This window comes from Acetobacter estunensis (assembly GCF_011516945.1).
Lineage (GTDB): Bacteria > Pseudomonadota > Alphaproteobacteria > Acetobacterales > Acetobacteraceae > Acetobacter > Acetobacter estunensis.
Genome location: NZ_WOTH01000002.1, coordinates 57,316 through 113,125, shown reverse-complemented (window position 1 = coordinate 113,125; position 55,810 = coordinate 57,316). Strand labels below are relative to the sequence as shown.

Annotated in this window: 59 protein-coding genes and 2 tRNA genes (2 of these 61 running past the window's edge); 34 read left to right on the top strand and 27 right to left on the bottom strand. The window is 58.2% G+C overall.

The annotated features are described in order from the left end of the window. Positions 1-247, bottom strand: partial view of a Hint domain-containing protein gene (locus GOB87_RS01720; RefSeq protein ID WP_166312811.1) — the beginning only. The gene continues 3,026 nt to the left of window position 1, outside the view; 247 of the gene's 3,273 nt are visible here — the first part of the coding sequence; it begins with the start codon at positions 245-247; the stop codon falls past the left edge of the window. 314 nt (positions 248-561) lie between these two features. Here GOB87_RS01720 and GOB87_RS01715 point away from each other — a divergent pair, with 314 nt between their 5' ends. The 7 genes from GOB87_RS01715 to GOB87_RS01685 are packed head-to-tail and all read left to right on the top strand — an operon-like array spanning position 562 to position 5,563. Further along, positions 562-870 carry an AtpZ/AtpI family protein gene (locus tag GOB87_RS01715; protein ID WP_166312810.1) on the top strand — a complete coding sequence of 103 codons (309 nt, stop codon included), beginning with the start codon at positions 562-564 and terminating at the stop codon, positions 868-870. 29 nt (positions 871-899) lie between these two features. Continuing rightward, positions 900-1,649 (top strand): F0F1 ATP synthase subunit A, encoded by a 750-nt coding sequence (locus GOB87_RS01710; RefSeq protein WP_166312809.1) that lies wholly within the window; start codon positions 900-902, stop codon positions 1,647-1,649. Positions 1,650-1,699: 50 nt separating this feature from the next. After that, positions 1,700-1,924 (top strand): ATP synthase subunit C family protein, encoded by a 225-nt coding sequence (locus GOB87_RS01705; RefSeq protein ID WP_146886574.1) that lies wholly within the window; start codon positions 1,700-1,702, stop codon positions 1,922-1,924. A gap of 16 nt (positions 1,925-1,940) precedes the next feature. Next, entirely contained in the window at positions 1,941-2,540 is a 600-nt protein-coding gene (locus GOB87_RS01700; RefSeq protein WP_166312808.1) for a F0F1 ATP synthase subunit B family protein, read from the top strand. 43 nt (positions 2,541-2,583) lie between these two features. Further along, a complete protein-coding gene (locus GOB87_RS01695) occupies positions 2,584-3,087 on the top strand; it encodes a F0F1 ATP synthase subunit B family protein (RefSeq protein ID WP_166312807.1) in 504 nt (167 codons plus the stop codon). A 26-nt stretch (positions 3,088-3,113) separates the two neighbouring features. After that, positions 3,114-3,881, top strand: coding sequence for a glycosyltransferase family 2 protein (locus GOB87_RS01690; RefSeq protein ID WP_166312885.1), 768 nt, complete (start codon positions 3,114-3,116; stop codon positions 3,879-3,881). After that, positions 3,875-5,563, top strand: coding sequence for an ArnT family glycosyltransferase (locus GOB87_RS01685; protein WP_166312806.1), 1,689 nt, complete (start codon positions 3,875-3,877; stop codon positions 5,561-5,563). The genes GOB87_RS01690 and GOB87_RS01685 overlap by 7 nt, the downstream gene beginning before the upstream one ends. Here the strand turns inward: GOB87_RS01685 and GOB87_RS01680 are convergent. The 5 genes from GOB87_RS01680 to GOB87_RS01660 all read right to left on the bottom strand — a co-directional run bounded on the left by GOB87_RS01680 (position 5,505) and on the right by GOB87_RS01660 (position 9,649). Then, positions 5,505-5,852 (bottom strand): hypothetical protein, encoded by a 348-nt coding sequence (locus tag GOB87_RS01680; RefSeq protein WP_166312805.1) that lies wholly within the window; start codon positions 5,850-5,852, stop codon positions 5,505-5,507. The two genes, GOB87_RS01685 and GOB87_RS01680, sit on opposite strands and share 59 nt — an antisense overlap. A 143-nt stretch (positions 5,853-5,995) precedes the next feature. Then, positions 5,996-6,604: a PqiC family protein gene (locus tag GOB87_RS01675; protein WP_166312804.1), complete on the bottom strand. Its 609-nt coding sequence runs from the start codon at positions 6,602-6,604 to the stop codon at positions 5,996-5,998. Between the two features lie 42 nt (positions 6,605-6,646). Beyond that, a complete protein-coding gene (locus tag GOB87_RS01670) occupies positions 6,647-7,636 on the bottom strand; it encodes an MlaD family protein (protein ID WP_166312803.1) in 990 nt (329 codons plus the stop codon). Continuing rightward, a complete protein-coding gene (locus tag GOB87_RS01665; RefSeq protein WP_166312884.1) occupies positions 7,626-8,474 on the bottom strand; it encodes an ABC transporter ATP-binding protein in 849 nt (282 codons plus the stop codon). Before GOB87_RS01665 ends, GOB87_RS01670 begins: the two co-directional genes overlap by 11 nt. Beyond that, positions 8,474-9,649: an ABC transporter permease gene (locus GOB87_RS01660; RefSeq protein WP_166312802.1), complete on the bottom strand. Its 1,176-nt coding sequence runs from the start codon at positions 9,647-9,649 to the stop codon at positions 8,474-8,476. The genes GOB87_RS01665 and GOB87_RS01660 overlap by 1 nt, the downstream gene beginning before the upstream one ends. 202 nt (positions 9,650-9,851) lie before the next feature. Between GOB87_RS01660 and argC the strand changes: the two genes are divergently transcribed. The 4 genes from argC to GOB87_RS01640 all read left to right on the top strand — a co-directional run bounded on the left by argC (position 9,852) and on the right by GOB87_RS01640 (position 12,786). Beyond that, entirely contained in the window at positions 9,852-10,781 is a 930-nt protein-coding gene (argC, locus tag GOB87_RS01655; protein WP_166312801.1) for an N-acetyl-gamma-glutamyl-phosphate reductase, read from the top strand. A gap of 12 nt (positions 10,782-10,793) precedes the next feature. Next, on the top strand, positions 10,794-11,441 hold the full coding sequence (gene grxB, locus GOB87_RS01650) for a glutaredoxin 2 (RefSeq protein ID WP_166312800.1): 648 nt from the start codon (positions 10,794-10,796) through the stop codon (positions 11,439-11,441). Between the two features lie 54 nt (positions 11,442-11,495). Further along, positions 11,496-11,579: transfer RNA gene (locus GOB87_RS01645), tRNA-Leu, on the top strand. A 16-nt stretch (positions 11,580-11,595) separates the two neighbouring features. Continuing rightward, the gene (locus GOB87_RS01640) at positions 11,596-12,786 is read left to right on the top strand and encodes a phosphoserine transaminase (RefSeq protein WP_166312799.1); all 1,191 of its coding nucleotides are present in this window, start codon (positions 11,596-11,598) and stop codon (positions 12,784-12,786) included. Positions 12,787-12,910: 124 nt separating this feature from the next. Here the strand turns inward: GOB87_RS01640 and GOB87_RS01635 are convergent, their stop codons facing one another. Then, positions 12,911-13,957 carry a cysteine synthase A gene (locus GOB87_RS01635; RefSeq protein ID WP_166312798.1) on the bottom strand — a complete coding sequence of 349 codons (1,047 nt, stop codon included), beginning with the start codon at positions 13,955-13,957 and terminating at the stop codon, positions 12,911-12,913. 136 nt (positions 13,958-14,093) lie between these two features. Here GOB87_RS01635 and GOB87_RS01630 point away from each other — a divergent pair, with 136 nt between their 5' ends. Continuing rightward, positions 14,094-14,501, top strand: coding sequence for a rhodanese-like domain-containing protein (locus tag GOB87_RS01630; protein ID WP_166312797.1), 408 nt, complete (start codon positions 14,094-14,096; stop codon positions 14,499-14,501). A gap of 22 nt (positions 14,502-14,523) precedes the next feature. Here the strand turns inward: GOB87_RS01630 and GOB87_RS01625 are convergent, their stop codons facing one another. Then, positions 14,524-15,432, bottom strand: coding sequence for a DUF2272 domain-containing protein (locus tag GOB87_RS01625; protein ID WP_166312796.1), 909 nt, complete (start codon positions 15,430-15,432; stop codon positions 14,524-14,526). 130 nt (positions 15,433-15,562) lie between these two features. Further along, complete coding sequence (gene mtnA / locus GOB87_RS01620; protein ID WP_166312795.1) at positions 15,563-16,663, bottom strand: S-methyl-5-thioribose-1-phosphate isomerase; 1,101 nt, start codon at positions 16,661-16,663, stop codon at positions 15,563-15,565. Between the two features lie 465 nt (positions 16,664-17,128). On the opposite strand from mtnA, the gene GOB87_RS01615 reads away from it, so the two are divergent. Continuing rightward, positions 17,129-17,686: a hypothetical protein gene (locus GOB87_RS01615; protein WP_166312794.1), complete on the top strand. Its 558-nt coding sequence runs from the start codon at positions 17,129-17,131 to the stop codon at positions 17,684-17,686. Positions 17,687-17,751: 65 nt separating this feature from the next. On the opposite strand, the gene GOB87_RS01610 is transcribed toward GOB87_RS01615, so the two are convergent. The 3 genes from GOB87_RS01610 to GOB87_RS01600 form a co-directional block, all read right to left on the bottom strand. Continuing rightward, positions 17,752-18,156 carry a flagellar protein FlgN gene (locus GOB87_RS01610; RefSeq protein WP_166312793.1) on the bottom strand — a complete coding sequence of 135 codons (405 nt, stop codon included), beginning with the start codon at positions 18,154-18,156 and terminating at the stop codon, positions 17,752-17,754. Continuing rightward, positions 18,146-18,352: a rod-binding protein gene (locus GOB87_RS16700; protein WP_242006095.1), complete on the bottom strand. Its 207-nt coding sequence runs from the start codon at positions 18,350-18,352 to the stop codon at positions 18,146-18,148. Before GOB87_RS16700 ends, GOB87_RS01610 begins: the two co-directional genes overlap by 11 nt. Positions 18,353-18,471: 119 nt before the next feature. Beyond that, entirely contained in the window at positions 18,472-19,635 is a 1,164-nt protein-coding gene (locus GOB87_RS01600; RefSeq protein WP_373320679.1) for a flagellar basal body P-ring protein FlgI, read from the bottom strand. A gap of 128 nt (positions 19,636-19,763) precedes the next feature. Here GOB87_RS01600 and GOB87_RS01595 point away from each other — a divergent pair, with 128 nt between their 5' ends. From GOB87_RS01595 to GOB87_RS01550, 10 genes are all read left to right on the top strand, one after another. After that, positions 19,764-20,261 carry a flagellar assembly protein FliX gene (locus GOB87_RS01595; RefSeq protein WP_166312791.1) on the top strand — a complete coding sequence of 166 codons (498 nt, stop codon included), beginning with the start codon at positions 19,764-19,766 and terminating at the stop codon, positions 20,259-20,261. Between the two features lie 81 nt (positions 20,262-20,342). Beyond that, positions 20,343-20,756, top strand: a complete 414-nt coding sequence (dksA, locus tag GOB87_RS01590) for an RNA polymerase-binding protein DksA (protein ID WP_166312790.1) — start codon at positions 20,343-20,345, stop codon at positions 20,754-20,756. A gap of 89 nt (positions 20,757-20,845) precedes the next feature. Beyond that, a tRNA-Thr gene (locus GOB87_RS01585) sits at positions 20,846-20,920 on the top strand. 119 nt (positions 20,921-21,039) lie between these two features. Then, a complete protein-coding gene (locus GOB87_RS01580) occupies positions 21,040-22,434 on the top strand; it encodes an MATE family efflux transporter (RefSeq protein ID WP_166312789.1) in 1,395 nt (464 codons plus the stop codon). Between the two features lie 138 nt (positions 22,435-22,572). Further along, positions 22,573-24,900: a cache domain-containing protein gene (locus tag GOB87_RS01575; RefSeq protein ID WP_166312788.1), complete on the top strand. Its 2,328-nt coding sequence runs from the start codon at positions 22,573-22,575 to the stop codon at positions 24,898-24,900. A gap of 74 nt (positions 24,901-24,974) precedes the next feature. Next, complete coding sequence (locus GOB87_RS01570) at positions 24,975-25,865, top strand: MlaE family ABC transporter permease (RefSeq protein ID WP_166312882.1); 891 nt, start codon at positions 24,975-24,977, stop codon at positions 25,863-25,865. Between the two features lie 12 nt (positions 25,866-25,877). After that, positions 25,878-26,600, top strand: a complete 723-nt coding sequence (locus tag GOB87_RS01565) for an ABC transporter ATP-binding protein (protein WP_166312787.1) — start codon at positions 25,878-25,880, stop codon at positions 26,598-26,600. Then, positions 26,600-27,553 carry an MlaD family protein gene (locus tag GOB87_RS01560; protein WP_166312786.1) on the top strand — a complete coding sequence of 318 codons (954 nt, stop codon included), beginning with the start codon at positions 26,600-26,602 and terminating at the stop codon, positions 27,551-27,553. The genes GOB87_RS01565 and GOB87_RS01560 overlap by 1 nt, the downstream gene beginning before the upstream one ends. After that, entirely contained in the window at positions 27,550-28,491 is a 942-nt protein-coding gene (locus GOB87_RS01555; protein WP_242006093.1) for a hypothetical protein, read from the top strand. Before GOB87_RS01560 ends, GOB87_RS01555 begins: the two co-directional genes overlap by 4 nt. Beyond that, on the top strand, positions 28,488-28,682 hold the full coding sequence (locus tag GOB87_RS01550; RefSeq protein ID WP_166312785.1) for a hypothetical protein: 195 nt from the start codon (positions 28,488-28,490) through the stop codon (positions 28,680-28,682). Before GOB87_RS01555 ends, GOB87_RS01550 begins: the two co-directional genes overlap by 4 nt. A gap of 9 nt (positions 28,683-28,691) precedes the next feature. Here GOB87_RS01550 and GOB87_RS01545 read toward each other — a convergent pair whose 3' ends face one another. From GOB87_RS01545 to GOB87_RS01525, 5 genes are all read right to left on the bottom strand, one after another. Then, the gene (locus GOB87_RS01545; RefSeq protein WP_166312784.1) at positions 28,692-30,155 is read right to left on the bottom strand and encodes a SulP family inorganic anion transporter; all 1,464 of its coding nucleotides are present in this window, start codon (positions 30,153-30,155) and stop codon (positions 28,692-28,694) included. Positions 30,156-30,218: 63 nt separating this feature from the next. Next, complete coding sequence (locus tag GOB87_RS01540) at positions 30,219-31,847, bottom strand: tetratricopeptide repeat protein (RefSeq protein ID WP_264805506.1); 1,629 nt, start codon at positions 31,845-31,847, stop codon at positions 30,219-30,221. A gap of 16 nt (positions 31,848-31,863) precedes the next feature. Further along, entirely contained in the window at positions 31,864-32,454 is a 591-nt protein-coding gene (locus GOB87_RS01535) for a CarD family transcriptional regulator (RefSeq protein WP_166312783.1), read from the bottom strand. Positions 32,455-32,679: 225 nt separating this feature from the next. Next, positions 32,680-34,404, bottom strand: coding sequence for a porin (locus GOB87_RS01530; protein WP_242006101.1), 1,725 nt, complete (start codon positions 34,402-34,404; stop codon positions 32,680-32,682). Positions 34,405-34,600: 196 nt separating this feature from the next. Further along, complete coding sequence (locus GOB87_RS01525) at positions 34,601-35,476, bottom strand: bestrophin family protein (protein ID WP_166312782.1); 876 nt, start codon at positions 35,474-35,476, stop codon at positions 34,601-34,603. A gap of 417 nt (positions 35,477-35,893) precedes the next feature. Between GOB87_RS01525 and GOB87_RS01520 the strand changes: the two genes are divergently transcribed. Together GOB87_RS01520 and GOB87_RS01515 are read left to right on the top strand one after the other, a co-directional pair. Next, positions 35,894-36,472, top strand: a complete 579-nt coding sequence (locus GOB87_RS01520) for a YqaA family protein (protein WP_166312781.1) — start codon at positions 35,894-35,896, stop codon at positions 36,470-36,472. A 280-nt stretch (positions 36,473-36,752) separates the two neighbouring features. Next, entirely contained in the window at positions 36,753-39,251 is a 2,499-nt protein-coding gene (locus GOB87_RS01515; protein ID WP_166312780.1) for an HWE histidine kinase domain-containing protein, read from the top strand. 27 nt (positions 39,252-39,278) lie between these two features. Here GOB87_RS01515 and GOB87_RS01510 read toward each other — a convergent pair whose 3' ends face one another. Beyond that, positions 39,279-40,262 (bottom strand): zinc-dependent alcohol dehydrogenase family protein, encoded by a 984-nt coding sequence (locus GOB87_RS01510; protein ID WP_166312878.1) that lies wholly within the window; start codon positions 40,260-40,262, stop codon positions 39,279-39,281. A gap of 179 nt (positions 40,263-40,441) precedes the next feature. On the opposite strand from GOB87_RS01510, the gene GOB87_RS01505 reads away from it, so the two are divergent. Then, positions 40,442-40,789, top strand: a complete 348-nt coding sequence (locus GOB87_RS01505) for a DUF3147 family protein (RefSeq protein ID WP_166312779.1) — start codon at positions 40,442-40,444, stop codon at positions 40,787-40,789. A 48-nt stretch (positions 40,790-40,837) separates the two neighbouring features. Here GOB87_RS01505 and GOB87_RS01500 read toward each other — a convergent pair whose 3' ends face one another. The 6 genes from GOB87_RS01500 to GOB87_RS01475 all read right to left on the bottom strand — a co-directional run bounded on the left by GOB87_RS01500 (position 40,838) and on the right by GOB87_RS01475 (position 45,992). After that, positions 40,838-43,063 (bottom strand): TonB-dependent receptor, encoded by a 2,226-nt coding sequence (locus GOB87_RS01500; RefSeq protein WP_166312778.1) that lies wholly within the window; start codon positions 43,061-43,063, stop codon positions 40,838-40,840. Positions 43,064-43,165: 102 nt separating this feature from the next. After that, complete coding sequence (locus GOB87_RS01495; protein ID WP_166312777.1) at positions 43,166-43,657, bottom strand: DUF2946 family protein; 492 nt, start codon at positions 43,655-43,657, stop codon at positions 43,166-43,168. A gap of 111 nt (positions 43,658-43,768) precedes the next feature. Next, positions 43,769-44,305 (bottom strand): DUF2147 domain-containing protein, encoded by a 537-nt coding sequence (locus tag GOB87_RS01490; protein ID WP_264805501.1) that lies wholly within the window; start codon positions 44,303-44,305, stop codon positions 43,769-43,771. Positions 44,306-44,363: 58 nt separating this feature from the next. Beyond that, the gene (locus GOB87_RS01485; RefSeq protein ID WP_166312776.1) at positions 44,364-44,825 is read right to left on the bottom strand and encodes a DUF1178 family protein; all 462 of its coding nucleotides are present in this window, start codon (positions 44,823-44,825) and stop codon (positions 44,364-44,366) included. A gap of 13 nt (positions 44,826-44,838) precedes the next feature. Continuing rightward, on the bottom strand, positions 44,839-45,102 hold the full coding sequence (gene grxC, locus GOB87_RS01480; protein WP_166312775.1) for a glutaredoxin 3: 264 nt from the start codon (positions 45,100-45,102) through the stop codon (positions 44,839-44,841). 95 nt (positions 45,103-45,197) lie between these two features. Further along, positions 45,198-45,992 carry a ComF family protein gene (locus GOB87_RS01475; RefSeq protein ID WP_166312774.1) on the bottom strand — a complete coding sequence of 265 codons (795 nt, stop codon included), beginning with the start codon at positions 45,990-45,992 and terminating at the stop codon, positions 45,198-45,200. An 85-nt stretch (positions 45,993-46,077) separates the two neighbouring features. Here GOB87_RS01475 and GOB87_RS01470 point away from each other — a divergent pair, with 85 nt between their 5' ends. Next, complete coding sequence (locus GOB87_RS01470; protein WP_166312773.1) at positions 46,078-46,953, top strand: methyltransferase domain-containing protein; 876 nt, start codon at positions 46,078-46,080, stop codon at positions 46,951-46,953. Between the two features lie 24 nt (positions 46,954-46,977). Here GOB87_RS01470 and GOB87_RS01465 read toward each other — a convergent pair whose 3' ends face one another. Then, positions 46,978-47,583 carry a glutathione S-transferase N-terminal domain-containing protein gene (locus GOB87_RS01465; protein WP_166312772.1) on the bottom strand — a complete coding sequence of 202 codons (606 nt, stop codon included), beginning with the start codon at positions 47,581-47,583 and terminating at the stop codon, positions 46,978-46,980. 226 nt (positions 47,584-47,809) lie between these two features. Here GOB87_RS01465 and GOB87_RS01460 point away from each other — a divergent pair, with 226 nt between their 5' ends. The 6 genes from GOB87_RS01460 (at position 47,810) to GOB87_RS01435 (ending at position 54,285) form a co-directional block, all read left to right on the top strand. Beyond that, complete coding sequence (locus GOB87_RS01460; protein ID WP_166312771.1) at positions 47,810-48,496, top strand: phosphoadenylyl-sulfate reductase; 687 nt, start codon at positions 47,810-47,812, stop codon at positions 48,494-48,496. A 25-nt stretch (positions 48,497-48,521) separates the two neighbouring features. Beyond that, complete coding sequence (gene cysD / locus GOB87_RS01455) at positions 48,522-49,316, top strand: sulfate adenylyltransferase subunit CysD (RefSeq protein WP_166312770.1); 795 nt, start codon at positions 48,522-48,524, stop codon at positions 49,314-49,316. 20 nt (positions 49,317-49,336) lie between these two features. After that, complete coding sequence (gene cysC, locus GOB87_RS01450) at positions 49,337-51,217, top strand: adenylyl-sulfate kinase (RefSeq protein WP_166312769.1); 1,881 nt, start codon at positions 49,337-49,339, stop codon at positions 51,215-51,217. Positions 51,218-51,483: 266 nt separating this feature from the next. Next, positions 51,484-52,977 carry an ArnT family glycosyltransferase gene (locus GOB87_RS01445; RefSeq protein ID WP_166312768.1) on the top strand — a complete coding sequence of 498 codons (1,494 nt, stop codon included), beginning with the start codon at positions 51,484-51,486 and terminating at the stop codon, positions 52,975-52,977. Further along, the gene (locus GOB87_RS01440; RefSeq protein ID WP_166312767.1) at positions 52,977-53,693 is read left to right on the top strand and encodes an NAD-dependent deacylase; all 717 of its coding nucleotides are present in this window, start codon (positions 52,977-52,979) and stop codon (positions 53,691-53,693) included. The genes GOB87_RS01445 and GOB87_RS01440 overlap by 1 nt, the downstream gene beginning before the upstream one ends. Further along, positions 53,686-54,285, top strand: coding sequence for a uracil-DNA glycosylase family protein (locus tag GOB87_RS01435; protein ID WP_166312766.1), 600 nt, complete (start codon positions 53,686-53,688; stop codon positions 54,283-54,285). The genes GOB87_RS01440 and GOB87_RS01435 overlap by 8 nt, the downstream gene beginning before the upstream one ends. Here the strand turns inward: GOB87_RS01435 and GOB87_RS01430 are convergent. Further along, the gene (locus tag GOB87_RS01430; protein WP_166312765.1) at positions 54,282-54,989 is read right to left on the bottom strand and encodes a MarC family protein; all 708 of its coding nucleotides are present in this window, start codon (positions 54,987-54,989) and stop codon (positions 54,282-54,284) included. The genes GOB87_RS01435 and GOB87_RS01430 overlap by 4 nt on opposite strands. A 157-nt stretch (positions 54,990-55,146) precedes the next feature. Between GOB87_RS01430 and GOB87_RS01425 the strand changes: the two genes are divergently transcribed. Beyond that, complete coding sequence (locus GOB87_RS01425) at positions 55,147-55,533, top strand: DUF4112 domain-containing protein (RefSeq protein WP_166312764.1); 387 nt, start codon at positions 55,147-55,149, stop codon at positions 55,531-55,533. 18 nt (positions 55,534-55,551) lie between these two features. On the opposite strand, the gene GOB87_RS01420 is transcribed toward GOB87_RS01425, so the two are convergent. Then, positions 55,552-55,810, bottom strand: partial view of a YoaK family protein gene (locus tag GOB87_RS01420; protein WP_166312763.1) — the 3' end only. 452 nt of this gene lie beyond the right edge of the window; 259 of the gene's 711 nt are visible here — the last part of the coding sequence; its start codon lies off the right edge, out of view; the stop codon is at positions 55,552-55,554.

The window sequence follows — 55,810 nt, the reverse complement described above, 5'->3', positions numbered from 1 at the left end:
CAGACTGGACATCGAGAGAACCCGAAGCGACGACAACCTTTCTTTCTGTTCCGCCGCTGACGACGATCTCTTTTGCCGATCCGGCAGCGGTTCCTTGCAATTGAGTGTCCACCGCGTCTCCACTCGTCACCAGCGTGCCGCCGCCCACCACAAGTGTTCCTGACACGACGTCGCCATTCGGAATCGTTGCCGTCTGGCCGCTGACAATGATCGCGTTGTTCGAAGTGACGGTAGAAGACATGACCATGACAGAAACTTCCCGTAAGCGAGGATGAAGCGCAGGTCGGGAAAACGTTTCTTTCAGAAGATTCGTTTCCAGACGTGTCGATACGTTACGTGAATACTGTCGCATTAACCATTTGGTGACTGTCGTTAAAAGATTGATAATAATTATTGAGACAAATTTCCGGCGTGAAATGGAACGCTTGACCCACCAAACCAGCCCTCAGCACAGCCTCGCCGGTGGGGAAGTCTTTCCTTTTGATTGCAGAGCCGTCACGCTTGCTTGACATGCAAAAGCCGGATCGTTAGCAAACCGATGCACCCTATCTGGAGGTGCGAATGACTGAGGACAAAGCCTCTTTCGACCAACGTCTCCGTGCAGCGCGCGAGCGCAGTGCGGGGAAAAGTGTAGAGCAGGAAGCTCAGCCGGACAGGCAGGATAAAAACCTGTTGTCTCTTGCGGCAAGAGCGGGAAGCGAAATGCTCGGTGGTCTGGTGGCTGGTGTCCTGATTGGGTGGGGAGTGGACCATGTGTTCCATTTCCGGGCTCTTTTCATGGTCATTTTCGCTCTTCTGGGTGGTTGTGCCGGTATCCTGAACGTCTGGCGGCTGATGAAGTCGCTGGAAGAAGAAAAACAAGAGTCCTGAGCGGCCACAGAGGGTCGGGGAGTAAGGCGTTGGCTGGCGGATCAAGTATCAACGTGCTCGAGCAGTTCGAATTACACCCGGTGCTCGGCGGGTTTGGTGAAGCATTGCGCTTCAGTCAGGCTCCCGTCTTCATGATCGTGGCCTGCGTTATCGTTCTTGCTTTCCTTCATTATGGCATGAAGCCCGCAGCGGTCGTTCCCGGACGGCTGCAGGCGGCGGCGGAAGTGTGCTACGAATTTGTGCGTAATCTGGCGGTCGATACGATCGGACCGGAGGGCGTGGCGTTCTTCCCCTTCATCTTCGCGCTGTTCTTTTTTATTCTGGCGGGCAATTATCTCGGCCTCCTGCCATATTCCTACACCTTCACCAGCCATATCGCCGTGACTTTCGCGATGGCCATGATGGTGTTCATTCTCTCGGTCATTGTGTCCCTCAAGGTGCAGGGCTTCAAGTTCTTCGCGCACTTCATGCCGCCGGGAGCGCCTGTTGCGCTTGCGCCGCTGCTGGTGCCGATCGAGATCCTTTCCTTTCTGTCGCGTCCGGTCAGTCTGTCTATTCGACTGTTTGCCAACATGGTGGCTGGTCACGTGATGTTCGATATCTTCGCAAGCTTCGTCATCATGCTGGCCGGTCTCGGCTTCTTTGGTGATGTGCTGGCGGTGGGCCCGCTCGTGATCAATATCGCGCTGATGGGGCTGGAACTGCTTGTCGGAGTTCTGCAGGCCTATGTGTTTGCCATTCTGACCTGCATCTATCTGCGGGAGGCCGTATCCCACTGAGTTTGGGTGCCCCCGTCAGTCTACGTCTTCGTCAACAAGGAAAAATCAAAATGGACATCGCTGCAGCCCGTGAAATCGGTGCCGGTATCGCCGTGATTGCCCTTGCCGGTGTCGGCATCGGGCTTGGCAACATCTTCTCGACGCTGGTCAGCAGCATCGCTCGTAACCCGGCGGCTCGTCCGCACGTGTTCGGCCTTGGCATGCTTGGCTTCGCGCTGACGGAAGCGGTTGCTCTTTTTGCCCTGCTGATCGCCTTCCTTATCCTGTTCGTCTGAGAACGGAGTAAGCCCCGTGCGTCTTCCGGTTTCACTGATTCGTCACTCCCTTATGATGGGTGTCGCGAGTCTGCCGCTTCTCGTGGCGGCGGCGCCCGGCGCGCACGCGGCGGGCATGCCCCAGCTCGACTTCAGAAACCCGCTCCTTACGGGGCAGGTCGTCTGGGGAGCTGGGATATTCCTCTTTTTCTATCTCGCCTTGCGCGGATGGGCATTGCCTCGGGTTGGTACGGTTCTTGAGAATCGTAGCCAGAGGATCAATGGAGATCTGGATCAGGCTCATCAGGCAAAAGCCGATGCTGATGCCGCTGTTCGTGATCTGAACCAGACGAAGAAGGCTGCGGCTGCGGAAGCGCAGGCGCATCTGGATTCCGTGCTGGCTGCGGAAAAGAAAGCTGCAGCTGATCGGCTCGCTCAACTGGGAGCCAAGCTGGAAACAGAGATTGCGGCAGCTGAGGCCGGTGTTGCGAAGGAGCGCGCTCAAGCGTTGCAATCGCTTCGACCGATTGCAGGTGATGTAGCTGAAGCGCTGGTCCGTCGGTTGACCGGCGTTGCACCGGATCGCTCACGAATTGAACAGGCCGTCGCGACTGTAGCGGCCCGGGTACAGGGCTGAACACGGATCATTCTGATCGTGGCGTGACGAGGGAATGACGCCGATGTCAAATGTCTTTCATGAAGCAGGCTTTTGGTACACCGTATCATTTGTTCTCTTCTTTGTTATCTTCGGCCCAAAGATCTGGAAGCCGGTTGTTCAGGTGCTTGACGCGCGCGCTAATCGCATTCGCGTCGAACTTGATGAAGCCGCCCGCCTTCGTCGGGAAGCTGAGCAGATGCTTGAAGATGCCACGCGTGAACGTGAGCAGGCTCATGCGGAAGCGAATGCTCTTATGGAGCAGACGCGCAAGCAGGCTGAAGAACTTGCTGTCAGAGCCCGCACAGAAGCGGAAGATATGCTTCAGCGGCGCGAGCAGATGGCACGGGATCGCATCTCTGCGGCTGAACGTGCTGCCATCGATGAAGTCCGTGCAGCGGCAGTCGATGTGGCATTCGAAAGCGCACGTCTCGTCATGGGCGAGGGTGTGGATGCCGGAACGGCAGCCTCAATGGTCGATAAGGCTATTGCTGATCTGCCCACGGCTCTTTCGGCGCGCGCAGCCTGAGCACAGAGTCCATCTTGTCTGTTGATATGACACCCGCAGGGACAGAGTCTGCCCCTGCGGGTGCTCCTGTTTTGAGTATTGTGATTACTGTTCTCAATGAACGGGAGAATATTCTTCCGGTCTGTCGGGAACTCGCCAGTGTGCTTCCTGGTCTTCCCGCCTGTGAAATCATCTTTGTGGATGACGGTAGTACGGACGGGTCGGCGGAGGAATTGCAGCGGGTCCGTCAATTTCTGGGCCTCAAATCGTTGCGAATTCTCATTCACGATCATCGCTGCGGCAAATCCGGTGCTTTGCGAACAGCGATACGTGCGGCGCGTGGACGATGGGTCGCCACGTTGGACGGAGACGGCCAGGATGATCCAACTGAGATTGCCCAACTGTTGGAACTGGCCTTGTCAGGAGAGAAAACCGGACGAGCTCCTCTGGTCGTCGGCACTCGCATGAAGCGCAGGGACACGCTGTCTCGCCGATTGGCCACGCGTTTCGCCAACGGGTTACGCCAACGTCTTCTGGATGATGGATGCCCGGACACGGGTGCTCCAATGAAGGTGTTTCTGAGGCAGGATTTTTTGGATCTTCCCCAGTTTGAGGGATTGCACCGTTTTCTCCCGGCACTAATGCGCACGTATGGCGTCCCATTACTCTGTAAGCCGGTAAGGCACCGTGTAAGGCTCCACGGCCATTCGAAATATACGAATTTCGGTCGGGCTATCGTGGGAATCAGAGACATGCTGGGAGTAATCTGGCTGCGAAATCGCACGCGTTTGCCCGGTTCCGTTCGGGAATGGTGAAGTCGCTCATCGGAAGCGTCTTTCGGTCTCCCTTTCTTCGGAAGCTTTTCGCACTTGGGTTCTGTGCGTTCCTGCTTCTGCTTCCCGGCCGGGCAAGCATTCCTCCCTTTGACCGGGACGAGCCACGCTATATGCAGGCGACGGCGCAAATGCTGGAAAGCGGAAATTTCGTGGATGTCCGCTTCCAGGACCAGCCCCGCTACCTTCAGCCTGCAGGAATATATTGGCTGGAAGCGCTTGCCGTTTCCGCTTCAGGCACTTTGCATAAACGGGCCGTATGGGCCTATCGGCTGCCTTCTCTTGTCTCCATGACTCTGGCGATCATGTTGACAGGATGGATGGGAAGTCTCCTGTTTGGCGCGACGGCGGGCCTATCTGCTGGTGTTCTTCTCGCTGTTTCCGTTCTGGTGCAGGCAGAAGGCCGTATGGCCACAATCGACAGCACTCTTCTGTTGACTGTCGTTGGAGCGGAATGCCTGATTTTCCGGGTGATCCGCGAGTATAGAGAGCAAAAACCAACCTCTGCCATGGTTGCCCTTGGGTTCTGGGGAATACTAGGCATCGGCCTGATGCTCAAAGGGCCGGTCATTCTAGTCCCTACACTGGGTACATTATTGGCTTTTTCATTGGTCGAACGGGACGGCCGTTGGCTGCGCAGATTGCGTCCCTCATGGGGATGGCTGGCAACGGTGGCGGTAGTTCTGCCTTGGTGCGCGGCCATCGAAATTATCAGCCATGGCGAGTTCTTCGAACGGGCGGTTGGTCGGAATTTTCTTGGCAAAATCGGACATGGACAGGAAGCGCACGGTGCATTCCCGGGGTTCCATCTTGCCGTTTTCCTGCTTGCCTTCTGGCCGGGGTCTTTCTTTGCCGCGGCAGTTCTTCCGGTAATTAGAACATGGTGGTCCCGCTGGGATGTACGGTTTCTGGTGTGTTGGATCGTTCCTCACTGGCTGGTCTTTGAACTGATCGCGACCAAGCTTCCGCATTATGTTCTGCCAGTCTATCCTCCGATTGCGATCCTGACCGCTGGAGCGCTCTGCGCAGGTGGATCGCAATGGGCGTCGTGGCCCTTGCACAGGTGGGCACGAATCGCATTGGGCGCTTACGGTTTCCTCTGGGCATTGCTGGGCATAGCGTTATCCGTCGCTGGAATTGCTGTCTCACTGGTCTTTGAGAATCATGTGCCGGTGACGGCGTGGATCGTGGCAGGGGGGGCTCTGCCGCTATGGGCTCTTGCTTTGCGTAATATTGTGGCGGGACGTCTGCAACGAGGAGCCATGTGTGCGGTAGGCACGGCTGTCATTGTCTATACCGGTCTGTTCTCAGGAGTGATCCCACGCCTGAATACGATCTGGTTGGCCCCACGTCTGGTTGCAGCCGTGGAGCGCCAGCGTACCTGTCCGAACATGCATGTCATCTCGAGTTCTTTTTCGGAACCCAGTCTTGTGTTTCTCATGCAAGGGCATGTCCGTCTCGCGGATGCGCATGAGGCAGCGCAGGCTTTGGCACAGGACAAAACTTGCACGCTGGTACTGATGGGACGTCAGCACCAGCCGATTTTTGACACGACACTGGCTTCGCTAGGCGTACAGGCCATAGAACGCGATCGAGTAAAAGGCTTCAATTACTCGACGGGGAAGTGGCTTGATATTGGTGTGTATGGTGCGCGCCAGCCGTGACGCTCTTCTTCGTTTCCACTACCGGCGCATGAAGTGGGGTCGGAGTGGAGATATAACCCGGGAGCCGGCGACGAATACGCGAAGGCGCACGTCGTAGAACAAGGTTGCGGCATCGGGCGTCCATGACATCCCAAGCGCTTGTGGGAGTGCTGGCGGCCTGTGGAAGATAGTCCGGTCGCCCTACAAGCAGAGCAATGGTGACACGCTCGGCCACCGTTGTGACCTCCCACAGCACGTCCGGGTCCATACGTCCTGTTGTAATGAGACGGGCAGCTTCCACAATGCGCATCGGATAATCCCTTTCGCAAAATCGGTTTCGGCCGACACGCTTTGCATCGGTCCAGACGAAATTGCCGAGAATTGCTTTTTATCCGGTTAATTTTAGCGATGCGCCATGAACATTAACCGTTTCGCTGCCTGATCGTCATGCAATCAGGACGGACTTGTCCCGGCAAGTAGAGTTGCTGGCAGCGAATTCGTGATTCGGGTGGCGAGTTGCTGGCTCATGGCGTTTACAAGTGCCACCGTTCCGGCATCCGAGGACGCATTCCCGGTTGAACTGAAGCTCACACGATAGGTCTGCTCGGGCTGTTTCTCATCGGCGGGAATAACGGTCCAATGAGCTTCAAGAGTGGCCGTGCCCGATGAGGAAATATCGAGGCGCGTGATCGTGACCAGCAGACGGTTGGCTGTAGTGCCCAGTGGCGCCTGTTCCGTCACGAACAGATCGGGGCGACTGACACCAATTCGCGCCGCCAACACATCGGTCACGCCATCGGACAGACGCTCCGCCCACCGTCCATTGGGGCTACGGGCCAGCGCCGTGCCATTGCGGGTCAGAATATCTTGCGTGTCCAGATAGTCCGGCATCTGCACGCGCCGGACTTCCAGAATGGGCGTGCCCGGTGTCACAGCACCATTCTGGCCCGTGCCGGCTCCGGCAAGTGTGTACAGTTGCAGGGGCGGGCTGGAGCAACCAGCCACGCTTGTCGCCAGAACCAGTGCGGCCATGAGGGACAAGCATTTGCGGACCGCGATCATGCGTCGCTCTCCTGAACGGGTTGATGGATCATGACGCGGGGCCTACGGGCGGCGTCCCATGAGCAGAAGTTGTGGGTTGCGCTCCACGTCGCTGGCAAATCCACGCAGGGATGCGGCAGCGGCAGCGATATCGCGCAGCGAGGAATCGAGGTTGTCCCGATCCGCCGAGCGGGGGGACAGAATGCCTTCGACATTCTGGAGTGTCCGTCGCGCTTCATCGGTCGCTTTTGTCGCACTGGTCAGCGTCGCATGCAGATCCGCGCCACGGGCTTCGATCTGTGTATTCCCCGTACGCATCAGCTTATCGATGTCGACAAGGGTTGTATCCAGCCGCCCTTCGAGATCGCGCACGGCCTGCGTGGCGGTCTTGAGCGTTTCCTGTGCGTCGGCCGAGCTTTGCTGGAGGCTGGCGGCAAGGGGAGGCAACTCGACATTCAGCTTCTGAGCGACATCACGAATGGAAAGAACGGCCTCATCCGCGTGTGTCGCAAGCTGCTTGAGAGGAAGATCGCTGATTGTCTGCTTGATCTTCTGCATGGCCGACTCATGTGTCGGAATCTCGGGCAGTTCATCGGCAACGCGTGGATGAAAGGTCGCTGGCGCTCCGGGAAAGAAATCCAGATTGATGTTGAGAGTGCCGGTCACGAAGCTCTGAAGATTCTGCTCAGCGCGTAGCCCGTGCGCCACCACCTCACGCAGATCGAGCGGGCGTGATGGATGCCCCGGATCGTGCATGACATGGACCTGCGCTGCATCCAGACTGATGACGACGGGAATGTAGGGAACACGGGCCACCGGATCGTAGCGCAGCTTGATGCTCTCCACGGAGCCCACGCGCACCCCACGAAAGGTCACGGGCGCCCCGATGCTCAGCCCCGCCACGGAATCCTGAAACACGATCACCGCACGATGGTTTTTCGAGAAAAAGTTGATGTTCCCGAAAAAGATCAGAGCCAGCACGCCAAGAAGAATTCCACCCGTGACAAAGATTCCGACGAGCGTCTGTCGGGTTGCTCCTGAATCAGTGGCCATTGGAATTCGTGCCTTTCGTGGCTGGCTCGGCGGGGGGCGCGTCCGTACTGGCCTCACGGTGCATGAAGGCATGGACCATGGGGTTGGTACTGTGATCGCGCAGATCGCGAGGAGAGCCGTGAGCAATAGGGGTGTGCGTCTCGGCATCGAGGAAGATGCCGTCATCGGCAATGGTGAAGAGACTGGGCAGTTCATGACTTACGATGACGATCGTAGCGCCCAGTCCATCGCGCAGAGTCAGGATCAGATCGTCCAGTCGTGCCGAAGTGATGGGGTCAAGGCCGGCGGACGGCTCATCGAAGAACAGCACGTCCGGATCGAGAGCCATGGCGCGTGCGAGGCCCGCGCGCTTTTTCATGCCGCCGGAAATTTCGGACGGCATGAGGTCAATGGCATGGGACATGCCGACGAGACCCAGCTTCAACTCCACCAGTCGGCGGATCATCTCATCATCAAGCCGCGTGAACATTTCCAGCGGGAGCGCCACATTGTCGCCCACCGTCATGGAACTCCATAACGCGCCGCTCTGGAACAACACGCCGAACCGGCGATTCAGCGCTGTGCGGTGGCTATCCGGACCTGTCCAGTATTCATCGCCATCGACGGTATAGGTTCCGCTTTGGGGGCGCAGAAGTCCGATCATGGCCCGAAGAAGCGTGCTTTTGCCACATCCCGAGCCACCCATGATGGCGAAGATCGAGCCGCGCTTCACATCCATGGAAATGTTTTTCTGGATGACCTTCTTTCCATAGCCGATGGTCACATCCCGCAGAGAAAGCAGGACATCTCCACGGGTACGATCCGAAGGAGCGGGAAGGGAGGAGGCTGACGGGTTCATCATATGCCAATCACGTCGGCGATCACCGCGAATACAGCATCAAGCGCGATCACACCCACGATGCCCACCACGACGGCGCTTGTCGCCGCTGTTCCAACATCTGCGGCACTGCGTCCGGCCTTCAGACCGATGCGACATGACGTGAGACCGATCATGGTCGCAAACACGATGGACTTGATGAAACCGAACTCAAACTGGTGGAGATCGACCGCATCCCAAGTCTGGTGCAGGTAGCCCGTGCCGGTAATGTCGGGGAGCATGACCACCGCGACGGTATAGCCACCGAGAATGCTGGCCAGACAACCATACAGATAGAGAAGCGGCATCATCAGCATCAGTGCCAACACGGACGGCAGCAGGATGTAGCTCGAGATGGGGATGCCAAAGACCTGAAGGGCATCGATTTCCTCATTGCCCAGCATGGTCGCGATACGAGCGGCATAAGCTCCACCTGTACGACCCGCCATGATGATGGCGGTCATGACGGCGGCCAGTTCTCGCACGCAGGCAATGCCTACAAGATTGGCGACATAAATATCGGCCGAAAATTTCTGGAGCTGGACGGCACCTACGAAGGCCAGAATTGCCCCCACGAGGAAATTGACCACAAGGACAATCAGCAGGGCCGAAGGGCCCGCGTCCGAGATATTGGTCAGCAGGTCACGCAAGCGCATGCCGCCATGGCCACTCAGGGCCTTGGCCGACCCTTTCGCCGTGTCGACACCCAGCAGAGTGACGGCTCCGACTTCCTCAAGGGAGGCGATGGTGAAGGCGCCCGCGTCCTGAAACGGATTGGGAACATGCGCGTGGGGAGTGGCGGGCGGCTGAGGAGCGGGCGGGAGAAGGGCGATCAGTCGCTGGACACCGTCGGGCAGTTGTGCGGTGTCGAAGGTCAGTCCTGCTTTTTCAGTGCTCTGCCGGGCATTCCATAGAAACGAAACCAGTGAGGAATCCCATTGTCCCAGCCCCGACGTGTCGATGCTGAGATGAGAGGCGCCATGAGCGGCTTTTGTCAGAGCATCGGCAGGCAGTTCGAGCGGCACGCCGTCATCGACTGTCCATTGACCGGAAAGGCGAAGGGTCGCCGTCTCTCCCGAGGACGCGATGTTCCATTGAGGGCGGTCGTGCGGCTGGCCAGTCTGTGTGGCGGGCTGGGAGGGGCGTTGATCCGTCATAGGCAGCACAGAGCCTAGGTCAAACGTGAGCACTTGACCAGACAGAGCAGAGATGCGCCGAATCTTTGCAGATGAACACGATTCTGTGTGCTCGGAACAGGTCTTATTGTGATTTTTACATCTTTTTCTGGATGAAAAACACGGACTCGTCGCAAAACGATACGAAGGCTATAGGACAGAGCTCGCAGCGGGAGAGCGAATAATGAGTGCGGAACCGGTCGTTTTCATCGATGGAGAGGCAGGCACTACGGGGTTGGGCATTCGGGAACGTCTGCGGGCTTTGCCGGTGCGCATCCATTCGATCGATCCCGCCCGTCGTAAGGAGACACAAGCGCGCGCCGAGGCGATGGCGGCAGCCGATCTGGTGGTCCTGTGTCTGCCCGATGCCGCATCGAAAGAAGCCGTGGAAATGGTGGAGGGGTTGGCGGCCTCGGGGCAGCGCACGCCGAAAATCCTCGATGCCAGCACGGCCTTCCGCACGGCGCCGGGCTGGGTTTATGGCTTTCCCGAACTGTCCGAGGATCAGCCCGAGGCCATCCGTCAGGCCAGCCGTGTGGCGAATCCGGGCTGCTACCCCACGGGGGCCATAGCGCTCCTGCGGCCGCTCATCGACGCGGGCCTGATGAAGCCGGACTTCCCGGTCACGATCAACGCAGTCAGTGGCTACACGGGCGGGGGCCGGACCATGATCGAGACACAGGAGAAAGAAGGCGGTCCGGCGTTCATGCTCTATGGCCTGGGACTGGCGCATAAGCATCTTCCCGAGATCCGGCAGCACGCCCTTCTGGAGAAACGGCCAATCTTCGTGCCATCGGTGGGGCATTTCCCGCGCGGCATGATCGTATCGATTCCCGTTCACATGGATCTGCTCGTCAAAGGCACTACGGCCGCCGATCTGCGCCGCGCTCTGGAAGAGCGTTACGTCACGTCTTCCTTCGTGCGTGTCTGTAAAGCGGAGAACACATTGGTGGCGGATGCTCTGGTGGGTTCGGATGATATGGAACTGCGCGTGCATGCGGACGAAGCGAACACGCATGTCGTGCTCACGGCGCGGCTGGATAATCTGGGCAAAGGCGCATCGGGGGCAGCCATCCAGAATATTGCCCTGATGCTCGGTGTTTCGCCTGCCTGAGGAAAGCCAACGATGACACGCAGACTCTACATTTATGAACACTGCCCTTTCTGCGTGAAAGCGCGGATGATCTTTGGGCTCAAGGGTGTGCCCGTGGAGCTTGTCTGGCTGCTCAATGACAATGAAGCGGACCCGATCCGAATGATCGGCCGGAAATTGCTGCCGATCCTTGAGGAAGATGGGCGGTTCATGGGCGAAAGCATGGACATCGTGGCGCATGTCGACGCGATGGGAGAGCCCGTACTAACGGGTGAAACCAATCCGGCAATCGCGGCATGGATCTCCTCCGTCAGCGGCCCGCTTTATCGGCTGATGTTGCCGCGCGTGGCCTGTGCACCGTTTCCGGAGTTTGAGACGACCGGTGCGCGAGCGTATTTCGTGCGCAAGAAGGAAGCTTCGACCGGCATGTTCGCGCCTTATCTCGAATCCGGCACCGAACAACTGGCGGAACTGAACAACCGGCTGCCTTCATTGGTGTCGCTCATTCGTTCACCGAGTGCCGTGAACGGCATCTTGTCCACGGACGACATCCATCTATTCGCCGCCCTACACAGTCTCTCGATCATTGCGGGTGTGGTATATCCCCCAGAGGTGGAAACCTATCGCCAGACGATGTCAGGTCTGTCCAATGTTCCTTTGATGGATGCACAGGCTGCATGAGCGTATCTTCGCATCTTTCCCAAGGCCGCAGATGCTGGTAGGAGAGCGACAGTCGCGAGAGTGACGGAACGGTAGACGTAGTCGACTCAAAATCGACCGCCGCAAGGCATGGGGGTTCGAATCCCCCCTCTCGCACCAGTATTCCGGAAGACAGATGACCCTCAATGCAGACGTCGCGCCTTCGCGCGTGAGCAAGCCGCAGACACGTCCCGCCAATCCCGATTTTTCGTCTGGCCCATGCGCGAAGCGGCCAGGTTGGTCACTCGAAGCGCTGTCCGGAGCGCTGTTGGGACGTTCTCACCGGTCATCCGAGGGACGCGCCAAACTCGGCGAAGTGATTGAGCGTTCCGCTGCCATCCTCGGTCTGCCCGAAGGCTGGCGGCTCGGGATCGTGCCAGGCTCCGACACCGGCGCAGTCGAGATGGTATTGTGGTCACTGCTTGGCACGCGTCCCGTGGATGTGTTGGCGTTCGAGAGTTTTTCCGCGACATGGGCCAACGATATCACCGCCCAACTTGGTCTGGATGCGCGTGTTCTCAAGGCCGATTATGGCGAACTGCCCGACCTTCAGGTCGTGGATTGGTCCCGCGATGTGGTTCTGGCATGGAACGGCACGACATCAGGCGTGAAACTGCCCGATACGGCGGCTATTCCCTCTGAGCATGATGGGTTGATCATCTGCGATGCGACGTCCGCCGCGTTTGCGATGGAACTCCCTTGGGAGAAGCTCGATGTCGTGACGTGGTCATGGCAGAAGGTGCTCGGCGGAGAGGCGGCGCACGGTATGCTGGCGCTGTCGCCACGTGCTGTTGCGCGACTGGAAGCCGGGCCAGCGCCGCGTCCGCTGCCAAAAGTCTTTCGCCTGACCTCCAAGGGAAAGCTGAATGAAAGCATTTTCCGCGGTGATACGATCAATACCCCCTCGATGCTGTGCGTCGAGGACGCTCTGGATGGTCTGCGCTGGGCCGAAAGTGTTGGCGGATTGAAGGGGCTGATTGCCCGTAGTCGTGCCAATCTGGCGGTTGTCGAGGCATGGGAAGCGAAGTCCGAGTGGGCAGAGTTTCTTGCCCGTGATCCCGCACTTCGCTCGAATACAGCGATCTGTCTGCGGATCGTAGCGCCTTGGTTCAAGGCGCTCGACGCTGAGAGCCAGACAAAGGCCGCGAAGAAAATGGCCTCACTGCTTCACGATGAAGCCGTGGCATACGACATCGCCAGCTATCGGGATGCGCCAGCCGGACTTCGTATCTGGGGAGGCGCTACTGTCGAGACGGCTGATGTTGAAGCGCTTCTGCCGTGGTTGGACTGGGCTGAGGCGCAGGTCAGAAGCGAATACGGCGCCTGACATCAGAGCGGTAACGCAGAAGAAAGGCCCGGCGCGCTGTGGAGTGCGCTAGGCCTTTCTTCTATTAACCTCACAATTTATTTTCTAAAAAAGAATTTTAGAAACAGCGAGTTATGAGGTTTATTTAAGATTTCTTATCAAGCCAGAACGGGACGGGAAGATCTTTCGAGCGCAGGAAATCCGGATTGAACAGCTTGGATTGATAGCGTGCTCCACCATCGCACAGAATGGTCACGACCCGATGGCCCGGCCCCAGATTGCGCGCCACACGGATAGCCGATGCCACATTGATTCCCGAGGAGCCACCCACAGACAGGCCTTCATGGATCAACAGGCTGTAGATCTGTTCCAGCGCTTCGGGATCGGGAATACGCTCTGCATCATCGATCGGCGCACCTTCCAGATTGGCCGTGATCCGGGATTGGCCGATGCCTTCCGTGATGGAGGATCCGCTGATCGACAGGTCGTTGGACTTCACCCATCCATACAGACCCGAGCCTTCAGGATCGGCCAGCACGATTTTGGGACGTTCCGTTCCGGCGGCGCGAGCGCTGTCCTCAAGACCGAACGCAACGCCCGCAAGCGTGCCTCCTGTTCCGCAGGCGCAGGTAAAAGCATCCAGCCGTCCCTCCATCTGCTCCCAGATTTCAGGAGCGGTGCTGTGGCGATGGCCCTCACGATTGGCGAGATTGTCGAACTGGTTGGCCCAGACATAGCCATTCTCTTCCGCCAGACGACGTGAAACGTGCACGTAGTTGCCGGGATCACGATACGGCTTGGCGGGAACCAGACGCAGATCGGCGCCGATCATACGCAGGAAATCGATCTTCTCCTGACTTTGCGTCTCCGGCATGACGATGACGCTTTTGTAGCCCCGCGCGTTGGCGACAAGGGTCAGGCCGATACCCGTATTGCCTGCCGTGCCTTCCACAAGCGTGCCGCCGGGCTTGAGAAGGCCGCGTTTTTCAGCATCCAGAATAATGGCGAGTGCAGCGCGATCCTTGACGGAACCGCCGGGGTTCATGAATTCCGCCTTCCCGAATATCTCACACCCGGTCGCGTCCGAGGCGCGGGCAAGGCGGATCAGAGGCGTGCCGCCAATCGCGCCCGCCATATCGGCCGAGCAGGTCGTCCAGCCGTAAAGGGTGCGGGAACTCGGAGTGGAAGTCATTGTGTCCTGCCTTTCATCCTGATGTGATTTGGGCTAGCGCGTGTTGCTCATGCGTGCAATCGGCTTTCATACTTCACGAAATCCAAACCTCGAAGATGTAGCCGTACTGTCCGGATAAAAAAGGAGTTGGCGGAAAATGATCAGAGATATACAGCCGCGCGCGGTCTGGGAAATGATGGAAGCCGACCCGACAGCCCAGCTTATTGACGTCCGCACGCCAGCCGAATGGCATTTCGTCGGGCTCCCCGATCTCTCGGTGCTGGGGCGCAATATTCATACCATCAGTTGGCAACTGCCCGGCGGTCTGATTAACGAGCGCTTCATTGAAGAACTACGGCTCGTCGGTCTCGATGGGTCTCAGCCGCTTCATTTCATCTGCCGTTCCGGCGCCCGGAGCCGTTCCGCTGCGATGATGGCGCTACAGAGTGGCTTTGAAACGGTTTTCAATGTCGCGGACGGCTTCGAAGGCCCGCTCAATGGAGAGGGGCATCGTGGCAGCGTCGCTGGATGGAAAAAAGACAATCTTCCATGGCGGCAGAGCTGACATCTGCCGCCCGACTGCTTTTTTACAGGCCGGCGTCCGGTTCGGCGTCGGCATCGTAGAGCACTTCAAGAATGGCGCACCACGGATAACGTGAGTCGTAACTGTGACCGTCAGCCGAGGCGATGGCGCCATTGGTGTCCGTGGGCACATGCGTGAGCGTAACGGCATCGTCGATGTTGCCACCAATGATGCTCAACTGATGGCCAAATGGCTGTCCATTCTGGCCTGTGGCCACGACAATTCCGCAGTGTGCCGGAAAGCCGTAGGTCGTGGGCAGGTTAGAAAAGCGTACCGATTTACTCCCGCCACGACCGGTGCAGATGAGGTCGCCCAGTTTCGGAATGTATTGCCCCGGGTCATGCGCCCGAAGGCCGCTCGACTGCCCGGAGGCTGCGGCGTTGATGTAGGTGGAGTGATTGGGAGAATAGGGGAAACGTCCATTCGCGCCCGCCACCCGCATCACATAGGAAATAAATGCGGCAGACCAAGCGTAACGTCCGTCATGCACGAAATTGAAAAGGCGGCCATCGGCATCATATTTGCCGCTCCATGAGGATTCCGTCTCCTGCGGATCCTGGCCGATCCACCAGTATTCTCCCACACGCTGCCACAATCCCGGCGCGCGTTCCGGCTTGACGCTGGCGACTGTGGGTTCGGGGCGCAGTTCCGGATCGTCGTCATCGACCGGCATGCCGAAGAGGCGCCACTCGCGCATGGCGATGGCGGCAACATCCTGTCGATTGAAGGGCGTGAAGTTGCGCGTGGCAAAATCCGGCACATGCGGATCGTATCCCGCGATCCCCTCGCCAGTACGATACTGGGCGACGGGAGTGCTCGCCGGTGTCGGACTCACGCCAGACTGCGGGGCACAGGCAGCCACCCCAAGCGCCAGAAGAAGGGCTGTGGCGCGGCAGGACACGATCTTGCTCATCTCAATGCCGGATTTTTGCCCGGTCCCCGAATTCTCAGGCACGTGGTGCCGTTTTGGTAAACGAACGGATCATGCCGTCAGAATTGCCTTTTCTGTCAACCTTTTCAGGCAATGAAAAGGCATCTCGTGGTCATGCCTGTCGTTCGGGAAACAGAGAGAGAAGACCCTCAGCAGTTGCCTTACACCGTCCACGCTCGGTGATCAGACCGGTTACAAGGCGCGCGGGCGTTACGTCGAAAGCCGGATTGGCGGCAGGACTGGCGGGCGGTGTGATGCGAATGGTCTCCATGGCACCCGATGCGGTTTGTCCAGTCAGCATCGTGACCTCGGTAGCGGAACGCTCCTCAATGGGAATGTCGTGCAGCCCATCCTCGACCTGCCAGTCGATGGTGGTGGATGGAAGCGCCACCCAGAAGGGCACCTCGTTGTCATGTGCGGCAAGCGCCTTGAGATAGGTGCCGATCTTGTTGGCAACATCGCCGCGTGTGGTCACGCGGTCCGTGCCTACGATCACGATATCGACCTTGCCATGCTGCATCAGATGTCCACCGGCATTGTCCACAATGACGGTGTGTGGAACGCCGTGGCTGCCCAGTTCCCATGCCGTGAGACCCGCCCCCTGATTGCGGGGGCGCGTTTCATCGACCCACACATGCACCGGCAGTCCTTCATCATGCGCCATGTAGATCGGGGCAAGCGCTGTGCCCCAGTCCACGGTCGCAATCCAGCCCGCATTGCAGTGGGTCAGGATATTGATCGGTCGATCCGATGTGCGCTCCGCCGCGAGCTTGCGGATCAGTTCGAGGCCATGACGACCGATAGCCTCGTTGCAGGCGACATCCTCATCACAGATGCGGGCCGCCTCCTTATAAGCAGCCTCGACCCGTTTCTGTGGTGAGACAGGTCGCAAATATTTCAACATACGCTCAATAGCCCAGCGCAAATTTATCGCTGTGGGGCGCGTTGAAGCCAGCATCGCAGCATCCCGCTCCATGGCCTCATCACTGGCGTCCTTCATCAGCGCAAGCGCCAGACCATAGGCGGCAACGGCACCGATAAGGGGGGCGCCTCTGACCTGCATGCTTGTGATGGCATGGGCCACCTGAGCACATTCGGTCAGATGCAGGATATCGAGAGAAAAGGGCAGGCGAGTCTGATCAAAGATGCAGACTGTGCGGTGATCGTTCGGATCGACCCAGACACTACGATAGGACACACCGTTGATCTTCATGAAGCGAGCATCCTGCTGAAAATAAGGAAAGGGCGAAAAGCGGACATATTCCCTGACGATTTCGCAGTGTGGAAAATGGACATGAAAAGCGTGCGGGGCAAGAGCAAAGGAAAATGTTTCAATTCCTTGCAAAACGGGATGTGCCGACTTTCAAAGGTTGCTGTTATTATCGGCATAAAATGAAATATATTCTCCTATTTTTCATAAGATTTTTTGGTGCTCGGTCGGGGGTATGTGCATGCGTTTTCTGTATTTCCGATGAGATATCATGATATTGCAAAACCCGATGCGGCTCTATATTGGAAAACAATATGCGGATAGGCGCTTTGTTCGAGAACGTTCTGAAGATGTCCGGGAACTCACCTTCAAGAACAGCCTCTGCGAAAGCTGATTCTGGAAAACACCAAAATATAGCGTCAAGGTTTTGATTTTACCTCTGATGCTGGAACCACGAAAGCGGAAGACATGGCAAGAAAAGCAGACAGCAAGCCCACACCGGCTGCCAAGAGTTCCGTCAGGGGCAAGGTAGCCGTTGCTTCGACCCGCCGCGCCAAGACGACCAAAGCGGCTGCCGAACCGGAAAAGACGCGCAAAAGAGCTGCTACGGCTCCTAAAGCGACGGCTCGCGTAAAAGCATCTGTTCCGGTAAGCAAGGCGCCGTCACGGGGCAAACCGGCTGCCGCTGCCAAAGCAAATGTCGCAACAGCCAAAAAAGCAGCCGCTCCTCGTCGGGCTACTGCGGCCCGTCCTGCGGCTCCCAAAGTTACAGAGACTGTGCGTGCTCCCCGCAAGGCCAGAAGTGCTGCAGCCACCCCGCGCGCCACACGGCAGAAGGAGCCGGTGGCGCCCGTCAAATTGACGGCCGTGGAAAAGCTTCGTCAGACGCAGGAAGCACGTCGTCAGAAGCGGATTGCACGTCTGGCTGCGGAAAAAGAAGCGGCAGAAGAGGCGGCTGTTGTCGAAAAACCGAAAAAAGCGGCTCCTCGTAAAACAACGGCTACGCGCACAAGCCGTCGTAAGTGAAGACGACAAACTTCTGCGAAAATCGGTAGTGTAGAGAAGCCCCGCTACGGCGGGGTTTCTTGCGTTCAGGCATTATTGCGATAAGCACGGCCTGGAATGCCGCGGGAAGGAACATATCCTCCTGTTTTCCCGTAATGTGTCCGGTTCTCGGGGGAGGGAAGGGCACGTGCCAGTATTTCAACAATGTGGCGTTGCGCAGTCAGAGCGCGTTTGAGAAGAACCCTGTTATCAGCAAGAACGTTCTCAAGATTTTCCAACGCTGCCGGCAGTTCCTCCGAGCAGCAGTTGGCGTCCTTATCGTTCGGGTCGCGTTTGCAATCGATATCCAATGCGTCAAGCTGCATCAGTACGGCTTCTTTCTGGCGCAGCAGTCCAACTGCCGCAGGAACATCCCCTTTTCGAAGATGGACGTTTTCTTCTTCCAGAAGTGCCGTGACGTCGCGAATGACCGCCAGCGCTTCATCTGTCACGTTTTTTCTCCTGAATTTCAAGCATCTGACGATAGATCGAAGGGGCAAGACCGAGGCCGCCCTTCTTTTCGATCTGCTTGGCCATTTCGGTTGTGAGCATGGGACGGAACGAGGATTCTCCTACCCCACCTCCAAAAGATCCTTTTGAGGTATCGATGGTGTCAAACATAGGCTGGAGCATCTGACCGATGGTCATGGACTCAAAGTCGGTGGCGGTCTTCCAGATTTTCGCGTCCACAGGTTTGGATGGGGCGGCATCATTCGACAGCGGGAGGCCTGACGAAGGAAATGCGCTTGTGATGCGGGTTGAATCTGTCATCGTACTTCCAGATCTGCCTGCAACGCACCATCGGCTTTGATGGCCTGCAGAATGGAAATCATGTCGCGTGGCCCCACTCCCAAGGCATTGAGTCCCGAAACGAGATTGCTCAATGTCGGACCGTTTGGAAGAATGCCGAGCTTGGCATTGTTCCCGTTATTCACATTGATGGTTGTACGGGGGGCAACAGTGGTGGTGCCGTTCGACATGGGGCCGGGCTGCGAAACCATGGGAGTTTCCGTGACCTGGATGGTGAGGTTGCCCTGTGCGATAGCGACAGTACTGATCCGGACATCATTTCCAATGACAATCGTGCCGCTGGCATCATCGACCACGACTTTCGCCAGCGTATCGGGTTCAACCATAAGGTCCCCGATCAGGGAAAGGGCCGGAACGCTGTCACGTCCTGTCAGATCCAATGCCACGGTCCGTGGGTCGGTAACACGCGCCATGGTGCCACCCAGTGCAGAATTGATAGCCCGTGCAATGCGGCTTGCTGTCGTGAAATCGGGGTTGCGAAGGGAGAGATGCAGCAATTTCTTGTTGCTGAGATCCACAGGTACTTCGCGTTCCACGACGGCGCCGTTGGCAATGTGCCCATTGGTGGGAATATTATGCACGATGGAAGCCGCAGCGCCGCGTGCCGCAAAAGCATTGGTCGCGAGAGAGCCCTGCGCTACCGCATAGACCTCTCCATCGGCGGCCATCAACGGTGTAACCAGAAGCGTACCGCCTGTCAGATCCGTGGCGTCGCCGGTAGCTGAAACCGTAACGTCAATGCGTCCACCACCATGAGCAAAGGGGGGAAGATCGGCTGTTACCATCACGGCGGCCACATCGTGCGTCTGGAGCTGAATCTCCCGGTCGCGGATGTTCACCCCCAGACGGTTAAGCATGCTGATGAGAGTCTCACGGGTGAACAGGACGTTCGTCAGCTTGTCGCCCGTCCCGTGCAGGCCGACCACAAGCCCGTATCCGATGAGCTGATTGGTGCGCACGCCCTCGAAATCGGCGATATCCTTTACGCGCACACGTGCGGCATTCGCAGAGGACATTCCGAGCAGGAATGCACAGACAAGCAGGCATGCTCCGCACGCAATTGATGAAGGGAAAACCCTTTTCAATCCCGTGCCCCATACCTTGCGATGGAATGATGTCATGCCGATCTTTGCCGCTCGTCAATGTTTTCGCGTCATTGTTATCCACGGCAAGAGCAAACAATTCCTCAACGTTCGGCGTGAAACTTCCTTCTGCGTGAAGTGACACACGCTGACAGGATGAAGAGACAATGAGCCCCATCGGCACGGTTGGTTATTCTCCCCGCATTACGACATCCCGTCGTGTCCGGCGGCAGACAGCGCCTTCGCCATTCACGCTACCAGCCGAAAACACCGAAGCCCCTATTCCCGAAGTGTCCGGTCTGACGCCCATCGCTTTGCTGTCTCTTCAGGAAGAGACAGGAGCGGTGAGTCAGGAGGAACAAGAGAGGGAGGCCGTAGTGTGGGGAGGCGATGTGCTCTCGGCGCTGCGCGAATTGCAGGTTTCTCTGCTGGAGGGACGAATCCCGGCCGATATTCTCACTCAAATCGAAACGCTCTGCGCCCAAGAGTTCGAGATGGTGGGCTCTGGGCTCTCAAATGTTGTGCGATCAATTCGTGTCCGGGCGGTCATTGAGGCAGCAAAATCACGACGACGCATTGCCGAACAAAATTTTTCCATCCTTCAGCAGGAAGAGGAAATGCCGGGTGGCGGAGAAACAGGCTCCTGTGGACGTGAGACGATTTAAACTTGGCGCACCATTTCTGCACGGCTATAAGCCGCGCATTCGTTGGAGGCCGCTTGCCTCGGGGAACGGAGACGCAATCTAATGATCACACTTCCTCCGGACTACAGACCGTCCGATGATGAAGAGTTCATGAACCCCTTGCAGGTGGAATATTTCCGTCAAAAGCTTGTCAGGTGGCGCACGGAACTCCTCAAGGAGGCGGGAGGAACTCTCGCCAGCCTGTCAGAGGGCGGCATTCATGAAGCCGACGTGACGGATCGCGCGAGCGTGGAAACGGATCGTGCGCTTGAGTTGCGGACACGCGACCGTGCGCGCAAGCTGGTGGGCAAGATCAATCAGGCACTTCAGCGGATTGAAAACGGCACGTACGGATACTGTGAGGAAACGGGCGATCCGATCGGACTGAAACGACTGGAAGCCCGCCCCATTGCGACGCTCTCAATCGAGGCGCAGGAACGCCACGAGCGGATGGAGAAAGTTCACCGCGACGATTGATTTTCTCACACTGGAAGAAAAACTTCCGTTGCGAGAGATTCGGGGGTTGCCGAGTACGGTATGAAACTGTAGGTAGCCCTCCGCCGAACGCTGCTGTAGCTCAGTGGTAGAGCACTCCCTTGGTAAGGGAGAGGTCGCGAGTTCAATCCTCGCCAGCAGCACCAGGTTTTTACAAGATTCCCGAAAATAAAATAAATGTCGCAGCCGTTTCGTTCCCAGAAAGCGGAAAGCGTTCGCCTTCACAGTGTGAACGATTGTGTGGGTGCGGAGAAACGGGGAAGCCGTGAGCGGAAAAACGGGCATTTCATCTGATAGTGCGGGCGATGAAATCGGCCTTGCCGCTAAAGGGACCAACGAAACCGTTCTGCGTCCGTTCCTCGTCTTCATGCTGCCGGTCATGCTGGATTGCGTCCTTCAGTCACTCGCCGGGACCATCGGAAACGCCTATGTCGGGCATATGCTGGGAACGCGCGACCTCGCGGCGGCCAGTACATTTTATCCGCTTCTGTTGCTGCTCGTGTCCTGCGGCGTCGGGCTAGGGACCGGGGCAAGCGTTTTGGTGGGACAATTATGGGGAGCAGGCCGTCCTGAACATGCCCGACCCGCTGCGGCTGCCGCCCTTGGGATTGCACTGGGCGGGGGACTGGGGATTGGACTTGGCGGTCAGTTTCTGGTGCACAGGATTCTCCTGTTGCTGCATGTGCCAAATGACGTGCTGTCAGATGCGGCCAGCTATTGCGCCTTTCTTCTGGCAGGAAGTCCGGCGCTTATCATTCTGGTGACGACAGCCATCACCCTGCGTGGAGCGGGGGACAATATGCGCCCACTTATGATGATGGGCATCCAGATTGCTGTTGCTCTCGTGGGGACGCCACTGTTTCTTGTAATGGGCTTCGGATTGGGAGGAGCCGCAGCCGCCACCATTGCGGGGTGGATATTGGCGCTTGTTTTTGTCGGCATCTCACTCCGGCACGTCGATCATCCTTTGGCGCCCACAAGGCAGATGCTTCGTGAAATGCTGCCTGAAAAAAAGATTTTCCTGTCCGTTCTGCGACTGGGGCTGCCGGCCATGGTGGAAGTCATGACTATGGGACTGGCCGAAATTGCGCTGGTGGGGCGCATCAACGGTTTTGGCTCAGACATGACGGCTGCCTATGGGCTTTTTACGCAGACCCTTACCTATATTGAGTATCCGGGTATGGCGGTGGGCATCACGGTCTCGGTGTTGACGGCGCACGCCATCGGCGCACGAAATGAGAAAAGGGCGCGTGCAGTGCTCCGAACGGGTTTTATGATCGGTTTGGTGCTGACGGGCGTTTTGGCGTTAGCTGTTTCCTTCGCTCCCACTACCGTTTCACTGCTTTTTACATCCGATCCTGCGGTTATCGCTCTGGCCACTCACGCTTTTCAGGTGGTCATGTGGAGCGCCGTTCCTCTTGCTCTTGGGGGGATTCTCGGTGCCGCCATGCGTGCTAGCGGAGACGTGATGGCACCGATGTCGATCATGCTGGGATGTGTGGTGCTGGTCGAACTGCCGGTTGGTTATTGGTGCGCCCATCATTATGGCGCATGGGGCGTCTGGCTGGGCTATCCGGCCAGTTTTTCCACGCTGTTCCTGTGCATTGCGCTCTATTGGGCGGTCGTATGGCGACATCGTCCACTGCTTCCCCTGAACTGATCCTGCCGTTGTCGCTCACGCAGGAGCGGGTCCCCCTGATGGTGGATGACCTTTCGAAGGTTTGGTAATAATGTGTTCATGATCGAATGATCGTGGCGAGGATTGTCCTCGCGCGCATGGCATGGGGATGCAGGACTTTTGGCGGCCAACGAGATAGTCGACCCCACGGAACAAAATGACGCCTCTCTGCGGCAGAAGCTGCTCCAGGTCGTTGTTCCGGTTCTTGGGGTGCTGCTGATCCTTGTGGCGATTGGCGGAATTGGTCTGCACACCTACCGCACTACGCGCACCGGCGTGCTGCAACTGACACACCGTCTCCTGCAATCAGTACAGCGTTATGTCGTACAGGATGTCACGGCATATATGGGCGCTGCGACACTGGGCGGAAGTTTCGCTCAGGATTTCATCAGCCATGCGCCAGCGGCCTTTACGCAGGGCGCCTTCTATTCCTATGGGGCCACCATGCTGCGGCTGGTGCCGCAAATACAGTCCTATTACCTCGGCGATGCCAATGGCAATTTCCTGCTTGTGGAACGCGATCCTGCCGGAAAGGGGCTGGAATACACCCAGCTCAAAACCGTTGGCGGTCACAAGATCTTCCATCATGACTTTCGTGGCACTGATGGCAAAATCATACGCAGCGAAGAAAACGACGCTGAGAACTACGATCCCCGCACTCGCCCTTGGTATGCGAATACAATAGAGAAGAAGAGCTTCGCTTGGACGTCACCCACCATCTACGCCACCACGAAGCAGCTCATCGTGACAGGTTCCGTACCATTGGTTGGCACGGATGGAATCCAGCGCGTTTTTGCCATCAATATCTCGCTCAATCAGCTCAGCCAGTTTCTGGACAGCCTGAAAATCAGCGAAAACGGCAATGCAATGATCCTCGACAGTCATGGTCGGATCATTGCTGGGCACGGCTTCGAACAGATTGTCGCGCGAGCTGGTGGCGATCCGTCACGTATGACACTCGATCCGGCGACCGAAGGCACATTTCGACGGGTCTATGACCAGTATCGGGTGCGCGGGGCCGGCTCACATCCTTTCCAATATGATGGACGCAATTATATCGGAATGGCGCAGGATCTGCCGGGATCGGACAGTTGGGTTCTGCTGATCGTGGCACCGGAGAACGATTTTGCCAGTTTTGCCCGACAGAGCGGCCGGGAAGGACTGCAATTCTCGGTCGTCATTATCGTGCTGGCTTCCCTGCTGGCGGGATTGCTGGCCCGACAGAGCCGCCGCACCGAACGTGTCACGCGCGAACTGCGTCATGAACGTGACCAGACCAACTCGGAATCGGCGGCCTTGCGGCAGATCGCGGAGACACCGGGCATCCTCGATCCGAAAGACGAAGCGCTCGTGCTGACCGAGGCGATGGCGCGCGTGGGCGGCGTTCAGCGTGCCGCGCTCTGGCGTCTGGTGCATGATGGGACGGCACTCATCTGCGAGGACAGTTTCGATACCCGTCAGACGGCTCATGCGGGCGGTTTTGAGATATCCCGTCATGAAATGGAGGATTTCTTCAAGATCGTGGACGCCGGTGTGCCGGTAACCGTGACTCACGCCGGGTCCGATGAACGCACAGCCCCGTTTGAACGGCTGGTCATGCGGGATGCGGTCACGCAATCTCTGATCGTTCACCCCATCCGTGGCACGGTAGGCGGTCGGTCGGAAATTCTGGGCATGATCACGCTTGAGAACGCGAACTTCGCGCCTCATCTGGTCTATTTCCTCGACATCATTGCGGGCATTGCCGCCATCCGGTTTGGCGCCATGGGCACCACCGGCACAACTGGCAACGAGGCGAGCGGCAGCGATACCCTGCCTGCGTCTCCCACCGCGCTGCCCGAGCCCCGTTTCGACGAATCGCTGATGCAGCCGCCTGTTGCCGCTGGTGAAATCGGAAAAGGGCTATTCCCCAGTGTCGCCGTCATGGTCATCACCTTCACCGATCCGGTGATGGAAGCGGAAGACGAGGGGTCTGCCGTACTGCCGCTGATCGATCGTATCGCGGGCGAAGTGCAAGCCATCGCGCGCCGCTATGAGCTGTTTTCGGTCAAGGTTGCGGGGCATCGACTGATCTGTGTTGCGGGCTGCACGAAAGACGCGGATCCGACCGCGATCTGGCGTCTTGCCGAAGCCGCACTGGTGTTGCGCGAGACGTGCATGATGCTTCTCTCGCAGGCCAATATCGAACCGATCTTCAGCATCGGCATGGATTTTGGTCCCGCGATGGGCGGAGAACTCGGTAACGATCCCAAATCGTTCAACTTGTGGGGCGAGACTGTGACTCTGGCCGAACTCATGGCGCAGGGTGCGCCGGATGTGGGCACGATCGAAGTCACGGAACGGGTGTATCAGGCGCTTCGTGACCACTATCTGTTCCGCAGTCGTGGCTCTTTCTATGCGCCACGCTCAGGCATAGGGCGGGTCTACGTACTCGCGACACGCCGGTGACACAGGATCCTGAAAACCCGAAAGGGCCGGAAGGCGCATCGTCGCAACAGGACAACCCGCCGCCTGCGGGGGCAGTGTTGCCCGATAATCAGGAGGACATCTCCTTCGGTTTGGGGGCACCGCCTGCGACGTTCCATCAGGATGACGACGATCATTCCCGCAAAGCGACGCTTAGTGAGAGATTCGTCCATTTTCTTGGCTGGCTTGGCGCTCTGGTACGTCGGCAGGTGTGGTTCCTGCTTATCATGCTGGGCACGCTGTGGGGTGTGATCCGCGAAAGCTGTCGTCCCAACAGTTGGCGTCGCACGGTGCGTTATGAATTCCAGATGACGCTGGGCGATGTGGCGGGTGGGGGCCTGCTGAGTACCGCCGTGACGGGTGCGCTGACAGGTGTCGGCGTGGTGTCACAGGCGATTTACTGGCTGGGCTTCGCCGGTATGGCGAAAATGACCGGGTCGGTTCTGGTTACCGTGATCGTGCGTGAACTGGCGCCGATCTTGGTCGGTGTGCTGATGCTCGGTCGCAGCGGGATGCTGTCGCTGGCCGAGATCGGCATGCTGACAACGGGCGGTCAGGTGCGGTCCATGCAGGCGGAAGGTCTCGATCCGTTCCTTCTGCTGGTTTTGCCGCGCACACTGGCCTTCATGGTCTCGGGCTTTACGCTTGGCATCATTTTCTCGCTTGCGTCACTGACCACCGGCTACATCATCAGTCGGGCTTCAGGTGCTCTCTCGAACTCACTGCTGTCGTTCTATTACGACGTGGTGATTGCCATGACGCCGCTGGACTATCTGCTCATTCCGCTGAAATTCGTGGTCGTGGGCTTTCTCGTGGGACTGGGCTGCTGTGTGAGCGGGCTGACGGCCTCCAAAGAGGACTCCATGCGTACCATGCTTCCGCGTGGTTTTTCCCGTGGCATGCTGATCGTCATGACAGTCAGCGTTTTGTTCAGTCTCAAGCTGTGAGGGGCGGGACTGATGAGTGACACAGGAACAACATCCGTGAATCGTCTGGCGGGGCCGATGCTGGAACTGGCGGATGCGACGCCCGTTTTCGATGAAAGCGGCATGCCGCCGACGCCACTGACGCTGCGACTGATGCCGGGCGAATGCGTGATCGTGGAGACGCGCGACATGACGCGGGCCACTGTCTTTGCGGATTTGTGCTCGGGTATGATTCATCTGCTCAAGGGCAACGTCCGGTTCATGGGACTGGACTGGACGGAGTTGAATGACCGGCGTCGCAACGCGTTGCGGGGGCGGATCGGCCGCATCACCCGCCGCGCGATCTGGAGCAACCTGTTCGGCACCCATGTCGCGATGATGCTCAAGCAGTTGCATCACACGACGATACCGTTGGAGACCGTCACGACGGACACCGAGCATTTGTGCGAGCGTTTCGGTTTGCCCGGCATTCCCACCGATGTGCCCGGCCGCCTTTCGGAAGCGGACATCGTGCGTGCGGCCTGTGTGCGTGCCTTTCTCGGCAAGCCGCAGCTCCTTCTTCTGGAAGACCCTCTGGAGACAAGCCCCGTGGATCTTTCGCAACCCTTTCTGGAATCCCTCACCGAGGCCCGAGACCGGGGGGCTTCCGCCATCTGGTTCGTACGTGACCCGACTGTGTGGCAGCGCTACCGACAGGCGATCAATGGCCAGTGGCGCCTTGCGGATGACGGACTCATGACGATACGGATGCGCTGATGTTTCAGATCAGGTTACGCCAGAAGGGCCGCCCCCTTATTCATCTCCGCTATGCCGATGAGTGGGTAGGCCTGCTCGTCCTGATCAGCATCGTCGTTTTTGCGGCGGCGGTGATTGAGGCCGGCGTGCTGAGCGACTGGCTGAGTCCGCCGGCACGGCTGCGAGTGGTGCTGCCCGAAACCGGTGTGGGCGGCCTTGCCGTTGGTGGGGATGTGCAGATCCTTGGCGCGCATGCCGGCACCATTCGCGGCATCAAACTCAATCCTACGGGGCGGATGTATGCGCTCGTTGACCTTGACCCACAGGTGGAGCCTTTCATCAAGCGCGACAGCACTGCTGTCATCCGCAAGCAGTTCGTAGTGGCGGGCGCGAGTTACCTTGATCTGACACGCGGCAGTGGTGAGGCGATGGACTGGAAATACGCCGTCATTAACGCCGTGACGGAACCCAGCCCCACCGACATGATCACGCAGACGCTCAAGAACATTCAGGCCGAGGTCATGCCGGCCATTGCCAGCGCCCGTCATATGATGGCGCAGCTCGATGACACGATTTCCGACATGCACGCGGGTAAAGGCAGCATCGGTCAGTTGATGACCAACGATGATCTGATCCGCAAGGCAGAGGGCACCATCGTCTCTCTCAACGACGTCATCAACCGTCTCAAACCGCAGGAGGCGCAGCTTCAGGCCATCCTGAAAAAGACGGACACCACCATGGCAAACGTGAAGTCCGCGACGCACGATCTCAAGACGGCCACGCCACGTCTGCCGTCGATCACGCGCAATGTGGATGATACGCTGGCCGATGCACCGGCGCTTCTGACGCAGGCGCAGACCACGCTCTACTCGCTCCAGAAGCTGACGGACCAGTTGCGCAGTCTCTGGCTGCTGGGTGGTCATAGCACCAGCCAGTCGGCCAAGAGGCTTCCTGCGCGGAGAGTCTCGCCATGAGTCCGATGAAATACCGGCTGCTGTTTGCGCTACCGCTTTGCGCCGCACTGGCAGGATGCAGCGGTGGCGGCAATCAGGATCAGGGCGTGCAGGTGCGCAATGCCGCATGGCAGCAGGCCATGGATGCGGGTCAGCAGGCGCTCGCCATCGGGCGTTATTCCGTGGCGGAGCGGGAATACCGCGAGGCGTCCCGCCTTGCGCTACGTGACGATGACCCGCAGGGTATTGCTGATTCCTCCTACAACCTCGCCGTGACCCAGCTTTCCGCCGACAAGCCGACCGATGCTCTGGAAACGGTGCAGAATGCGCGCGCCGCACTTGAGATACGTTCCGTCGGGATTCAGGCGCAAACGGCTGGAACGGAACAGAAAACAGCGGCAATGGGCACCAGCGCGCTCGATCTTGTGGCGGCTGGGGCCTATTCGCGGCTGGGTCGGCTGGCCGAAGCCGCCGATATGGCGCGACGGGCCGAACAATCCTCGGAAACCGATATCCGTCAGCGCGCGATGTTCATTGCCGGAATCGTGGCGGCTCGACGCTCGGATTCCGCAACACTTGCGGCCAGCCTCCAGAGTCTGTCGTCATTGCCTCAGCCTCATTCGCTCGATGTGCAGGGGGATGTGGTGGCCCTGCAGGCGCTGACACTCTTGCACACGGACCCGGCCCGCGCGCAGGAACTGGCGGCGCAGGCCGTGGAACTTCGCCGCAAGAATGGTGATGACCGAGCCATGATTCACGCGATGGCACTCGAAGCGCAGGCGGCGAAGGCGGCCGGACACCCCGAAGTGGCGTCAGCATTGCTCGCACGCGCGGCGCAGGGGCAAGCGGCCCGCAGCGCCACGACCGGACAGAATGATCCTCTGGCCATTCAGTATATGAGCGAAGCGGGACTTTCGCTGCCGCTCCAGCCCTTTGCGGTCAAGGAAACAGAAAAATGAATAGGAACCGCAAACAGCGTACGCGGCGGATAAAACAGGTCGTGTGGGGACTTTTTCTCGCTCTGCCACTTGTGGCGCTGGGAGCCTGTTCGAGCGACGATCCCAATCTGGACAGCGACACCCATTATCACGCCAAGCACTACAAGGGGCCGAAAATACCGTCGTGGTACAAGCCCCCAAAGACGCCCTGAGCGCAGATCTCAGGTGAGTGTCAAAGACGTGTGGCGTTCAAGGAACCGGGCGTCTTTTTCATCGAGACCTTCGAGACGAACATCATAGCCACGTCCGCGCAGTGTCGTGACGATGTTCTCCACGGCGCTTGTTCCGGTGATATCCCATAGATGAGCGTCATGCAGGTCGATCACGACCGGCCTGTGTCCCGGAGCGCTTTTCATGTCTGCACGAAGGATGGCGTCTTCAAGCAGTTCCGCCGATGCAAAGAAAATATCGCCATGCACCACATGGCGGATGGTGCCATCGCTAGGGTCGGTCCGCGATGTCACCCGCACCATGGCGGAGACATTCGAAGCGAAGAACACACCGCTCAGCAGCACACCCACAGCCACACCGGCCGCCAGATCGTGTGTCAGCACCACGACAATGACGGTGATGACCATCACGGTGCTGGCCAGACGCGGATGGACCACCAGATCTTTCAGCGATGACCACGAGAACGTGCTGACAGAGACCATGATCATGATCGCCACAAGGGCCGCCACCGGCACCCGTGCGACCAGCGGACGAAGCGCCACCATCAGTACCAATAGAAAGACGCCGGCCATCAGCGTGGAGAGACGCCCTCGGCCGCCGTAACGCACATTGCCAACCGTCTGACCGATCATGCCGCATCCCGCAATGCCACCGAACAGTCCTGCGGCAAGATTGGCCAGTCCGAGACCGATGGATTCACGGCGCTTGTTGGAAGATGTTCCCGTCAGATCATCCACCACACGCGCTGTCATAAGGCTTTCCAAAAGACCGACCATGGCCATGGCCAGCGCGTAGGGAAAGATGATTTCCAGCGTCTCGCTCGTGAATGGCAGGTGAGGGACGGTAAACGTCGGCAGCCCGTCGGGCAGATGCCCCAGATCGGCAACGGTGGCCACCGGCATGGGATGGAGGACGAGGATGCCTGTGAGCACGACGATGCAGATGAGAGGCGAGGGGATTGCCGTAAAGACACGCGGCACGAGATAGATGATGGCAAGACCGAGCGCGATCAGCGCCCATGTGTGCCATGTCACATGCTGCATATGTGGCAACTGGGCCGAGAAGATCAGAATAGCGAGGGCGTTCACGAATCCGGTCCGTACCGGCCGTGAGACAAATCGCATCAGCACATGCAGTTTCAGCAGACCGAAAACAACCTGAATAGCACCGCAAAGCAGCGTGGCCGCCAGCAAATAGGCCACACCATGGGCATGCACCAGACCGGCCGCGACGAGCGCCACCGATCCCGCAGCCGCCGAAATCATGGCCGGACGCCCGCCTGTAAACGCGATGACGATACTGATGACGAAGGAGGCATAGAGGCCGACGGAAGGATCGACGCCAGCCGCGAAGGCAAAGGCGATCACTTCCGGAATGAGTGCGAAAGTGGCCACCATGCCTGCAAGGCTTTCGCGAAGCGGATTGGCTTTCCAGCCAGTCGCGTCGTGGGTCATTGTCTGTTCCTGTATGTGGGGCGACAGAGGCCGCCAGTTTCTGGTTTTCCGAAGCGAAGAAAATCAGGCAGCTTTGCGGATGGCTGCCATTTCTCTCACACGCCGGGTGACGTTCTTCACCACGCTTTCCCAGTCCCTTGGACGGGGCTGACGAAAGATCGTGAGATCGGGATACCAGATGGAATCCGTGCGTCCAGACAACCAGCGCCAGCAATTGTCGAAACGGTCCATCAGTAGAACCGGTTTCCCCAGTCCTCCCGCGAGATGCACCACCGAAGTGTCCACGGACACGAGTACATCGATGCCCATGAGAAGGGCTGCTGTGTCGTCCATCGAGTGGACATGGGGCATGGGATTATAAAGCGTCATGCCGGCTGGAAGCATCGTTCCCTGTGTGGCGTAAGGGCCTTTCTGGAAACTGATGAGATTGATGCCGCGAAGCTTGGCCAGGGGTGCCAGTGTGGCAAGCGGCATGGAGCGCTTGCGATCGAGCATCATGGCCGTTGTCATATGGCGGCGTGGCGCACCTCCCCAGACAAGACCGACATTCAGTCGCCCATTCTGGGGAAGCAGCGGGGCGAAACGCTCCACCAGTTCTTCGTCCGCTTTCAGATAGGGAACAGGCGCTCCCATCGCGTCCGGCGTCGCCATGAAGACGCGCGGAAGGCTTATGAAAGGACAATGCCAATCGTAATCAGGGCATGTGCTCCCCATGTACACTTTTGCCACTCCCTCGACCCTGCGACACAGGGAGGCCAGAGAGTTGGGCACCCAGAGAGAGACGATCGCGCCACGTCGCGCAAGAGGCGCGATATAGCGGAGATACATCAATGTATCGCCCAAACCTTCTTCCTGAGTGATGAGGACGCGGCGACCGCGCAGATCCACATCGTCCGTCAGGGCCGGAAGCATTCTCTCGGGAGGAAGATTGGTGTGCCCCGGCAGTCTGAGCCGCCATTCATGCTCGGTCCACCCCTGCGCGAAACGTCCGGCCTTGAGCAGGGCAACCGAGTGATTCAGTCGAATGACGGCGTTACCGGGTTGCCGCTGAAGGGCAGTGCGATAGAGGGCGAGGGATGCATCGGGTTCGTTGAGCGCAGAGTGAATACAGGCAAGGTTGGAGAGAGCCACCGCATTGTCTGGTGTCATGTCCAGCACGGAGCGGAAAATGCGGCTGGCTTCCTCAATGTCTCCGCGCTCAAGAAGGGCAATGGCCTTGAGGTTCCGGGTATACTGGGCATGCGGCCGGATGGCGAGGCTACGATCAAGTATGTCCAGCGCTTCGTCATACTCGCCAAGATGGCTCAGAAGATCGCCCAGCGCGTCAAGGATACGTGGATCGTCCGGCACTCTGCGGACCAGCGCCCGCAGCACATTCAGGCTGTCCGCGCGCCGATCCAGTTGACCGAAAAGCGTTACGAGATCGCTGGCCGCATGACGTCCGCTGTCGTTGGACAGGCCAACCGCCATGAGGGACGTCGCCGCATGCTCATACTCGCCGCATCCAGCGTGGGCGCAGGCCAGCAAAAAATCCGCCCGGGCATTGCCCATGCCACCGAGAGGCAGAAGCACATCCCGGGTCGCCTGAAAATGTCCGGCTTTAAGTTCGACTTCAGTTCGACGCAGAAGCACATCCATGTCTGCGGCTTGCGGGAACGCAGGCCCGACAGGCTGCTCAGGAAATGCCACCACGTCGAACCTGTTCCGCTCAGGCCGCTTTCATGATCGCTGTGAGCGATTCCAGAACATCAGCGGGCTCTTTCTTTTCCAGAACGGCAACCTCAGCCACAAACCGTTCCTGGGCGGCCTCGAAAAGCTTGCGCTCGCTGAAGCTGCCATCCAGACTGTCAACGTTCCGGCGCAGGTCGCGCAGCACTTCGGCAATCTGCACAAGGTCACCGGAATTGATCTTTTCCTGATAGGCAACCGCGCGGCGGGCCCACATGCCCTTGCTCACATGCGGTTTGCCCTTGATGATCGCCATGGCCTTGTCCACGATCTCGCGGGAGACGATCTTGCGCAGACCGGCCTTGCGCGCCTTTGTCAGCGGGATGCGCAGGGTCATCTGATTACCGGGGAAGGAAATCTGGATCACTTCCAGCTTGGTCCCGGCGATCTCATCCACTCCGATACGATCGACGCGGCCCACGCCGTGTGCGGCGTAAACGATGGAGTCACCTTCCTGAAAGGGATCTTCGTCTTTTACCTTGGTCTTTGCCTGAGCAGCCGTCGTCGCGGCTGCTGTTCGTGCCATGGCGTCGGTGACGCCGCCTTTCGGTGGGGATCTGAATGTGCTCATGTTGCCTGTCTTTATCACAAAAACGCGCTCCTGTCTCGGGGGCGCCGCTCCCCTCGGACAGGCTGCCACGCAACGAATAAGTTCACGGTAGAGAAAAGGTTGCGCGCCGATTGGTGAAAATCAGACTTGCGATGAGAGTTATTGACAAACGATAGAGACAGGCTTGGTGCCTTTTAGCCCGATTGCTTAGGCCATCACATGCATCGTGTGGATGAGGTCAAATAATCAGAAGAACAGAACCGCACCAGCCGACATGGAGTTGTCTTTGCCCCGGTTGCCATTATGGGCAATGGATTCGGTATGGCTGTATTCTCCCACAAGCTGGAGCCAGTCCGTCAGCTTGTAAAATACGGCTCCAACCTCCGATTCATTGCGGCGCACAAGGATCGGATTGATTTCCTGCGGCCCGGAATAGAGGTTGCTGACGCCATAGCTTCCCGCAATGCGGAAGCGTTTATTGAACGAGTAGGTGGCCTGCACATAGTAACCTTCGGAATCGCGCTTGTGACCGCCCGGATCGATACCGTCAAAGAACAGGCCCGTCGTGCCAAGACCACTACCCCGATAGTAATAAGCGAGGCCTTCGAAGCCTTTGTAGTCCACTTTGGCGCCGACTTCCCCGGCTTCCACGGTCGCGCTGCGCTTGGCGCTTTCCGGAATAAAGGAGGAATAGAGCCGCTGCTGATGCTGGATCAGGAAGCCGGCCCAGAGATGCGTCTTGATCTCGCCAACCGTGAAATCATAGGTGACTTTGCCTTGGACCATAGGCGCGCCGTGATGTGTGGACTGCGCGGACAGGGCATCGGTGCCGCCGGCGCTATTGGTCACCCCGCCTGCGAAATTGTATTCATCCAGCGGTTGAAGAATGCCGATTGTTCCCTGAAAGCCGCTGATGGTCGGCGTCTGATAGGAAATCTGCGGAATCCAGTCGGCATAGAGATAGCCCACGCCGATGCGACCGAGCGATGTATTGCCCGGCGCGGAGTTGCCGCCGATTGAGCCAAGAGTGATGAGCGTGGCGTCAGACAGGATGGCGTCGGAGCCGAAGATGCCCAGATCGCGTCCGATCTTGATGGTGCCCATCTTCTTGTTGCCGAACGTCATGTAAACCTGACGAAAATCGATACCCGGCGTTCCAAGCGCCACCGCGCTACCGCCCGAATTGGCGTTCATGGCGCCGGGTTTATTGTTGTCCATGCCCGGATACATGCCGAACACAGCCTGAATGTCATAACCTTCCTGTCGCGTGCTGATCTTGGTGATCAGACCTGCCGGGAGATAGCCATTGCGGATGGCGGACGCATCGAACTTGCTGCCACCAGCACCGGCCGATGTGCCACCGGCCACCATTTTTCCGTAAGCATTGTCGTAAGTGTAGAACCCATTGACGAAGCCGGAGAAATTGATGTCCACCGGACCTGCATGGAACGTCAGCCCCTTGCCGGGAACATAATTGTCCATTCGGATAATGCTTGTGTCATGCATGGCCGCGCGGGCCGCGAGCATGGATTGTCGGGCGTCACGCGCGCTCGCCGCAGCACTGATGGCGGCATCGTTGGCATCGACGAAAACAGGTGTGACGTCTCCATCCGGGGAGGTGGCATACTGGCCCGTCACATGCCCGGCGCTTGCAAGACGTGTTCCCCCATTACGTGCAGCACGCAGGCGGGCAGGGGAGCCGGTGTCACGTGTGCTCTGGACAACACGCCGCGTCTGCGCCGCATCCTCGGCAATATGCCGCTGATGCTTGAGTTTGAGCGCCCCATATTCACCTTGAGTCAGGCTGCCTTTGACGCGCAGGATATCAAGCAGGTCCGTGTACTCATCAGCCCGCGCTGCAACGGGCGCGCCAAGAGCGAGAGAACCGACCAGAAGACCAAGCCCAAGCGGACGACCGAGGCGGGCGGAGAGGCTATTCTCCGTTTCAGCTATACGGAAACGTGACGCCATCGAAATGTCGATCAATTTGGTCCTCATTTCCGCTGCGCCCGCTACTTTCCATCAGTCGTGACAGACCACCTGTGTCTGCGTTCAACCACACCTCCGATATCAGACGAGTGTGACAGAATGGTAATGAGGGTCAATCGGCAGATGACAAAATGTGCGATCATCTGATCGTGATCGCATAGGGGAACAGGACCAAAAATCAGAGCTGAATGCCGTTTTTCACCGGGATGGGAGGCAACGGTGCGTCTCCGATGGATTGAAGGAGGTCGGTCTCGATGCCACGGGCCATGGTGGCCATTGGAAGTGCATGAGGAGACGCCCTGAACGGCTCCTGAAGATCACCGCCCATCTTATCGAGCACCACAAAGAGCACCCCCACGAGTGAAGAACCCAAAGGCGTGAGCCAGCCGAGAGTCTGCACGGCCGAGATTGGCAGGACAATGCAGAACACATTGGCCAACACGCGGGGAACCGCCGAATATTGAATGGGAAGCGGGGTCTTTCGGATACGTTCAAGTCCGCCTTGGGCATTGGCCAGATCGGAGAGGATACGGTCGATCTGGCCATGGAGAGCGCCATCGATTCCAAGCCTAGTCGATTCTTCCGTCACACCACGTCCCAGTTCGAGCAGGATTCCATTGGGCTGATTGACCCATCCATGGATGCGCTGCGCCATTTCGGACGGCAACAGTCGCGCGATATCCTCCGACGCATCAATTTCTCCCAATGCCTGTCGCAGGGCGTGGGGGTAGGCGGCCATGGCCCGCACAAGATCCTTGCGCCCACCAAGAATGGTGACAACCTGCCGGCCAAAGGAACGGGAATTGTTGGTAACGGCACCCCAGAGCGTCCGGCCTTCCCACCAGCGGGCATAGGCGGAGTTGTTGCGCACGTTCATGAACAGCGCGATGGCCGAACCGATCAGGGACAGGGGCAGGCCCGGGATTTCCATCCATTCCTGATGAAAGAGCTGGTAGAGAACCACGACAGCGAAGTCCCATGCGGCCAGAAGCACAAGCGCTCCCATGCTTTCGCGCATGAGCACGAGAAGGCCGATCCGTTTGTTGACGATCATCCTGTCCGGTTACTCCCAAGCGGATAGTGCGTGCCCAGAAGTGTTTGCACAGGGTTGAAAGCGCGACAACGGAGCGGGTCGATCACGTCGCAGGCAACACATATTTTGTCATCATCTCTCATGATGAAAATCAGCCTCATCAGAGGACCATGATGTTTCGCGTGAAGACGGATAGTGTGGATTGAAATGAGACGATATCTCGGTGTCGCGCTGTATAGTCACGTCTTCGAGTTGGCATAATATATCTTATGCGACTTTCAGGTGTCAGCGCCGTTTACCTCAAGAGCCTGATAGTCTCGCCCTCTACGAACAGTTCAGCAGACCGACAATCTGGAACCCTTGCCGCGTGGCGGACCGAATGGCATTGCTCCCGGGTCATTCAGTTCGTCTTCATGTCAAAAAGGATGCCTGCCTGTCATGCTGGATCGTCTTTATGCGCGCGTGCGAGCGCACGCCGCCGGACCGCAGGCTCCCTTCTGGCTGGCGCTCCTTGCCTTCTCCGAAGCCAGTTTCTTTCCCATTCCGCCCGATGTCCTGCTGATTCCCATGACTCTCGCCAATCGCCAGCGTGCCTGGGTCAATGCGGCGATCGCCACCGTGGCGAGTGTGGCTGGCGGTCTGTTGGGCTGGTATATTGGCGCTGTTCTCCTTGCGACAGTCGCGAAACCGATCGTGCATTTCTATCACGCTGAAGGCCGATTGGTGGCGCTGCAGGAAATGTTTCGTAAATGGGGCGTGTGGATCATCATGATCAAAGGCCTGACGCCCATCCCCTATAAGTTCGTCACCATCGCCAGTGGAGCGGCCCACTTCCCTCTCCTGCCCTTTATGGTAGCCAGTCTTGTCACACGCGGCATCCGCTTCTTCCTGATAGCCGGTCTTCTGAAGCGCTATGGCGCCCCTATCGAAAGCTTCATTGAGCGACGTCTGCCGTTGGTTTGCGGCGTCTTTGCCGTGCTTCTGGTGGGTGGAATAGTGGTGATGGCGCATCTGTGACGTAAAACTGCCCAATGCTCAGATATTGCATGTGTCGGACACGCGGTGGAACGTGATATCACTTTTCCAATTTCTCATGGCTGCTATGACAAGGAAATAATCACCGTAATCTTCGACTTCATGAGCCGGTTCTCTTGGCAGCATACTTTAAATTTTTAACCGCCCTCACCATTTGCACGGAAAATTGTGAGCCAGCGAAATCGGAAGAGCATTGCATGAACGGCTGGAGGGCTTTGTGAAGATAATGGCGGCTCCTGAACCCACGCGAGCACCTTTTCACATGCCTGCGGCCACGATCCGGCCTGCGTCTGTACGTATGCTGGTGCAATCGGGCGGCTGCCTGTTGGCATTCAATGCCTCAACGCTTCGCCTCCAACGGAGTTCGGCCAATTCCGTTCTCTTTCTCGCCAACCCCTCTCTGTCTCTCGACGCGGATATTTCCACGTGCATCGGCTCTTCTGCTGCACAACGAATATGCGCGACGATCAAGGAACAGCCGTCGAGCCACCGACCGGTTCTTCTGCTGGGTTTGGCGATGGGACCGCGGCATATCCCCTGCGATGTGGCTCTGCATATCGTAGGGTGCGAGTTTGTTCTGGAATGCTTTCGTGCTGGCGCGCCGGAGCTTAACGGCCGTTTGATCGGCGCACTGCGCAATGCGCTTGAACGTCTGCGGGAACCTGAGAATCTACAGGGACTTCTGGATGTCGCCGTAAAGCAGGCGCGCCTCATAAGCGAATACGACCACATCCTGCTCTACCGCTTCGACCGGAAGGAGCGGCCCGTGGTGGTGGCCGATGCCTTCAGGAGCGGTCTCGCAAGCCTGCGCGGTCAGTACATGACGGAAGACGATCTTCCGCCATCTATCCAGACACTCTATCGCCAGACACTCATCCGCGTGATCGAGGATACCGAAGCGCCCGAGATTCCGGTGCAGGAAAGCTCCGGCCTGCCCGAGTTCGATACGTCTTCTCTCATGCTTCGCTCCGTTTTGCCTGCCGGACGGGTCTATCTCGAAGCCTGCGGCATCAAGGCGACGATGCTTCTTGCTCTGGTCGTGGATGGACGACTATGGGGCATGCTGACCTTCCGTCACTATGAACCTCGCCCCGTCAGCATGGACGAACGCGCTATCGTGCGTATGTTCGGAGAGTATGTCGCGCTCCAGATTGCGGCCGTCACACGCACCAATCGCCTGCGGATTGCGGAACAGGCGCACGATTTCCTTCATCATTTTCTCCATAGCCAAACCGACATCGCAAGCGTGCCGCGTCGAATCCGCTCGGAAGTCGAGCGGTTCGCTCACTTCGTGGAATGCGATGGCGTTGGCGTGTGGATGGATGGCACGTGGGCCACTCATGGGCACGCTCCGTCCGTGGAAGCCGTCCCTCGACTCCTTGAATGGATGCGTGAATCCGATTCAGTGGGAACGTGCTCTACGGATTCTCTGCACGATGATGCGACCGAACTCCTCCCGGCCCTTCCAGATTTCGCAGGCGTTATGGCCATTCCCATTGCAACAGGCACGAAAGATTGCCTGTTTTTCTTCCGTCGGGAACGGGAGCGTATCGTCAATCTGGCGCCCCTTGGACGGGATCCGCAGAAAGTAAGCGGTTTCCTTCAGGAGCACGTATTTGGTTACGCGCATCCTTGGACCACAGAAGATCAGGAAGCCGCCACCCAGTTGCGCGCCGCCATGATGGAAATCACAGGCGCCTATCATCAGTTTCTGCTGCGTGAGCAGGCTGAAGCCGAACGACGCCAGAAACTCGTCAACGAGGAACTCACACACAGGGTCAAGAACATTCTGGCCGTGGTCCAGTCGCTGGTCAGCCGCCCCGCTCCGGAAAACCGGCCTTTCCGTGAACATTTCACGACATTACGGGAACGGATAAACGCCTTGGCCTTCGCCCATGACCAGATCATGGGTGAACAGGGCGGCAGTTCCCTGCGCACTCTTTTCGACGTGGAACTGGCGCCCTACCAGCTCTCACCTGAGGCGGTCACACTCAACGGACCGGATCTGTGGATGGAGGGTACAGTACTCTCCATCATGACGCTGCTGATCCACGAACTGCTCACAAACGCCGCCAAATATGGCGCGCTTGCCACCAATGCGGGCCAACTGGTGGTCGAGTGGTACCATGATCTGGCCAGCGATATGTGGCATTTCTGCTGGAGAGAAACCGGCGGACGGCCGATCCGCACCCCCATCCGGCAAGGGTTCGGATCCGTATTGCTCGAACGTGCGATACGGCATGAACTCGGGGGGACGGCCACCCGAGACTTTCTGGCTGAAGGTGTGGTTATCCACCTTGCCGTGCCGGCACGCTTTCTTTTGCAAAGACCCATTGAAAACACACAGAAAAACAAGCCTTTACCTGCCCCTTCCCCGGCCTCGTCCGCAAAAAAGATTACGGGCGATCTGAAGGGACGCAGGGTACTGGTTGTGGAAGATCAGATACTGATTGCCATGGAAACCGAGGACATCCTCCGCGATCATGGCGTAAACGACGTCTGCACCGCAGCGTCTGTCAGTGAAGCACGGGCGTTTCTGACCGACATGCACCCCGATATTGCCGTGCTGGATCTCAATCTGGGTGAAGGCACTTCGCTCGATCTGGCCGTTCTTTTGCGCGCGCGCGGCATACCGTTCATTTTTGCGACCGGTTATGGCAACCGCGGTGGCATACCGGACGCCTTTGCCGATGTCCCTCTTGTCCACAAACCCTACACGGGCAGCGGATTGATCAAGGCGCTCCAGACGGCCTGCTGTTAAACGCAGGAGCGGAGCGCCTATTCATCATCATGGAACCAGAACGGCAGCTCCCTCGAACCGACCATGTCGGAGATCGTCCAGCGCCTCATTTGCCTTACGCAGAGGATAGGTCGTCGTGCTCACCTTGATGCCGATCTTCGGTGCAAGTGAGAGAAAATCGATGCCGTCCTGACGTGTAAGATTGGCAATCGAGACGATCTCCCGCTCTTCCCACAGAATGTCATAGGAAAAGGCCGGAATCTCGCTCATATGGATGCCGGCGCAGACCACGCGGCCTCCTTTGCGGATGGCTTTGAGGGCCGCAGGCACCAAAGCCCCAACAGGCGCAAAAATGATGGCGGCGTCCAACGGCTCCGGTGGAAGCTCATCGGAGCCACCCGCCCAGACCGCTCCAAGCGAACGGGCGAAATCCTGCGTTTTCGTATCACCCGGGCGCGTAAAGCCGTAAACTTCGCGCCCCTGCCATTTCAGAACCTGCGCAATGATGTGCGCGGCGGCACCGAAACCATATAGACCGATTTTCTTGCCATTTCCCGTGTGCGACAAAGAACGCCAGCCAATCAACCCGGCGCAGAGAAGAGGCGCCAGCGAGACATCGTCTCCCTCCTCCCCCAAAGGAAAGGCGTAACGCGCATCCGCAACCGTCATCGTGGCATAGCCGCCATTGCGGGTGTAGCCGGTGAAGAGAGGATGATCGCAGAGATTCTCTTTGCCTTCATCGCAGTAATAGCAATGGCCGCAGGTGTGCCCCAGCCATGGGATACCCACCCGCTCCCCAATCTTGAGATCGGTCACACCGGAGCCAAGCGCATCAATCCGTCCAACAATTTCATGTCCCGGGATGATCGGCAGTTTCGGATGCGTCAGATCGCCATCCACCACATGCAGGTCTGTACGACAGACACCGCACGCCCCCACCTTCACACGGATCTGCCCCGGACCGGGCTGCGGATCGGGTACTTCGACCCATTCGAGCGGCGTGCGGGGCTTTGAGAGCTGCATTGCGAACATAACGACCTCGGCAATCGGTTCGGACAATGAAGAACAGCATACGCCGATCCGACACTGCGTCTAATCGTTCCGTGCGTTTGTCGTGTCGTGACAGGAATGCACCGACAGGCCAGCACCGCATTCCGTTCTCAAGGGAAGACAGTGTAGGCTTATCTTTTTCAGTTATCTGTCAGGGCCACATGTTCTTTCTTTTCAAGGTCGTCCTGTCCGGCCTGATGATCGCGCTGGCTTCCAGCATTGCGCGACGGTTCCCGGCAGCGGGCGCTCTTGTCGCGTCCCTTCCCCTTGTGTCCGTTTTCGGAATGCTCTGGCTATGGCTGGAGACGCACGACGCGCAACGCATGGAAACCCATGTCTTCGCGACGTTCTGGTACGTCATTCCCTCTCTTCCGATGTTTCTGCTCATTCCCTGGCTGATGAAACACGGAACAGGATTCTACGTCGCTCTTCTTCTGGGCTGTGTTCTGACATTTGTGCTCTACCTGCTGACCATGCACCTCGTGCGCCGAATGGGCATGCCGTTGTGAGGGAGGCAACGAACGCCGTCTCCCTCACGAACACCGCAACACCAAGCGTCAGAACGAGGCCGTCAGGCTGACGTTGAAGGACCGGCCCATTCCGGCTACCGGCCCCAGTGGCAGGCCGGTGGCCTTGTAATCTCCGATCCCGAGCCCACCCAGCGGTAGATAGTATTTCTGGTTGAAAATGTTCTCGATGCTGGCATCCAGCAGGAAATTACGCCACCGATAGCTGCCACCAAGCCCCAAAAGTGCATATCCCGGCGTGTGAGGTTCGGCGCGCACCCAGTCCACCGTGCTTTTGCGCTTCACAAGCGTGACTTCCACACGACCGGACCAGTTGTGCCATGTCTCGTGCAGGCTGATCGAACCGTTGGTGGGCATCTGCTGATAAAGACCGGAGTGATTGACCAGATCCTGCCCACGTACCCAGTTGACGTTCGCCCGCAATTCACCTGTGCCGTAAGCTTCGCTTTTCCACAGACGACGACGACCCGAAGCATTGATTCCGTAGCTCTGGGCATTGTGATTGACGAACTGGAGCTTCTGTCGTCCGTCCGAGAACGAACCGATCCGCATCACGTTGATGTAGTTGTGCGTGTAGGTGTAGTACGGCTGCACCTTCACCTCCCACGCATTGTCGGTCGGATCATGCCAGGTCACGGTGACGCTTGCCGTATTTGCCACCTCAGGAGAGAGGTGGAGGTTGCCAACGTAACCGTTCCCATCCCCGAACCAGCCGATCATGCTGCTTGTCATGCCGCCGCGCCCCCAAGCGTATCGTTCGTACATGTTGGGAGAGCGCGTCTTGCGGGCATAGCCTCCCTCGATCGACAGGCTGTCGAGCGGCTTCCAGCGCACAAGCGCCGTCACATCGAAATTGGTGTCCGTGCGGCCATGTTTCTCGGCATTGAACGCGCGCGCAGCCGCGGCATCCGCCATCGACATCATGCCGGTCCAGGAATAGGGAGAGACATCGCCCGTATTCATCATCACCAGATCGTTGCGAAAACCAAGTTGAGTGGAAAGACGCGGCAGCCAGCGCGCGTCCCATTCCACGAAATGACCGAGACGATCACGGTGCCCATTGTTGATGTTGTGCAACGTGTTCGGCCCCATCATCATGCTGCCGGGTAGAGCCGGCCACCAGTCATTGAGGCCGTTGTGGTCGAATTCGCTGCCGAGCTTGAGCGTGTGTGACGGACCTAGCGGAATGGTGGCTTTCAGCGAATAGCCCACGGAACGGGCGTCCGTGTTCATGGGCATACCGGTGGTGGCGGTATGGCCGCCCTTGTCGTTCATCATGTTCATCACATGATCGACGCGCTGCCACCATGCGCGGGCATCCAGCGTGCCCCAGTCGAACTCCCCCTTGTATTTGCCGTTCACGTAGGTCGAACGGTTGTTGGTCATATCCATCCACTGATTGGGAAAGCCTTCGTAGGGAATATCCTGCTGACCGAAGGTGATGGACGCCAGATGGTTATCCTTGCGAAAACCGGCCGTCACCGCGTGGTTGAAGGTGAGGTAGCTGGTGGAGCGGACCTGCCGCCCGCTGCCGCCCGCACGATAGTTGCTCGCATGGGCATAGGAGCCAGTGTAGCGCAGGCTGAACATGTCGTTGGCAACCGTGAGAGAGCCGGATGCGCCCGAGCCGCCCCCATTGCTGCGATAATCGCCCCGCACATGACCGGTCACAAGCAGCTTGCCATCGGACGAGAAGATCGGATCCCGCCGCTCGACCTGAATGGTGCCGCCAATACTGTCGCCACCGATGCTGACGGGCGTGATTCCCGCGATGGCGACGGCCGTGGACACAGAATCAGGGTCCACATACGACAGAGCCGGATTCATGTGATTGGGACAGGCCGCATCAATACGCATGCCGTCCACGATGGTCGCCACCCGGTCGTCGGCCATGCCGTTGAGAACCGGGAGCGCCGAAACGCCGCCTGCCGAATAACTGCTGAACCCCAAACTGTGACGAAAGAGATTGGTGGTGTCCGGACTGTGCTCGGACGACTTGCGAATGGCCGTGACGATGATGTGTTCGACCTTACCGGACTCCGCCGCCTTCGGAGCGCTGTCCTTTCGGGCCGACACCACCTCTTTTGCGGAAGAATTAGGTGTGGAGGCCGTATTGGACAGAAGCTGAACGCGATGCGTCGTCTCAGCATGAGCCGGGATAATCAGAAACACGAACAGCGGTACGCAAGCGCTTACGACGCCAAGCGACCCGATCGACAGCGCATGGCCGCCGCGGGAAGAGATGAAAGCAGACATGAAGGTCTGTCCTGATGCGGGCGTGAAAACTGGTCACGTCCCACTTCCGGACAGGCGCGCAAACGCCCGCCCGGCAGCATGGCCGTGACGAGGAAAAGCACGTCAGATCAGGATGGGAGGTCCGGTCGCTGGCGGAACGGCCAGCGTGAAGGCGGGCGGCGCGCGTGGCTGACGATGCCGACGCCGCATGGCAAGCCACGCCGAGGAAATACTGGGAAGGAAGACGAAACTTCCCACCAGAACGCCAAACAGAAGAAGCAGCGGGCACAGAGGGCAATCCGCATCGTGCCCGCTACCGTGATCATGCTCGGCATGATCGGCTGCCATCATCGCATCGTGAGATGACGGCTCCATGCTCATGTCATGATGAGAATGGGCGTGGGACGCGAGAGAGTGATTAAGAGCGGGCGACGTGGAAACACCCGCAACAGAGCCGATATCGATTCCCGTCAGCCGCAGGATCGCTCCACGCGGCGTATCTCCGGGCAGCATCACTCCCTGAAGGGCGATCTGCCCCCAGAAGCCGATGAGAGTGAGCGCCACGATCAGCCATTTCAGACTTTTCGAGCGTGCTGCATGAAACGAAACGGCCATGATGCACAATAGGGCTGTTGCCCTCGTAACTCCTCTGTTTTCCTTCACTCAGGGCGACGCCGAGCCGTCGGTTTCAGCCGTTGCCCATGAGTGGCGACAGAAACAACGATTTCAGTTCTGCGGCAGACGACAGCCTGGACCGATCTTGCCCGTATAGCGGGTCCACGTCCGGGTTTCCCCCAGAAGCGGGATCATGACGTAGCCACGCAGCTTCAACACACCCGGCTCCGGCGACCATATCTGCGCCTGATAGACATTTCCCGTATCCGGATCGAGAATCTTGCCGCCCAACCGCTCGGATTTTTCTTCCTGCGGACGGAAGCCGGTCAGCATGACAAGGTTACACTCGGACTTTCCGTCCTTGCCGGTCGGAACCGGCTCGTTATCCTTGTAATCCAGTCCGACAAGCGTGCCGCAGATGGCATCCCCGCACGGCGCGATACGAAAAGCGCCATCGTGCTTCTCCGTGATCCACACACCCTGCACATCCTTGGTGGGATTGCTGTTTGCCGCAACGTCCTGAGCATGCGCGGGAGGCGTCAAGGCGCAAGCCGCCAGCAGAGTGACCGCCACGAGAGAGCGCCACATTGCAGCGGCTGGAATCATTCCCGTCCGTTGTCTGTCTTTTACGAGAACAGAAGTGGTCACGTCTCTGCCTTTCCAGTTTGTCCGGCCATCGTGCCGACTCTCATGTCTGTTTATCAGACTATCCGTCTGCGCGAGGCACCCAAGGAAGACGCTGCACGGCTACGCCTTCTTCTTCAAGCATCTCACGCTGGTCTTCCGATATGTCGCCGTAAATCCCGCGCTCCTCTGCCTCCCCCCGGTGGATGCGCAGCGCCTCATCGGCGAACCCATTGCCCACGTTTTCGCATGTCGTTTCCACCTCATGCCGTAAACGCTGCAGGAGAGCCAGAGCCACATCGGGAATTTTGCCATCCGTTTCGACAGGTTGCGTTGCGGATGGAGCTGTTTTTTCCTCCTTCGGCGGTGCTGAACTGCGGGCCGTTCTAATGCCGGGCGCCATGAGCGCACGATCCACCCGCGTCGTACCGCACAGAGGACAGGATAGCAGTCCGCGCTGAGCCTGCTCCTCGAAGGCGTCAGAGTTGCGGAACCATCCCTCGAACTCGTGCCCTCCTTCGCAACGGAGCTGATAGTGAATCATGAAAGCTCCGCTCTCAGCCAGCCTTCAACAGGGCGTCGAGTTTACCGCTGCGCTCCAATGCAAACAGATCATCGCAGCCCCCGATGGGTTTGCCATCGATGAAAATCTGCGGAACCGTCGTCCGCCCCCCCGAACGGCTACGGGATTCCTCACGTTCGGGCGTGCCATGCGGCGCATTGATCTCGTGAAAAGACGCTCCCTTCTGTTTCAGAAGGTTCACGGCCCGGATGCAGAAGGGGCAGCCCGGCTGGGTGTAGATCTCGATCCGTTCGCTCATTGTGCCGGTTTCATTCCTCAAAAGCGTCGATTGGTTGAAGGAAGATCATACTCATTTCTGCCTGTCTGTCATACGCCCCAGACAGAGCCTTTGCTTTATTGCCGCATTGATTCCGGACGCGAGACGTCTTCCTGCGGGTCCGGCTGTGTGCGTGCGGCCGCCAGAAGCGAGACCGATGCAACGCCATGCGCCAGCAGAACCTGCGTGCAGGCGGTGGCCGTCGCCCCGGTCGTGAGAATGTCGTCCACCAACACGACATGCTGATCTTTGAGCACCGCCACCCGCGACGCCCGTACGGTGATGGCGTCTTTCATCTCCTGCGCTCTTGCCGTTGCGGAAAACTGTGCCAGCCGTCCGGTAGCGCGTGGACGTTGCAGGGCATCCACCAGCACGGGCACATGCGTCAGCCGTTCCACGGCTCGGGCGAGCAGCGCGGCCTGATTGTATTTGCGCTCAAGAAGCCGCCGCCAGTGAACCGGCACCGGCACAAGCCAATCCGCTTTGGCCAGAATGTCATCTGCCGCCCGGGCCATCTGCCGCGCCAGAAAGGCAGCGTTTTCCGTCCGGTCCGCATATTTCAGGGCAAGGATCAGATCGCGCGATCCTTCGTCATACACATAAGCCGCGCGCCCATGGGACCATGGCGGTGGATGCAGTTCGCACGAGACACAACGCGCATCGGCCCCAAGATGTGCGGCGGAAGGCAGCGGAACGCCGCATTGATCGCAGCGAGGCTGTCCGATCGGATGAAGTCGCCCGAAACAGGTCGCGCACAAGGCGCGGGGCTGGTCGATCTCGGTGCCGCAGATGGCGCAGGTGGGAGGCAACACCAGATCGAGCGCGAACCGCCCCACCTTACGGGCCGCTTTCCATAGCCGGCTCTGCTCCATTTTCACTCCTCGACCATGCACAATTCCGCCAACTGACGCTCCACCTCTTGGCAGAATGTTTGAGCGGGCGCACATCCTGAAAGACATGTCCGAGCCACACCTCACCTTTGACCGTCACGCCGTGCGCCTGCACCGTGACCGCGCAGCCCACACGCTTGATGGCGTGCAGGATGTTCTCGACGATGTTGCCGCTCGCCTGCTCGACCGCCTGGATGATCTGACCCGCCGTTTCCCGCTGGCGCTCGATCTGGGTGGACGCCGCAGCACGATTTCCGGCCTTCAGGCGCGCGGGATTGAGGTGGTCTGTAGCGATCTCTCATTGGCTCTGGCCCGGCGTAACCGCATCCCGGATGTGTTGTCCGTATGCGCCGATGAAGAGTTTCTTCCTTTTGCTTCCAACAGCTTCGATCTGGTGGTGGCCAATCTGTCGCTGCATTGGGTGAACGACCTTCCCGGCACCCTGCTGCAGATCCGTCAGGTGCTTCGCCCCGATGGCTTGCTGCTCGCCAGCGTTCCGGTTCTGCCGACTTTATCCGCCCTTCGAGAAAGTCTGGGCGAAGCCGAGCTTGCTGTCAGCGGAGGGGTTTCGCCCCGCGTCTCCCCACTCCCGACGCTGCGGGACTGCGCGGCACTGCTCCAGCGAACGGGATTTGCCCTTCCAGTCGTGGATGCGGAGACCATCGACATTCGCTACCGTTCCGGTCTGGCTCTTCTGCGCGATCTGAAAGCAACAGGCGAGAGCAATGCCGTCAGCCTGCGTGACCGACGCACACCCTCCCGACTGCTTTTTCCCGCTGCGCTGGACATGCTCTCCAGCGAACATCAGGATACGGATGGCACCCTTGCCATGCCGCTGCATCTGGCCATCATCAGCGCGTGGGCGCCAGCTCCCACTCAGCCCCAACCGCTGGCACCCGGCGCATTCACGACGTCTCTGCGCGACGTTCTGGAAAACGAGTAATCGTCCCGTCGCGTTTCGATCCCGTCAGGAAAGCCCCTCTTCCTTTCGGGCCGCAACAGCGGCCGGTCGCGCCATCACACGGGCCAGCAGCGTACTTGCTTTCCTGTAAGGACCGAGATCGATCTTCAGAGGTCCTGTCCATGAAAGAATCACACCGGCATACGCATCGGCCTGTGTAAAACCGGCGGCGAGCCAGTAGTCACCCGTGTCTGGAAGCATGGCTTCGAACTGTCCCAGCCGCCGCTTCACGGCAGCCAGAACTTTTTCCCGGGCCGCGCCTTCAAGCGTGGAATCAAAGAGCCCGCCGATGGCCGAATGCAGGTCGCCACAAAAGCCAAGGGCTTCCTGCAGACGGGCACGCTCCAGCGAGCCGTAAGGCGGATGAAAAGCCTCAACGGCCGAATGGTCACCGATATATTGCAAGATGGCGGGGTTTTGGGTGATCACGACACCGGGTTCGATTTCAATGGCCGGAACAGCGCCGCGTCCGTTGATTTTCAGATAATCCTGCCCAGTTTCCGTCTTCTTCGTCGCCAGATCGACCCGCTCCAGCGTGTAGGGCAAACCTGCTTCGCGTAGAATGATGTGGGAGGCCAGCGAACAGGCTCCGGGAGTGTAGTAAAGTTTCATGCTATCCTCCGTCATTGAAGGCTGGACCGTCCATGATGACAGCCACCTGTATGGACCTTGGCATGAACGGGGGGACAAGGCACGCCTTCGATAAAACGATTTGAAATAGTGGATTTTTTGAAAAAACACCTAGGAAATCCGTGAATAGCCTCTTGCCAGTGGGGTTTTCCTCCCCTACATGACCGGGAAATCACGGATTTTGGTTGTATAACAGCAGGGGCGTCCCATGACCGTTACCCAGCAGCAGATCGAAGCGCTTCGCGACGTCGGGACCGATGCCCACGCCGTTCTCGCCGCCGCGCGTCGGGTTCTGCCCGGGCAGCTTGCCATTCTGTCCTCTTTCGGAGCGGAATCTGCCCTGCTGCTGGCGCTCGTGGCGGAAACCGACCCCGATCTCCCCGTGCTTTTTCTGGAAACCGGGATGCATTTTCCCGAGACCATCGCATACCGTCATGAACTGGCGAAGACATTGGGTCTTACGAATGTGATCGATGTGCGTCCTGCTCCGCGTGTGATCGAAGACCGGGATCCGGAAGGCCAGCTCTGGGCTTTCGATCCGGACGCCTGCTGCCGCCTGCGCAAGGTCGAACCTCTTGATACGGCCACCCTGCCCTATCCCGCTCTTGTGACGGGCCGCAAGCGCTCCCAGTCCGCGACACGCAAACGTATGGAAATCATCGAACCCGATGATGGTGGCCGGATAAAGATCAACCCCCTCGCCGAATGGACAGCCGACGAGATCAAAGCAGAGATGACGCGCCGCAGTCTGCCTCCGCATCCATTGGCGGCGAAAGGCTATCCTTCCATCGGCTGCGCTCCCTGCACACGCCCCGTGGGTGAAAACGAAGATCCGCGAGCTGGTCGCTGGGCCGGGCTTGCCAAGGTTGAATGCGGCATCCACAAGCCGACCTGACAGAAGAGAAGAAAGGTTCCGCACCATGGACCATCTCGATCAACTGGAGGCGCAGAGCGTCTTCATCCTTCGCGAGGCGTATCGCAAGCTCAAGCCGCTGGCCATGCTGTGGTCGCTTGGCAAAGATTCCAACGTCATGATCTGGCTGGCCAAAAAGGCCTTCATGGGGCGTGTGCCGTTCCCGGTCATGCATGTGGACACGGGCAAAAAATTCCCGGAAATGTACGCATTCCGAGACGAATACACCAAAAAGTGGAATCTCGATCTGCTCTTGGGCGACTGTCCTCCTGTCGAAGAGATGGACCCCACGTTGCCGCCGGCCGCCCGCTCTGCCGCCCGCAAGACCGCCGGTCTCGCCACCATGATCGAGAAGCACAAGCTTCAGGGCGTGATCGCCGGCATCCGTCGCGATGAACAGGGCACGCGCGCCAAGGAGCGTGTGTTCAGCCCGCGCGGCGCGTCCCATAAGTGGGATATCCGCAACCAGCCGCCCGAGTTCTGGGACCAGTACGCCACCCCGCATGAAGACGGAATGCATATCCGCGTGCATCCGCTGCTTTCGTGGCGCGAGATCGACATCTGGCGTTATGTCGAGCGCGAAGGCATCCCGCTGGTCGATCTCTATTTCGCCAAAAACGGCGAACGCTATCGTTCGCTCGGTGATGCCGACATTACTTCTCCTATCGAGAGCAACGCTGCCACGCTGGCGGACGTCATCACCGAGTTGGAGACGACCAAGACGTCCGAGCGCGCCGGTCGCGCCATGGATCATGAGTCGGAAGACGCATTCGAGCGGCTACGCGTCGCAGGTTATCTCTGAGAGAGGCTGGAACTGACATCATGAGCGATACTCTTACCGCCACCCGCCTCGACGCCGCAGATCGCGAAGCCCTGCTGGATTCCGCAACCCCGATCGTGATCGTGGGCCATGTTGACCATGGCAAATCCACGCTGATCGGCCGCCTGCTCTATGACACCGACAATCTGCAGGACGGCAAAGTCGCGCAGATCGTTGAGTCTTCGAAAAAGCGCGGCCTAGCCGTCGAGTGGAGCTTCCTCCTCGACAGCCTTCAGATCGAGCGTGATCAGGGCGTGACGGTCGATTCCACGCGCATTCCCTTCCGCATGGGCAACCGCCAGTTCGTCATCGTGGATGCCCCGGGACACCGCCAGTTCCTGCGCAACATGATCACAGGTGCCGCGGACGCTGAAGCCGCCGTTCTGGTTGTGGACGCCAATGAAGGCGCGCAGGAACAGACGCGCCGTCACGCCATGCTGCTGCGTCTGATTGGCATCCGTCACATCATCGTGCTGCTCAACAAGGCCGATCTGCTGAACTTCGATGAACAGAAGATCAAGACTGTGGAAGCGTCTGTGACGGACCTGCTGGCGCAACTCGGCCTGACGCCTTCCCTATTCGTCCCGGCTTCGGCCCGTGATGGCGACAACATCGCCAGCCGTTCGGAGCGTTCTCCGTGGTATACGGGGCCGATCCTGACCGAAGCGCTCGCTGCGGTTCCCAGCGGCAATACGCGCGCAGCGCTTCCTTTCCGTATGCCTGTGCAGGACGTCTATCGCTTTGAAGACGTGCGCTATGTCGCCGGGCGTGTCGAACGTGGCGTTGTGCGCGTGGGCGACACGCTCCAGATCGGCACACAGGGTAGCACGGCCCGAGTGAAGGAAATCGCCCGCTGGCATGCCGCCGAACGGCCAGAAGCGGAAGCGGGTGAATCCATCGCCCTCGTGCTTGAGCCCGACGTCATTCCGGCTCGTGGGGATCTGCTTTTCCTGCCGCACGAAGCACCTGAAAAAGCAGCCCGCATCCATGCGCATATCTTCTGGCTGCGTCAGGAACCTCTGCGGGCAGGCGAAAGCTTCCGTCTGCGGCTGGCCACGGCGGAGCATCAGGTCACTGTGGCGTCCATCGATTCCGTCATGCGACTGGATGACCTAACGGAACAGAAGGCTGAGGAAGTCGGTCCGGAAGGCTTTGCGCAAGTCACTCTGGTGGCGGGCGAAGCCATTCAGTTCGACCCGTTCGCCCCCGGCACGTCTGACGGCCGTGGTGTGCTTGTGGACCGCAACCAGCGCATCGTTGGCGGTGCGCCCCTGCTCGGTCCTGCGACCTTGGACGGCAAACATGCCATCCATCCATCAGGTGGCGAGCTTGACGCTCAGGAACGTGCACGTAGCAAAGGGCATGCCGCGCGTGTGGTCTGGCTGACCGGCCTTTCGGGCGCTGGCAAGAGCACGATTGCACGTCTGGCGGAGAAAAAGCTGTTCGCGCGCGGCATCAATGCCTGTGTGCTGGATGGTGACACCCTGCGCATGGGTCTGTGCAGCGATCTGGGCTTCACCGAGGCGGACCGTCATGAAAATGTCCGTCGCGCGGCTGAAGTTGCGAAAATCCTTGCCCACACCGGGCAGGTGGTGATCGTGGCGCTGATCTCGCCGCTTGCGGCGGATCGCGCGCTGGCGCGCAAGATCATTGGGGCCGAATTCGACGAGGTGTTTGTCGATACCAGTCTTGGTACCTGTGAACAGCGCGATGCCAAAGGACTGTATCAGGCGGCGCGTGCTGGAAAGATCGAAAACTTCACGGGCATCAGTGCGCCCTATGAAGCACCGACAAAGCCCGATCTGCATATTCAGGCAGACAAGGCGACGCCTGAACAGAATGCCGATGCACTTGTGAATCATGTGCTGAACGCAATTCACTAAAAAGCACCGATGTTGAGGATGGATGGAATGTCCATTCGTCCTCAACATTACGTTTTTTATTCAGAAACGCCGAAACTATTTTCGATCTGCGCTGTTGGGTTGGAAATTGAGATAAAAAGACGACTTCCGTCACGAAAGTGGCATCATATAAATATCATCTGACAGCATCATTGCTCAATAATACACTCTATTCGTTGCAATAGACCGAAAGAGCGCCTCATGCTTGCAAGTTCTTTTTCCGCTATCAGGATAAAGAGACGATTGTGATGCAGCCTCATCCTGATTGCCGGACAACACGAGTAAAAATCGCTTTTCTTCTGCTGGCCTTCGCCATTCTATGCCGCTTTCAGACATTTGGTAACCCTCTCGTCCATGTCGATGAAGAATTTTACCTCTTTGTCGGCGGACGTATTTTGCAAGGCAATATCCCTTATGTGGATATCTGGGATCGAAAACCAGTCGGCCTGTTTCTTCTTTATGCTTTTTTCCATTTATTCGGCCCCTACCGCATCTGGGTTTATCAAATCGCGGCACTGTTGAGCGTCTGGCGCACTTCTTTTCTCATCATGAAAATGGCCCGAACGATTGCCCCTCTTGGGGGAGCTATCGCTGCGGCGCTTCTTTATATCTGCTGGCTCGAACTTTCTGGCGGAGAAGGCGGACAATCCCCGGTCTTTTATAACCTGCTCGTTGCCACTGCCATGGCACGGGTCGTGTTTCAGGTTCTTCTCCAACCGGCCGGTCCTGCACATATCCGTCGCACCGGGCTTGAAGCCATGGCGCTCTTTGGACTGGCGTTGCAGATAAAATATACTGTTGTTTTTGAAGGCATTTATCTCGGCTGTTTTCTTCTTTGGTATGACCGCAGAATAGCTAGATCGTGGATATCCACTCTTCTGGACGCCAGCCTCTGGATCGGAGTTGCCATTCTGCCCACCGGTTTGGTGGCCGCTTTTTATTATCTGGAGGGGCATGGCCAAGAGTGGGTATTCGCCAATATCAATTCCATTTTCCTTCGATCGGAAGGACCGACCGAACTCGTTCTCAATAATATAAAACATATTGTCGCCGTTGAACTTCCTCTAATATTGGGAGGGATCTTGACGTATTTCACGATACCAAGGGTTTCACGATATTCCGTACCAGTGTGCTTTTTCGAACTTTGGGCGGCATCCTCCTGCCTCGGTCTTGTCGTCTTTGGCGGGTGGTATAATCACTATGCTCTCCCCACCTTTCTTCCACTGGCGCTGATCAACGCTCCCCTATGGAACCGGACCAATGGGCGTATCGGGCTTGTCAGCCTCATCGTAATGGGAACGATCTGGGGGGAGAAAAGGCTGGGTGATTATGCGAGACGACATGGTGACAGACACACCATGGAAGAATTCATGCAGGTTTTGTCAAAGCCTTCCGGCTGCGTATTCGTCTACGAAGGGCCTGTGGCTCCCTACGATAGGGTGCCGTGGTGTCATCTCACAACACACCCCTTCCCCGGCCATTTCCATCAGGCAATGGAAGCGCAGGCCACCGGGATGAATCCTGTTACAGAAATTCAGCATGTACTGATGCAGAAGCCACGCTATATCTTCATTGAAAAAATCGGACCCGATGGCGAAAATACACGCACACGGTCCCTTCTGATGGAAGAACTCAACCGGAATTATCACATCGTCTATAGTCGAAAAATGTCAAAAAAATCCGAAAATGCGCTGCAGATATTTAGTCGCAACACAGAGTTCTCGACACGGTCGATCCCCTGATGTCGCGTATCGTTATCCTTACAGGCGCGGGCATCAGTCGGGAATCCGGACTTGAAACCTTTCGCGATGAAGGCGGCATCTGGTCCCGGGTCAGGCTGGAGGATGTCTGTACACCACAAGGCTTTGCCCGCGATCCTACTTTGGTGGATAACTTCTACAATCAACGACGTCGCGAGTTACAAACCGCCCATCCTAACCCGGCACATGAAGCCTTGGCTGCATTGGAAAATGCTTATCATCCCAGCGAAGACGATGCTTTTCTGCTCGTCACGCAGAATATCGACGACCTACACGAACGTGCCGGTTCCCGAAATGTCCTGCACATGCATGGCGAATTGAAGCGGCTACGTTGCTCCACCTGCGGCATTACGTTCCATTGGGAAAAAGACTGTCATCCGGAAACATGTTGTCCGGCATGTGACCAACCCACTCTGCGACCAGATGTCGTCTGGTTCGGCGAAATGCCCTTGCATATGGAGCGCATTCTTTCGGCCATTGCACGTTGCGATCTTTTTGTAGCGATCGGCACCTCCGCCACCGTTTATCCGGCAGCAGGTTTTGTGGAACAGGCGTCCGGACACGCTCATACCGTCGAACTCAATCTGGTTCCTTCTGGAAATGCCGTGCTTTTCAATGAAGCGGCTTATGGCACCGCCACTCAGATCGTGCCGCGTTTTGTCCAGAACCTCCTACAGGAGGGCCATGTTCATGAGTGATGAAACACTGGCAGCTCTTTTGAAGCGGATAAAAGCCTGCACGGCCTGCGCCGCCCATCTTCCCCTGGGACCACGTCCCGTCCTCCATGTCTCGCCGCGCGCACGACTGCTGATCGCCAGTCAGGCACCGGGCACAAAGGTCCATGAAACCGGCATTTCCTTCAATGACGCTTCTGGGGACCGCTTGCGAAGTTGGCTGAACATGGATCGTTCCACTTTTTACGATCCGGAGAAAGTCGCGCTGGTTCCAATGGGCTTCTGCTACCCCGGTCGCCTACCACAGGGTGGAGACAGGCCGCCCCGCCGTGAATGCGCACCTTTATGGCGCGAAGAGGTGCTCGCTGAGTTGCCCAATATTCGCCTTACGCTGCTCGTGGGAGCTTATGCGCAGGACTATGTGCTTGGTGCAGGCCGTGTGTCGGATCGGGTGGCGCATTTCCGGGACTATCTCCCTCAATTTTTCCCTCTTCCCCATCCATCGTGGCGAACTGGGGCATGGGAGCGGAAGAACCCGTGGTTCGGAGACGAAGTTCTGCCCGCCCTGAGGAAAGAAGTGCGGCTCGCCCTTGAGCAACCAGTCACGCCGGTCTAATGCGCAGCCAGGCCACTCGAACGTATGGCCTCCTGCATGAAACCGATCACTCCACCAGCCATGATCTGCACCCCGATCGCCATCAGAATCAGGGCCGCCAGACGGCTCAGAATACGTGTGCCGGTCACACCGAGCATGGATGTGAGACGCTCCGCATAAGCATAGGCCACCCAGACCGTCACGGCCGAAGCTGCTGCTGCAATCGAAATACCCACGCCATATGCGAGCGAATTTCGACCATTATCCCCCGAACTCAGAGCGATCGCAACCGACATGGTGCCCGGCCCCACCGTAAAAGGCATGGTGAGCGGGAAAAATGCAATATCGCGCCAGTTGGGTGAAGAGACCGGCGTGCCGTCATCCTGCATGATCTGGCTTTGCCGTTTGTGCTCGGTGTCTTCGGGGCTTTGCAGCATCACCCAGCCGCCACGCGCCACAAACAGGCCGCCTGCCAGACGAAGGGCATTGATGGTAATACCGAAAAAGCCAAGCAGCAGGCTACCTGCCCAGATGGATACCATCAGAATGCTGAAAGTGTAGATCCCCACCAGACGCGCCAGATCAGCGCGTTCTTTTGCGGTATGGTCCCCCGCCGCCTGCAGAAAGATGATTGCAGCGCCCAGCGGATTGATGATGGAGAAAAAGGCCGGATAGGCCAGAAGGAAACTGTCGCGAGCGACCGTGACCGAAGCAGGGAGATACATTGTCCGATGGGATCCCGATCCTGGTTCGACCAGCTTATGGAATAATGATGAACGTAGGCGTAATGGCCTAAGCCGCGTCCCCATAACAGACTTGAATCGATTCCGCATCAAGCTTCTTGTGCAGAAAATACAGGCCTCCCATGTTTAAGGAATGAACATGAGCACCGCTTTTCACGGCGACATTCTTCCTCCTCTCGGAACGGACACACTGCAACGTGTGGCACGTCTGCGGAAGCTGGCATGGCTGCTTGATGCGGCGTTGAAAATCCCGGGCACGCGGTGGCGATTTGGGGCGGACGCCATTATAGGGCTACTGCCAGTGGGCGGCACACTGGTCATGACAGCGATCTCCCTTTTCTTTGTATGGGAGGCGCGGCAACTGCAAGTGCCGACACGTGTTCTTGGAAAAATGCTTCTCAACATCATCGTGGAAGCTGGACTGGATTTTGTGCCAGTTGTGGGAGACGTCGTCGATGTCGCTTTCAAGGCCAATCTTCGGAACGTGGAACTTCTGGAATGTTACTTCGGCATACGTCCGAATTAAACGAACCGAGCAAGGAATTCAGCTGTTTTGGCGATCCGCTCCAACAATGACCAAGGCAGCAAGAAACAACGCGACGAACACCAGAAAATAGCCGTGCCAGCGCGTATAGAAAACAGCGCCTATTGTACCGCCAATCACGAAAGACAACACGATGGCAGCGTGAAGTCTGAGCTTTTCCCGACTGTCTCGCCGCTCCTTGGAATCGAGAGGAACAAAGCGTCCGCCAAGCCAGTCGGCCAGTTCCGTGCCGATATCCGTCAGAAGACCCGTCACATGG

Excerpts from the sequence above, each read along its gene's own strand:
- GOB87_RS01565 (WP_166312787.1), top strand. The coding sequence starts at position 25,878 with ATGAGTGACACAGGAACAACATCCGTGAATCGTCTGGCGGGGCCGATG.
- grxC (WP_166312775.1), bottom strand. The coding sequence starts at position 45,102 with ATGAGCGAACGGATCGAGATCTACACCCAGCCGGGCTGCCCCTTCTGC.
- GOB87_RS01695 (WP_166312807.1), top strand. The coding sequence starts at position 2,584 with ATGTCAAATGTCTTTCATGAAGCAGGCTTTTGGTACACCGTATCATTT.
- GOB87_RS01495 (WP_166312777.1), bottom strand. The coding sequence starts at position 43,657 with ATGGCCGTTTCGTTTCATGCAGCACGCTCGAAAAGTCTGAAATGGCTG.
- GOB87_RS01705 (WP_146886574.1), top strand. The coding sequence starts at position 1,700 with ATGGACATCGCTGCAGCCCGTGAAATCGGTGCCGGTATCGCCGTGATT.
- GOB87_RS01665 (WP_166312884.1), bottom strand. The coding sequence starts at position 8,474 with ATGAACCCGTCAGCCTCCTCCCTTCCCGCTCCTTCGGATCGTACCCGT.
- GOB87_RS01470 (WP_166312773.1), top strand. The coding sequence starts at position 46,078 with ATGTCCGAGCCACACCTCACCTTTGACCGTCACGCCGTGCGCCTGCAC.
- GOB87_RS01465 (WP_166312772.1), bottom strand. The coding sequence starts at position 47,583 with ATGAAACTTTACTACACTCCCGGAGCCTGTTCGCTGGCCTCCCACATC.
- GOB87_RS01505 (WP_166312779.1), top strand. The coding sequence starts at position 40,442 with ATGTTCTTTCTTTTCAAGGTCGTCCTGTCCGGCCTGATGATCGCGCTG.
- grxB (WP_166312800.1), top strand. The coding sequence starts at position 10,794 with ATGACACGCAGACTCTACATTTATGAACACTGCCCTTTCTGCGTGAAA.
- GOB87_RS01535 (WP_166312783.1), bottom strand. The coding sequence starts at position 32,454 with ATGAGCACATTCAGATCCCCACCGAAAGGCGGCGTCACCGACGCCATG.
- GOB87_RS01440 (WP_166312767.1), top strand. The coding sequence starts at position 52,977 with ATGTCGCGTATCGTTATCCTTACAGGCGCGGGCATCAGTCGGGAATCC.
- GOB87_RS01460 (WP_166312771.1), top strand. The coding sequence starts at position 47,810 with ATGACCGTTACCCAGCAGCAGATCGAAGCGCTTCGCGACGTCGGGACC.
- cysC (WP_166312769.1), top strand. The coding sequence starts at position 49,337 with ATGAGCGATACTCTTACCGCCACCCGCCTCGACGCCGCAGATCGCGAA.
- dksA (WP_166312790.1), top strand. The coding sequence starts at position 20,343 with ATGATCACACTTCCTCCGGACTACAGACCGTCCGATGATGAAGAGTTC.
- GOB87_RS16700 (WP_242006095.1), bottom strand. The coding sequence starts at position 18,352 with ATGACCATCGGTCAGATGCTCCAGCCTATGTTTGACACCATCGATACC.
- GOB87_RS01445 (WP_166312768.1), top strand. The coding sequence starts at position 51,484 with ATGCAGCCTCATCCTGATTGCCGGACAACACGAGTAAAAATCGCTTTT.
- GOB87_RS01515 (WP_166312780.1), top strand. The coding sequence starts at position 36,753 with ATGCCTGCGGCCACGATCCGGCCTGCGTCTGTACGTATGCTGGTGCAA.
- GOB87_RS01435 (WP_166312766.1), top strand. The coding sequence starts at position 53,686 with ATGAGTGATGAAACACTGGCAGCTCTTTTGAAGCGGATAAAAGCCTGC.
- GOB87_RS01485 (WP_166312776.1), bottom strand. The coding sequence starts at position 44,825 with ATGATTCACTATCAGCTCCGTTGCGAAGGAGGGCACGAGTTCGAGGGA.
- GOB87_RS01660 (WP_166312802.1), bottom strand. The coding sequence starts at position 9,649 with ATGACGGATCAACGCCCCTCCCAGCCCGCCACACAGACTGGCCAGCCG.
- GOB87_RS01545 (WP_166312784.1), bottom strand. The coding sequence starts at position 30,155 with ATGACCCACGACGCGACTGGCTGGAAAGCCAATCCGCTTCGCGAAAGC.
- GOB87_RS01635 (WP_166312798.1), bottom strand. The coding sequence starts at position 13,957 with ATGACTTCCACTCCGAGTTCCCGCACCCTTTACGGCTGGACGACCTGC.
- GOB87_RS01675 (WP_166312804.1), bottom strand. The coding sequence starts at position 6,604 with ATGATCGCGGTCCGCAAATGCTTGTCCCTCATGGCCGCACTGGTTCTG.
- GOB87_RS01625 (WP_166312796.1), bottom strand. The coding sequence starts at position 15,432 with ATGAGCAAGATCGTGTCCTGCCGCGCCACAGCCCTTCTTCTGGCGCTT.
- GOB87_RS01475 (WP_166312774.1), bottom strand. The coding sequence starts at position 45,992 with ATGGAGCAGAGCCGGCTATGGAAAGCGGCCCGTAAGGTGGGGCGGTTC.
- GOB87_RS01555 (WP_242006093.1), top strand. The coding sequence starts at position 27,550 with ATGAGTCCGATGAAATACCGGCTGCTGTTTGCGCTACCGCTTTGCGCC.
- GOB87_RS01550 (WP_166312785.1), top strand. The coding sequence starts at position 28,488 with ATGAATAGGAACCGCAAACAGCGTACGCGGCGGATAAAACAGGTCGTG.
- GOB87_RS01425 (WP_166312764.1), top strand. The coding sequence starts at position 55,147 with ATGAGCACCGCTTTTCACGGCGACATTCTTCCTCCTCTCGGAACGGAC.
- GOB87_RS01530 (WP_242006101.1), bottom strand. The coding sequence starts at position 34,404 with ATGGCGTCACGTTTCCGTATAGCTGAAACGGAGAATAGCCTCTCCGCC.
- GOB87_RS01690 (WP_166312885.1), top strand. The coding sequence starts at position 3,114 with ATGACACCCGCAGGGACAGAGTCTGCCCCTGCGGGTGCTCCTGTTTTG.
- GOB87_RS01500 (WP_166312778.1), bottom strand. The coding sequence starts at position 43,063 with ATGTCTGCTTTCATCTCTTCCCGCGGCGGCCATGCGCTGTCGATCGGG.
- GOB87_RS01670 (WP_166312803.1), bottom strand. The coding sequence starts at position 7,636 with ATGGCCACTGATTCAGGAGCAACCCGACAGACGCTCGTCGGAATCTTT.
- GOB87_RS01430 (WP_166312765.1), bottom strand. The coding sequence starts at position 54,989 with ATGTATCTCCCTGCTTCGGTCACGGTCGCTCGCGACAGTTTCCTTCTG.
- GOB87_RS01520 (WP_166312781.1), top strand. The coding sequence starts at position 35,894 with ATGCTGGATCGTCTTTATGCGCGCGTGCGAGCGCACGCCGCCGGACCG.
- GOB87_RS01680 (WP_166312805.1), bottom strand. The coding sequence starts at position 5,852 with ATGCGCATTGTGGAAGCTGCCCGTCTCATTACAACAGGACGTATGGAC.
- mtnA (WP_166312795.1), bottom strand. The coding sequence starts at position 16,663 with ATGAAGATCAACGGTGTGTCCTATCGTAGTGTCTGGGTCGATCCGAAC.
- GOB87_RS01640 (WP_166312799.1), top strand. The coding sequence starts at position 11,596 with ATGACCCTCAATGCAGACGTCGCGCCTTCGCGCGTGAGCAAGCCGCAG.
- argC (WP_166312801.1), top strand. The coding sequence starts at position 9,852 with ATGAGTGCGGAACCGGTCGTTTTCATCGATGGAGAGGCAGGCACTACG.
- GOB87_RS01685 (WP_166312806.1), top strand. The coding sequence starts at position 3,875 with ATGGTGAAGTCGCTCATCGGAAGCGTCTTTCGGTCTCCCTTTCTTCGG.
- GOB87_RS01630 (WP_166312797.1), top strand. The coding sequence starts at position 14,094 with ATGATCAGAGATATACAGCCGCGCGCGGTCTGGGAAATGATGGAAGCC.
- GOB87_RS01510 (WP_166312878.1), bottom strand. The coding sequence starts at position 40,262 with ATGTTCGCAATGCAGCTCTCAAAGCCCCGCACGCCGCTCGAATGGGTC.
- GOB87_RS01600 (WP_373320679.1), bottom strand. The coding sequence starts at position 19,635 with ATGACATCATTCCATCGCAAGGTATGGGGCACGGGATTGAAAAGGGTT.
- GOB87_RS01560 (WP_166312786.1), top strand. The coding sequence starts at position 26,600 with ATGTTTCAGATCAGGTTACGCCAGAAGGGCCGCCCCCTTATTCATCTC.
- GOB87_RS01595 (WP_166312791.1), top strand. The coding sequence starts at position 19,764 with ATGAGCCCCATCGGCACGGTTGGTTATTCTCCCCGCATTACGACATCC.
- cysD (WP_166312770.1), top strand. The coding sequence starts at position 48,522 with ATGGACCATCTCGATCAACTGGAGGCGCAGAGCGTCTTCATCCTTCGC.
- GOB87_RS01715 (WP_166312810.1), top strand. The coding sequence starts at position 562 with ATGACTGAGGACAAAGCCTCTTTCGACCAACGTCTCCGTGCAGCGCGC.
- GOB87_RS01615 (WP_166312794.1), top strand. The coding sequence starts at position 17,129 with ATGGCAAGAAAAGCAGACAGCAAGCCCACACCGGCTGCCAAGAGTTCC.
- GOB87_RS01525 (WP_166312782.1), bottom strand. The coding sequence starts at position 35,476 with ATGATCGTCAACAAACGGATCGGCCTTCTCGTGCTCATGCGCGAAAGC.